Annotated in this window: 54 protein-coding genes and 2 pseudogenes (1 of these 56 cut by a window edge); 22 read left to right on the top strand and 34 right to left on the bottom strand. The window is 71.5% G+C overall.

Features of this window, described 5'->3' with window-relative positions; all coding sequences use genetic code 11:
• The 9 genes from ACFWXC_RS20155 to ACFWXC_RS20115 form a co-directional block, all read right to left on the bottom strand.
• Positions 1 to 1054, bottom strand: partial view of a hypothetical protein gene (locus ACFWXC_RS20155; protein ID WP_384480462.1) — the 5' portion only. Its footprint begins 20 nt before the window's first position; the window shows 1054 of its 1074 coding nt (coding positions 1-1054); its start codon is at positions 1052 to 1054; its stop codon lies beyond the left edge, outside the window.
• Between the two features lie 254 nt (positions 1055 to 1308).
• Positions 1309 to 3090: a DUF3492 domain-containing protein gene (locus tag ACFWXC_RS20150; protein ID WP_384480460.1), complete on the bottom strand. Its 1782-nt coding sequence runs from the start codon at positions 3088 to 3090 to the stop codon at positions 1309 to 1311.
• A 228-nt stretch (positions 3091 to 3318) separates the two neighbouring features.
• Entirely contained in the window at positions 3319 to 4911 is a 1593-nt protein-coding gene (locus ACFWXC_RS20145) for a dipeptide ABC transporter ATP-binding protein (RefSeq protein ID WP_384480458.1), read from the bottom strand.
• Positions 4908 to 5906 (bottom strand): ABC transporter permease, encoded by a 999-nt coding sequence (locus ACFWXC_RS20140; RefSeq protein WP_384480456.1) that lies wholly within the window; start codon positions 5904 to 5906, stop codon positions 4908 to 4910. The genes ACFWXC_RS20145 and ACFWXC_RS20140 overlap by 4 nt, the downstream gene beginning before the upstream one ends.
• Positions 5903 to 7015 (bottom strand): ABC transporter permease, encoded by a 1113-nt coding sequence (locus tag ACFWXC_RS20135; protein ID WP_384480454.1) that lies wholly within the window; start codon positions 7013 to 7015, stop codon positions 5903 to 5905. Before ACFWXC_RS20135 ends, ACFWXC_RS20140 begins: the two co-directional genes overlap by 4 nt.
• Before the next feature lie 4 nt (positions 7016 to 7019).
• The gene (locus ACFWXC_RS20130; RefSeq protein WP_384480452.1) at positions 7020 to 8738 is read right to left on the bottom strand and encodes an ABC transporter substrate-binding protein; all 1719 of its coding nucleotides are present in this window, start codon (positions 8736 to 8738) and stop codon (positions 7020 to 7022) included.
• A 165-nt stretch (positions 8739 to 8903) separates the two neighbouring features.
• Positions 8904 to 8996: an Ms4533A family Cys-rich leader peptide gene (locus ACFWXC_RS20125; protein WP_366901440.1), complete on the bottom strand. Its 93-nt coding sequence runs from the start codon at positions 8994 to 8996 to the stop codon at positions 8904 to 8906.
• Between the two features lie 56 nt (positions 8997 to 9052).
• Positions 9053 to 10570 (bottom strand): DUF3152 domain-containing protein, encoded by a 1518-nt coding sequence (locus tag ACFWXC_RS20120; protein WP_384480450.1) that lies wholly within the window; start codon positions 10568 to 10570, stop codon positions 9053 to 9055.
• A 7-nt stretch (positions 10571 to 10577) separates the two neighbouring features.
• Complete coding sequence (locus tag ACFWXC_RS20115; protein ID WP_384480448.1) at positions 10578 to 11570, bottom strand: alpha/beta fold hydrolase; 993 nt, start codon at positions 11568 to 11570, stop codon at positions 10578 to 10580.
• A 329-nt stretch (positions 11571 to 11899) separates the two neighbouring features.
• Between ACFWXC_RS20115 and ACFWXC_RS20110 the strand changes: the two genes are divergently transcribed.
• From ACFWXC_RS20110 to ACFWXC_RS20095, 4 genes are all read left to right on the top strand, one after another.
• The gene (locus ACFWXC_RS20110; RefSeq protein WP_384480446.1) at positions 11900 to 12130 is read left to right on the top strand and encodes a hypothetical protein; all 231 of its coding nucleotides are present in this window, start codon (positions 11900 to 11902) and stop codon (positions 12128 to 12130) included.
• 166 nt (positions 12131 to 12296) lie between these two features.
• Entirely contained in the window at positions 12297 to 12938 is a 642-nt protein-coding gene (locus ACFWXC_RS20105; protein WP_384480444.1) for a TetR/AcrR family transcriptional regulator, read from the top strand.
• Between the two features lie 150 nt (positions 12939 to 13088).
• On the top strand, positions 13089 to 13316 hold the full coding sequence (locus ACFWXC_RS20100; protein ID WP_046730492.1) for a DUF3107 domain-containing protein: 228 nt from the start codon (positions 13089 to 13091) through the stop codon (positions 13314 to 13316).
• Positions 13317 to 13490: 174 nt separating this feature from the next.
• Complete coding sequence (locus ACFWXC_RS20095) at positions 13491 to 13763, top strand: hypothetical protein (RefSeq protein ID WP_384480663.1); 273 nt, start codon at positions 13491 to 13493, stop codon at positions 13761 to 13763.
• Positions 13764 to 13896: 133 nt separating this feature from the next.
• Here ACFWXC_RS20095 and ACFWXC_RS20090 read toward each other — a convergent pair whose 3' ends face one another.
• Positions 13897 to 14643 (bottom strand): ferritin-like fold-containing protein, encoded by a 747-nt coding sequence (locus ACFWXC_RS20090; RefSeq protein WP_351704751.1) that lies wholly within the window; start codon positions 14641 to 14643, stop codon positions 13897 to 13899.
• A 572-nt stretch (positions 14644 to 15215) separates the two neighbouring features.
• On the opposite strand from ACFWXC_RS20090, the gene ACFWXC_RS20085 reads away from it, so the two are divergent.
• Positions 15216 to 17759, top strand: a complete 2544-nt coding sequence (locus ACFWXC_RS20085) for a DEAD/DEAH box helicase (protein ID WP_384480442.1) — start codon at positions 15216 to 15218, stop codon at positions 17757 to 17759.
• 218 nt (positions 17760 to 17977) lie between these two features.
• A complete protein-coding gene (locus ACFWXC_RS20080) occupies positions 17978 to 18865 on the top strand; it encodes an alpha/beta fold hydrolase (protein ID WP_384480440.1) in 888 nt (295 codons plus the stop codon).
• Positions 18866 to 18875: 10 nt separating this feature from the next.
• Here the strand turns inward: ACFWXC_RS20080 and ACFWXC_RS20075 are convergent, their stop codons facing one another.
• Positions 18876 to 19769 (bottom strand): NYN domain-containing protein, encoded by an 894-nt coding sequence (locus ACFWXC_RS20075; protein WP_362569448.1) that lies wholly within the window; start codon positions 19767 to 19769, stop codon positions 18876 to 18878.
• A 170-nt stretch (positions 19770 to 19939) separates the two neighbouring features.
• Here ACFWXC_RS20075 and ACFWXC_RS20070 point away from each other — a divergent pair, with 170 nt between their 5' ends.
• The gene (locus ACFWXC_RS20070) at positions 19940 to 20092 is read left to right on the top strand and encodes a hypothetical protein (RefSeq protein ID WP_351704745.1); all 153 of its coding nucleotides are present in this window, start codon (positions 19940 to 19942) and stop codon (positions 20090 to 20092) included.
• Positions 20093 to 20241: 149 nt separating this feature from the next.
• Here the strand turns inward: ACFWXC_RS20070 and ACFWXC_RS20065 are convergent, their stop codons facing one another.
• The 3 genes from ACFWXC_RS20065 to ACFWXC_RS20055 all read right to left on the bottom strand — a co-directional run bounded on the left by ACFWXC_RS20065 (position 20242) and on the right by ACFWXC_RS20055 (position 22637).
• On the bottom strand, positions 20242 to 20847 hold the full coding sequence (locus tag ACFWXC_RS20065) for a MarC family protein (protein ID WP_384480437.1): 606 nt from the start codon (positions 20845 to 20847) through the stop codon (positions 20242 to 20244).
• 159 nt (positions 20848 to 21006) lie between these two features.
• On the bottom strand, positions 21007 to 21864 hold the full coding sequence (locus ACFWXC_RS20060; protein ID WP_384480435.1) for a PHP domain-containing protein: 858 nt from the start codon (positions 21862 to 21864) through the stop codon (positions 21007 to 21009).
• 131 nt (positions 21865 to 21995) lie between these two features.
• On the bottom strand, positions 21996 to 22637 hold the full coding sequence (locus tag ACFWXC_RS20055; protein ID WP_384480433.1) for a DUF6758 family protein: 642 nt from the start codon (positions 22635 to 22637) through the stop codon (positions 21996 to 21998).
• A gap of 172 nt (positions 22638 to 22809) precedes the next feature.
• Here ACFWXC_RS20055 and ACFWXC_RS20050 point away from each other — a divergent pair, with 172 nt between their 5' ends.
• Positions 22810 to 24045: an MFS transporter gene (locus ACFWXC_RS20050; protein ID WP_384480431.1), complete on the top strand. Its 1236-nt coding sequence runs from the start codon at positions 22810 to 22812 to the stop codon at positions 24043 to 24045.
• A gap of 43 nt (positions 24046 to 24088) precedes the next feature.
• On the opposite strand, the gene ACFWXC_RS20045 is transcribed toward ACFWXC_RS20050, so the two are convergent.
• Complete coding sequence (locus tag ACFWXC_RS20045) at positions 24089 to 24685, bottom strand: suppressor of fused domain protein (protein WP_384480429.1); 597 nt, start codon at positions 24683 to 24685, stop codon at positions 24089 to 24091.
• A gap of 486 nt (positions 24686 to 25171) precedes the next feature.
• Here ACFWXC_RS20045 and ACFWXC_RS20040 point away from each other — a divergent pair, with 486 nt between their 5' ends.
• Both ACFWXC_RS20040 and ACFWXC_RS20035 read left to right on the top strand, forming a co-directional pair.
• Entirely contained in the window at positions 25172 to 26302 is a 1131-nt protein-coding gene (locus ACFWXC_RS20040) for a magnesium and cobalt transport protein CorA (protein WP_384480427.1), read from the top strand.
• A gap of 10 nt (positions 26303 to 26312) precedes the next feature.
• Positions 26313 to 26825 carry a hypothetical protein gene (locus tag ACFWXC_RS20035; RefSeq protein ID WP_384480425.1) on the top strand — a complete coding sequence of 171 codons (513 nt, stop codon included), beginning with the start codon at positions 26313 to 26315 and terminating at the stop codon, positions 26823 to 26825.
• An 80-nt stretch (positions 26826 to 26905) separates the two neighbouring features.
• Here ACFWXC_RS20035 and ACFWXC_RS20030 read toward each other — a convergent pair whose 3' ends face one another.
• Positions 26906 to 27637, bottom strand: coding sequence for a hypothetical protein (locus tag ACFWXC_RS20030; RefSeq protein WP_384480423.1), 732 nt, complete (start codon positions 27635 to 27637; stop codon positions 26906 to 26908).
• A gap of 199 nt (positions 27638 to 27836) precedes the next feature.
• Between ACFWXC_RS20030 and ACFWXC_RS20025 the strand changes: the two genes are divergently transcribed.
• The 3 genes from ACFWXC_RS20025 to ACFWXC_RS20015 are packed head-to-tail and all read left to right on the top strand — an operon-like array spanning position 27837 to position 30940.
• Complete coding sequence (locus tag ACFWXC_RS20025; protein WP_384480421.1) at positions 27837 to 29186, top strand: magnesium transporter MgtE N-terminal domain-containing protein; 1350 nt, start codon at positions 27837 to 27839, stop codon at positions 29184 to 29186.
• A complete protein-coding gene (locus tag ACFWXC_RS20020) occupies positions 29176 to 29763 on the top strand; it encodes a DUF1003 domain-containing protein (RefSeq protein WP_384480419.1) in 588 nt (195 codons plus the stop codon). Before ACFWXC_RS20025 ends, ACFWXC_RS20020 begins: the two co-directional genes overlap by 11 nt.
• 43 nt (positions 29764 to 29806) lie before the next feature.
• Positions 29807 to 30940 carry an Mrp/NBP35 family ATP-binding protein gene (locus tag ACFWXC_RS20015; protein WP_384480417.1) on the top strand — a complete coding sequence of 378 codons (1134 nt, stop codon included), beginning with the start codon at positions 29807 to 29809 and terminating at the stop codon, positions 30938 to 30940.
• A 61-nt stretch (positions 30941 to 31001) separates the two neighbouring features.
• Here the strand turns inward: ACFWXC_RS20015 and ACFWXC_RS20010 are convergent, their stop codons facing one another.
• Complete coding sequence (locus ACFWXC_RS20010; protein ID WP_384480415.1) at positions 31002 to 31385, bottom strand: hypothetical protein; 384 nt, start codon at positions 31383 to 31385, stop codon at positions 31002 to 31004.
• A 186-nt stretch (positions 31386 to 31571) separates the two neighbouring features.
• Here ACFWXC_RS20010 and ACFWXC_RS20005 point away from each other — a divergent pair, with 186 nt between their 5' ends.
• On the top strand, positions 31572 to 34172 hold the full coding sequence (locus tag ACFWXC_RS20005) for a DUF6185 family protein (RefSeq protein ID WP_384480413.1): 2601 nt from the start codon (positions 31572 to 31574) through the stop codon (positions 34170 to 34172).
• Between the two features lie 83 nt (positions 34173 to 34255).
• Here the strand turns inward: ACFWXC_RS20005 and ACFWXC_RS20000 are convergent, their stop codons facing one another.
• The 5 genes from ACFWXC_RS20000 to sigE all read right to left on the bottom strand — a co-directional run bounded on the left by ACFWXC_RS20000 (position 34256) and on the right by sigE (position 39284).
• The gene (locus ACFWXC_RS20000; protein ID WP_384480411.1) at positions 34256 to 34927 is read right to left on the bottom strand and encodes a hypothetical protein; all 672 of its coding nucleotides are present in this window, start codon (positions 34925 to 34927) and stop codon (positions 34256 to 34258) included.
• Positions 34928 to 35153: 226 nt separating this feature from the next.
• Entirely contained in the window at positions 35154 to 35615 is a 462-nt protein-coding gene (locus ACFWXC_RS19995; protein WP_384480409.1) for a sec-independent translocase, read from the bottom strand.
• A 201-nt stretch (positions 35616 to 35816) separates the two neighbouring features.
• A complete protein-coding gene (locus ACFWXC_RS19990) occupies positions 35817 to 37391 on the bottom strand; it encodes a trypsin-like peptidase domain-containing protein (protein ID WP_384480407.1) in 1575 nt (524 codons plus the stop codon).
• A 148-nt stretch (positions 37392 to 37539) separates the two neighbouring features.
• Positions 37540 to 38499, bottom strand: a complete 960-nt coding sequence (locus tag ACFWXC_RS19985) for an anti-sigma factor family protein (protein WP_384480405.1) — start codon at positions 38497 to 38499, stop codon at positions 37540 to 37542.
• Positions 38496 to 39284 carry an RNA polymerase sigma factor SigE gene (gene sigE / locus ACFWXC_RS19980; RefSeq protein ID WP_351704701.1) on the bottom strand — a complete coding sequence of 263 codons (789 nt, stop codon included), beginning with the start codon at positions 39282 to 39284 and terminating at the stop codon, positions 38496 to 38498. Before sigE ends, ACFWXC_RS19985 begins: the two co-directional genes overlap by 4 nt.
• Positions 39285 to 39447: 163 nt before the next feature.
• Here sigE and ACFWXC_RS19975 point away from each other — a divergent pair, with 163 nt between their 5' ends.
• Entirely contained in the window at positions 39448 to 40146 is a 699-nt protein-coding gene (locus ACFWXC_RS19975; protein WP_351745689.1) for an O-methyltransferase, read from the top strand.
• A 121-nt stretch (positions 40147 to 40267) separates the two neighbouring features.
• On the opposite strand, the gene ACFWXC_RS19970 is transcribed toward ACFWXC_RS19975, so the two are convergent.
• Positions 40268 to 40435, bottom strand: a complete 168-nt coding sequence (locus ACFWXC_RS19970; protein WP_004950282.1) for a DUF3117 domain-containing protein — start codon at positions 40433 to 40435, stop codon at positions 40268 to 40270.
• A 380-nt stretch (positions 40436 to 40815) separates the two neighbouring features.
• Between ACFWXC_RS19970 and ACFWXC_RS19965 the strand changes: the two genes are divergently transcribed.
• The gene (locus tag ACFWXC_RS19965; protein ID WP_384480402.1) at positions 40816 to 41619 is read left to right on the top strand and encodes an enoyl-CoA hydratase/isomerase family protein; all 804 of its coding nucleotides are present in this window, start codon (positions 40816 to 40818) and stop codon (positions 41617 to 41619) included.
• 69 nt (positions 41620 to 41688) lie between these two features.
• Here the strand turns inward: ACFWXC_RS19965 and ACFWXC_RS19960 are convergent, their stop codons facing one another.
• On the bottom strand, positions 41689 to 42276 hold the full coding sequence (locus ACFWXC_RS19960; protein WP_384480400.1) for a DNA-3-methyladenine glycosylase I: 588 nt from the start codon (positions 42274 to 42276) through the stop codon (positions 41689 to 41691).
• A complete protein-coding gene (locus ACFWXC_RS19955) occupies positions 42273 to 42623 on the bottom strand; it encodes a DivIVA domain-containing protein (RefSeq protein ID WP_384480398.1) in 351 nt (116 codons plus the stop codon). The genes ACFWXC_RS19960 and ACFWXC_RS19955 overlap by 4 nt, the downstream gene beginning before the upstream one ends.
• 165 nt (positions 42624 to 42788) lie before the next feature.
• Here ACFWXC_RS19955 and folP point away from each other — a divergent pair, with 165 nt between their 5' ends.
• Positions 42789 to 43649: a dihydropteroate synthase gene (gene folP, locus ACFWXC_RS19950; protein WP_384480396.1), complete on the top strand. Its 861-nt coding sequence runs from the start codon at positions 42789 to 42791 to the stop codon at positions 43647 to 43649.
• A 107-nt stretch (positions 43650 to 43756) separates the two neighbouring features.
• On the opposite strand, the pseudogene ACFWXC_RS19945 reads toward folP, so the two are convergent.
• Positions 43757 to 43906 (bottom strand): annotated as a pseudogene (locus ACFWXC_RS19945) (TIGR00730 family Rossman fold protein); the annotation flags it as partial.
• Position 43907: 1 nt separating this feature from the next.
• On the opposite strand from ACFWXC_RS19945, the pseudogene ACFWXC_RS19940 reads away from it, so the two are divergent.
• Positions 43908 to 44132, top strand: a pseudogene (locus ACFWXC_RS19940) (dihydropteroate synthase); the annotation flags it as partial.
• A 107-nt stretch (positions 44133 to 44239) separates the two neighbouring features.
• Here ACFWXC_RS19940 and ACFWXC_RS19935 read toward each other — a convergent pair.
• Both ACFWXC_RS19935 and dapE read right to left on the bottom strand, forming a co-directional pair.
• The gene (locus ACFWXC_RS19935; protein WP_384480394.1) at positions 44240 to 44998 is read right to left on the bottom strand and encodes a TIGR00730 family Rossman fold protein; all 759 of its coding nucleotides are present in this window, start codon (positions 44996 to 44998) and stop codon (positions 44240 to 44242) included.
• A gap of 112 nt (positions 44999 to 45110) precedes the next feature.
• Complete coding sequence (gene dapE, locus ACFWXC_RS19930; protein ID WP_384480393.1) at positions 45111 to 46190, bottom strand: succinyl-diaminopimelate desuccinylase; 1080 nt, start codon at positions 46188 to 46190, stop codon at positions 45111 to 45113.
• Positions 46191 to 46283: 93 nt separating this feature from the next.
• Between dapE and ACFWXC_RS19925 the strand changes: the two genes are divergently transcribed.
• Positions 46284 to 47285, top strand: a complete 1002-nt coding sequence (locus tag ACFWXC_RS19925) for a heavy metal transporter (protein ID WP_384480391.1) — start codon at positions 46284 to 46286, stop codon at positions 47283 to 47285.
• A gap of 281 nt (positions 47286 to 47566) precedes the next feature.
• Entirely contained in the window at positions 47567 to 48001 is a 435-nt protein-coding gene (locus ACFWXC_RS19920) for an ATP-binding protein (protein WP_384480389.1), read from the top strand.
• Positions 48002 to 48181: 180 nt separating this feature from the next.
• On the opposite strand, the gene ACFWXC_RS19915 is transcribed toward ACFWXC_RS19920, so the two are convergent.
• Positions 48182 to 49276 (bottom strand): bifunctional succinyldiaminopimelate transaminase/glutamate-prephenate aminotransferase, encoded by a 1095-nt coding sequence (locus ACFWXC_RS19915; RefSeq protein ID WP_384480661.1) that lies wholly within the window; start codon positions 49274 to 49276, stop codon positions 48182 to 48184.
• Positions 49277 to 49431: 155 nt separating this feature from the next.
• Positions 49432 to 49752 carry a ferredoxin gene (gene fdxA / locus ACFWXC_RS19910; RefSeq protein WP_007495984.1) on the bottom strand — a complete coding sequence of 107 codons (321 nt, stop codon included), beginning with the start codon at positions 49750 to 49752 and terminating at the stop codon, positions 49432 to 49434.
• A 140-nt stretch (positions 49753 to 49892) separates the two neighbouring features.
• On the opposite strand from fdxA, the gene ACFWXC_RS19905 reads away from it, so the two are divergent.
• Positions 49893 to 50897, top strand: a complete 1005-nt coding sequence (locus tag ACFWXC_RS19905; protein ID WP_384480388.1) for a GNAT family N-acetyltransferase — start codon at positions 49893 to 49895, stop codon at positions 50895 to 50897.
• A gap of 44 nt (positions 50898 to 50941) precedes the next feature.
• Positions 50942 to 51829 (top strand): transglutaminase-like domain-containing protein, encoded by an 888-nt coding sequence (locus ACFWXC_RS19900; protein WP_384480386.1) that lies wholly within the window; start codon positions 50942 to 50944, stop codon positions 51827 to 51829.
• Positions 51830 to 51870: 41 nt separating this feature from the next.
• Here ACFWXC_RS19900 and ACFWXC_RS19895 read toward each other — a convergent pair whose 3' ends face one another.
• From ACFWXC_RS19895 to ACFWXC_RS19880, 4 genes are read right to left on the bottom strand one after another with little or no spacing between them, the layout of a single operon-like run.
• Positions 51871 to 52485, bottom strand: coding sequence for a response regulator transcription factor (locus tag ACFWXC_RS19895; RefSeq protein WP_217553866.1), 615 nt, complete (start codon positions 52483 to 52485; stop codon positions 51871 to 51873).
• On the bottom strand, positions 52482 to 53681 hold the full coding sequence (locus tag ACFWXC_RS19890; RefSeq protein ID WP_384480659.1) for a sensor histidine kinase: 1200 nt from the start codon (positions 53679 to 53681) through the stop codon (positions 52482 to 52484). The genes ACFWXC_RS19895 and ACFWXC_RS19890 overlap by 4 nt, the downstream gene beginning before the upstream one ends.
• A 5-nt stretch (positions 53682 to 53686) precedes the next feature.
• Complete coding sequence (locus tag ACFWXC_RS19885; protein ID WP_384480384.1) at positions 53687 to 54427, bottom strand: ABC transporter permease; 741 nt, start codon at positions 54425 to 54427, stop codon at positions 53687 to 53689.
• Complete coding sequence (locus ACFWXC_RS19880; RefSeq protein ID WP_384480382.1) at positions 54424 to 55401, bottom strand: ABC transporter ATP-binding protein; 978 nt, start codon at positions 55399 to 55401, stop codon at positions 54424 to 54426. Before ACFWXC_RS19880 ends, ACFWXC_RS19885 begins: the two co-directional genes overlap by 4 nt.
• Positions 55402 to 55582 lie beyond the last annotated feature (181 nt).

Genomic DNA, 55582 nt, shown 5'->3' with positions numbered 1-55582 from the left:
GCGCGTGGGCCGAGGCCCGGGTGAGGGTGCGGGTCGCCTGGATCAGCAGTGCCAGGGCCGCGGCGCCGCAGACGAGGGCCGGGACGCTGCCCGCGCCCCACGCGCCGGCCAGGGCGTCGACGGGGGCCGCGAGGAAGGCGCAGCCGGGCAGCCGGCCGGCCAGGACCAGGCCGACGGCGGCCGCCTCGCCGGCGGCGGCCAGGGCGAGAGTGGGGCCCTGCGGCACGTTGTGGACGGTGAGGAGGCGGGCGAGCAGGAGCACGGCGCCGAGGGTGAGGGCCTCCGGGTAGCCGGCGGGTTCGCCCAGGGCGGCGCCGCACAGGGCGAGCAGGGCGGTGAGGACGCCCAGGTAGAGGGCGAACGTGCCGAGCAGCAGCGGCTGTACGGCCCCGGCGAACTCCTCCAGGCCCCGGCTGCCCGTGAGCCTGCGACGGGCGCCCGCCGTGAAGAGATGGGCGCTCCAGCCGGCCGGGGCGCAGGCCAGGGTGAGAGCGAGGACGGGCGCGGTGGTCACCGGCCAGGGGCCGTGTGCGGCGCCGGTCGGGAGGCCGTCGGGGCCGCCGTCCAGGACGGCGCGCAGAAGGCCGTTGCCGAGGAGGGCGTAGGCGAGGAGCCAGCAGGTCCACGCGCGCGTGCCGGTCAGGGTGTGCCGGGCGAGGGTGCGGGCGGGCACGGCCAGGGGGCCGCGACGCAGGGCCAAGCCCGCGGCCAGGGCGAGGGCGAGCAGGCCGGCGGCCGCCGTCAGGAGGCGCGGGCGCCCCTCGGTGAGCCGTACGCCGGTCACGACCGCCACGCCGACCGCGCCCGGCAGAAGCGTGCGCAGCGCCCAGTCGGCGCGCACGCGGGGCGCGGGCGCCGGTTCCGGGCACGGGCGCCGGTCGCCGTCGCGGGGCACGCGCGCGTAGAGCTCCTCGGCGAGTGAGAAGACGTCACGGTGCCGGAAGCGGGCGGCGGTCCGGTCGGTGACGCCGTGCGCTTCGAGGCCGGCCGCGATCTCCAGCGGGTCGACGGCCTGCTCGCAGAGCGCGCGGTGGCGGTGCATCAGCGCTTTCACGGGGTCGGCGACGCCTCGGCGTGGGGCGGATCCGCGGCGGCCCGCGGTGTCCCGGGCAGTCCGCGTGGAGCCCCCGCCGGACACCGCGGCCGACCCTGGCGACCCGCTCCCGGACAGGGCGTCAGCCGAGCCGCCCGCGGCCACGCCCAGGAGCCATTCCTCCGATCGCACGTCCCAGGCGTCGGCCCCGCCGGGGGGCCCGGGCCGGTCGCGCTCCCCCGGACCGCCGTTCACGGCGCCGTCCTCGTCGCCGTTCACAGGGCGCCCTCCGGGGCCGCGAGCGGCGTGGCCCGTACCGGGGTCGGCCCCAGGGGGGCGCCCAGGGCCCAGCCGGGCCCGCCCCGGCTCACGACGCGGGCCGTCGGGCCGGTCCAGCGGCCGGGGACATGCGCCTCGGCCGGAGCTGCGAACGGCAGCGGCTCCCCGGCCTCGTCGAGGACGACCCGGCGTACCGGGCAGTGCGAGACGATCTCCAGGTAAATGCCGTGAAATGCCGCGATGTTCTGCTCGACGGTGAACAGTTCGAGCGCCCGGGCGCGTGCGGCGGCTCCGAGGCGCTCACGGCGCTCGGGGTCGCGCAGCAGCGCCACGCACGCCTCCGCGAGCGCCCGCGGATTGCGCGGGGGTACGACGAGACCGGTGCCGCCGATGACCTCCACCACGGCGCCGACGTCGGTGGAGACGGTCGCGCGGGCGCAGAGCATCGCCTCGACCAGGCCGACCGGGAAGCCCTCGACGACGCTGGAGAGGACGACGACCGATCCGGACGCGTAGGCGTCGGCGAGGGTCGGGGCCTCCGGGCCGCCGATCTCCTCGAAGGCGACCGGGTTGTCGCCGACGGCGTGCACCCCTTCGGCCTCGTCCGGGAAGAGCTGGGCGGCGAGCGCCTTGCAGTGGCCCAGATAGGCCCGGCCCTCCGGTCCCGTCGGGGCGCCCACGACCCGCAGCCGCGCCTTGGGCTCCTCCTTGCGGACCTCCGCGAAGGCGTGCAGCAGCGACACCAGGTCCTTGGACGGCTCTGTCCGGCCGACCCACACCAGCGTGTCCGGGTCGGCCCGGTCCGGTGCCTCGCCGACCTCGGCGAAGCGGGTGGCCTCCATGCCCGGGTGGACGGTGCGGATGCGGGAGCGGTCGGCGCCGCAGCGCTCCTGCCAGCGGCGGGCGTGCGCGTTGCCGGGGGTGATGATCGCGGCGCGGCCGTAGACCTCGGCGGCGAGCCGGCCGTGGAAGGCGGCGAGCAGTGCGCGCACGGCCGGGGTGGCCGCGTCGGGGCCGGAGGCGAGGTAGTGCGAACGCAGGTGCACGCCGTACTCGGTGACCAGCAGCGGCACGTCGGAGAAGTGGCGGGCGAGCAGGCCCGGCAGGGCGGCCGGGCCGCCGCCGGTGGCGTGGCAGAGGTCGGCGGCGCCGAGGCCGTCGTCGCCGTACCAGTCGAGCGAGAGGGGGCGCAGGGCGCGTTCGAGGTGCGCGGCGACGGCGAGCAGATCCGGCACGCGCGCCTCGCGCGCCGTACCGAGTGCGCCGGGTGCGCGGCAGGCACGCTCCAGCGTGCGCACGGCGCTGTCGGAGCGCAGTGCGCCGACCAGTCCGCCCTCGTCACGGGCGAGTTCGGCGAGTCCGTAGAGCGCGCTGCCGAAACGGTCCGCCAGGTGACCGGGTCCTGCGCCGGAGCCGTCCGCACCGTTTGCGCCGTCCCCACCGTTTGCGCCGTCCGGGCCCGGACCGGCCGGGCCACCGATGCCCGGACCGGCGCACAGCACCCCCGCCAGTTCCCCGTAGCTCTCGACGAAGCGCCGGCGGGCGCGCCGGCCGTACCCGACCCCGTCCTCATCGGCGGTCCACAAGGGCGCCGTCCGCACCCGGCTGACGTGCGGCGGCAGCGGCAGCCAGCCCTCGTCCTCCTGGCGCCTGCTGCGGCTGAGCGCGTAGAGGTCGAACTCGTGCTGCCCGAGCCCGCGCACGAGCCGGTCGCACCAGAGTCCGGCGTCACCGCTCACATACGGATAGCCACCCTCCGTAAGCAGTCCGATGCGCACGTGTGCACCCCCGATCGATCTCCCGTATGGGGAGCCACCGTTGCCTCGGTGGCTCGCAGCGGGACGAACGTATGCGGACAAGGCGGTGGCGCGACGGACGGTTGTCCATCACGCCACCAAAAGGGGTGAACGGTCGTAACTTTCCCGTGCGGGTAGCGTTCGGTCTCGCTAAGAGATCGATCGACAGCGAAACGTCACCTCAGGAGGCGCCCAGGAGCTGCTGAAACGTCACGCCGACGCCAGTTCCCGCCGCACCGCCCGTCGCCGGGCCGCGGCCTCGGGGTCGAGGGCGGGTACGGCGGCCAGCAGTTGCCGGGTGTACGGGTCCTGGGGGTTGTCGTAGACCTCGTCGGCGGGTCCGGTCTCGACGATCCGGCCGCGGCGCATCACCGCGACCCGGTCGCTGACCTGGCGGACGACGGCGAGGTCATGGGCGACGAAGACGAGCGCCAGGCCGAGTTCGCGCTGGAGCTCCCCGAGCAGGGCGACGACCTGGGCCTGGGTGGTGACGTCCAGCGCGGAGACCGGCTCGTCGCAGACGATGACGCGCGGGTCGGCCGCGAGCGCCCGCGCGATGCCCACGCGCTGGCGCTGACCACCGCTGAACTCGTGCGGATAGCGCTCGTAGTGCGCCCCTTGGAGCCCCACGCGCTCCAGCAGTTCGATCACACGCCCCCGGATGCGCCCCTCGTCGTGTTCGCCACGCGCGCGGAGCGGATCGGCTATCGACTCACCCACGCTGCGCCGGGGGTTGAGGGACGACACCGGGTCCTGGAACACCATCTGGACGGCCGGCCGCACGCCCACGCGCGCGTGCCCCTCGTAACGGACCTCCCCCGCCGTCGGCTCCAGCAGCCCGACCAGCATCCGGCCGAGCGTCGTCTTGCCGCTGCCGCTCTCACCGACGATGCCGAGGGTCTCGCCCCGGTGGACGGTCAGCGACACATCGTCCACCGCCGCGAACGCCCCCTTGCCGCGCCCGAATTCGCGCCGCAGGCCGGACGCCTCCAGCACGGCCTCCTCGGTCGCCTGTGAGGGCGCGCGCACCGCGTCCACGCGCGGGACGGCGGAGAGCAGTTCGCGCGTGTACGGCTGCGCGGGCGCCCCGAGCACGGCGGCGACCGGGCCCTGCTCGACCACGCGCCCGTGCCGCATGACGAGCACCCGGTCGACGCTCTCCGCGGCCACGCCCACGTCGTGCGTGACGAGCAGCAGGCCCATGCCGGTCTCCTCGCGCAGGGTGTGCAGGAGGTCCAGGATCTGGGCCTGGACGGTCACGTCGAGGGCGGTGGTGGGCTCGTCGGCGATCAGCAGGTCGGGCTCGCAGGCGAGCGCCATGGCGATCAGCGCACGCTGGCGCATGCCGCCGCTGAACTCGTGCGGGCGCGACCGGGACCGGCGGGCCGCGTCCGGGATGCCCACCCGGTCCAGCACCTCCACGGCACGCGCGCGTGCGGCCCGTCGCGACACGCGCGTGTGCACGCGGTACACCTCGGCGATCTGGTCGCCGATCGCGTAGTACGGGTCGAGGGAGGACAGCGGGTCCTGGAAGACCATCGCCGCCTTCGCGCCGCGCAGCCGCCGCAGTTCCTCGTCGGAAGCCGCCTGTACGTCGGTGCCGGCGACCTCGATCGTGCCGCCGACCCGCGCGCCCGTGCCGCGATGCAGCCCGAGCAGGGCCGAGGCGACGGTGGACTTGCCGGAGCCGGACTCGCCGACCAGTGCCAGGGCGGCGCCCGCGTCCAGGCTGAAGGAGAGTCCGTCCACGGCCCGCAGGTCGCCGAACTCGACGGTCAGATCAGTGACTCGGACGAGACTCACGTCAGTACCACCCGTCGGTCGGCCACCGCGTAGAGCACGTCCGCGACGGCGTTGGCGATGACCACGAAGAAGCCGATGACCAGGACCATTCCGACGACGACGGGCAGGTCGACCACGTTGACGGCGTGGACGAGCTCCTGGCCGATGCCGGGCAGTCCGAACAGCGTCTCGGTGAGCACCGCGCCGCCCACGGCCGAGCCGACGTTGTTGGCGTTCAGCGCGATGACCGGCGCGAGCGCCCCGCGCAGGGCGTGCCGTCCGACGATCGCCCGCTCCCCGACGCCGTACGCGCGGAAGGTGCGGATGTGGTCCTCGGCCAGCGTCTCCAGCATCGACGACCGGGTCAGCCGGGCGAATGCGGCGGCCTCGATGAGGGCCAGGGACAGCCACGGCAGCAGCAGGTTCCACGCCCATTGTTCGGGGTCGTCGGTGAAGTTGACGTACTGCGGGAAGGGCAGCAGCTGCAGTTCGCCGCAGACGACGATCATCAGCACGAGGCCGATGACGAAGACCGGGGTGGCCCAGCCCGCCAGCGTGAAGGCGGTCAGAACGCGTTCGGTGAACCTGCCGCGCCGCCAGGCGGAGAGCACGCCGGTGCCGACGCCCAGGACGAGCCAGAGCACCATCGCGCCGAGGACGAGCGAGAGGCTGACCGGGAGCTTGGTGAGGATGATGCTCAGCACCTGCTGGTCGGTCTGGTAGGAGAGCCCGAGGCAGGGCGCCGAGCAGTGCTCCACGGAGGTGCCGGTCGAGTAGTCCTGGCCGACGAGCAGGCCCTCCAGGAAGTGCCAGTAGCGCACGTACAGGGGGTCGTCGAGGCGCAGTTGCTGGGCGACCTGGTGCACCTGCTCCGGGGAGCAGCGCGGGCCGCAGGTGATCTGGGCGACGTTGCCGGGGGTGGCGTAGAAGACGACGTAGACGATCACCGAGATGGCCAGCAGGGTCACGACGATGCCGATGGCGCGGCGGACCAGGAACCCACCGAAGCCGCTCATGCGGACCCCTCCTCGGCGGACGCGGCAGACGCGGTGGACGTGACGGATCCGGCGGACGTGACGGATCCGGTGGACCCGGCGGACGTGTCGGAGCCGGCGGCCCCGCCGGACCTCGTGGACCCGGTGGCCCTGGCCTCCCGCTTGCGCCCCGTGCCGACGCTCAGCCGGGACGCGGCGCGCGGGTCGAGGGCGATGCGGACGCCGTCGCCGAGGACGGTCAGCGCGAGGACGGTCACGAAGAGCGCGCCAGCCGGGAGCAGCAGGTACTGCGGAGCCGCCTGGTACCAGACGTCGGCGGCGGTGAGCATCTGCCCCCAGGACGGCGTCGGCGGCTTCACGCCGACACCGAGGAAGGACAGGGCCGCCTCGGTGCTGATGTTGACCGGGATCAGGATGGACGCGTACGTGATGACCGGCGCGGCCAGCCCGGGCAGCAGCTCGCGGCGGGCGATGCGCCAGGTGCCCCAGCCGCTGAGCCGCGCGGCGGCGACGTAGTCGAGCCCCTTCAGGGTGAGCGTCTGGGCGCGCACGATCTTCGCGATGTTGCCCCAGGCGATGAACCCGATGACAAGGGTGACCAGGACGGGCCGCGGGAAGCTCTGCGGGACGATCGCGAGCAGCGCCAGCGACATGACCATCAAGGGCATCGCGACGAAGATGTCCGTGAACCGGCTCAACAGTTGATCAACCCATCCACTGCCGAGCGCGGCCGCCACCCCGATGACGAGCCCCAGGAGGACCTGGATCACGGTCGCCGCCAGCGCCACCCCCAGGGAGACCCGGGCGCCGTACACCAGGCGGGCGAAGAGGTCCCGCCCGGTCTGCGGCTCCACGCCCAGCCAGTGGTCGGCGCCGATGCCCCCGAAGGAACCGATCGGCACACCGCCGCGCGCGGAGTCGATGAGGGACGGATGGTAGGTCGTCGGGTCCTGGCCCTCGATCGCGGTGAGCAGGGGCGCGGCGAGCGCGACCAGGACGAGCAGCGCGACGACGGCCGCCGCGACGAGGGCGGCACGCCGGGTGCGCAGCCGCCGCCAGAACTGACGGGCCCCCGAGGCCCCCGAGGCGATCGCCTCGGGGGCCTGGGTGGCGACAAGTGCCTCGCTCACGGCGCTACTTCACCGCGACCTGGGAGATGTCCAGGACGCCGGTCCAGTCGCTGATCACGACGTTCTTGATGTCCTTGCCGACCAGTCGCTTGTAGACGGGGTGGAACAGCGGCACGGTCAGCGCCTGCCCGGCGATCTTCTTGTCCAGTGCACCCCACCGCTTGGCGGCCGCGTCGAGGTCGGTCAACTTGTTGATCGCGTCAATCTCGGCATTGACCGAAGCATCGTTGAGCAGACCGGTGTTGAAGTTCGCTCCATCCTTGACGATCTGCCGGCCGTCGAAGATCGGGGCCAGGAAGGGACCGCCGGACGGCCAGTCGGCACCCCAGTGGGCGAGGAAGAAGCCCGGCTCCGTCTTGACGCTGTGGATCTTGTCCTTGTAGTCGTTCTCCTCCAGGCCCTCCAGCTTGACCGTGATGCCGGCCTTCTTGAGCGCGTCCTGGACGGCGGTCGCGATCTCCGGGCTGGTCTCGAAGTCCTTGCTGTTGGAGTGGGTCAGCGTCACGGTGAGCCCGTTCGGGTAACCGGCTGCCTTCAGCAGTTCCTTGGCCTTGGCCGCGTTGCCGGTCTCGCCCGCCGGGAACAGGTCGTACGGCGTGTAGCCGAAGGACTTCTGGTTCGGCAGGAAGGTGGTCGCGGCCTCGGCGAGCGCGCTGCCGCCGGCCGCGTTGATCACGGACGACCGGTCGATGGCGTACGAGATCGCCTGCCGCACCTTGGCGTTGTCGAACGGCTTGACCGTCGGGTTGAACGCGATGTAGTTCGTGTAGCCGAAGTGGCCGGTGCCGACCCGCGCGGCCAGCTCCTTGTCGCCCGTCACCTTGGCGAGCTCGGCCGGGCCGAGGTTGGTGTCCGTGGTCACGGCGGTCGCGTCCGCGCCCTGGGACGACGACAGCCGCTGGTTGATCACGGAGGAGTCGAGCCCGGAGCGCACGTCGACGGTGTCCGGGTAGGCCTTGCGCTGGTCGTCGACGGCCGACGACCAGTACGTGTTGCGCTCCAGCACCACGTGCTCACCGTCGTTCTCGTTCTTCACGACCTTGTAGGGGCCGGACGAGATCGGGTGCTCCTCGTACTTCGTGCCCGTGTCCTTGGCCTTCGGGACGGGCGTGAACTGCGTCTGCGTGGCCAGGTACGGGAACTCGCCCTCGGGCTTGTTCAGGTGGAAGACGATCGTGCGGCTGTCCGGCGTCTCGATCGCCGAGAGCCCCTTCTTGTCCTTGTACGGCCCCTGGTAGTCGGCCGCGCCCACCAGCCAGTCCCGCAGGTAGGGCGCGCCGCCGGAGAGTTCGGGGGCGAAGGAGCGCTCGATGCCGTACTTGATGTCGGCGGACGTGATCGCGGTCCCGTCCTCGTACTTGAGGCCCTTCTTCAGGGTGTACGTCCACACGGTCGCGTTCTCGCTGGGCCGCCCGGTGTCGGTGGCCAGGTCGGGGACGACCTTGGCGCCGGCGGCGCCGTTCGCGCGGTTGCGGGTGGTGAGCGTACGGAAGACCAGGGAGGGCACGTTTCCGCCGCCGGAGGTGTACAGGCGGGCGGGGTCGAAGTCCGACTGGGGGTCGGAGTTCAGGACCGTGAGCGTGCCGCCCTTGTGCGGCGTGGAGTCGCCACTGGAGCCCTTGGCATCGTTGTCCTTCGGCCCGCAGGCGACGGCCCCCGCTGCCACGACCAGGCTGACGGATGCCACGGCCATGCGGCGCGCTATGGCGGACGGTTGACGCATCGGAATGACGACCTCTCGGAAGGCGGGTCTCGATCGGCGAGACAGATTGACGAGGAGTGAGACGGAAGTGAACAGACGTCTGCCCGGGCGTCAGGTCGTCGAAAAGGCCGTGACCGAGTCACGGCGACGGAGAGGGATCGCGACGCGAACGCCCAGGGGCGAGGGTCAGCGACAGTGAATGTCGGCCACGCAGAGCGCGGTCACGCCGATGAGCGCCAGCTCGATGGCAGCGCGCGGGGAGGCGTGGAGGGACGACATGCCCAGAAATATGTATGAACTTTTTGCCCATGTCAATGTGGCCTGTGCGCCACCTGTCAACTCTTCGGGAACGGCCAGGGGTTGGGCAGACAGTGGATGCCGTCGTGGTCGAGGAACTTGGTCTGCTGCTGCATGACCGGCGCCAGCTCGCCGTCCTTGTCGCAGGTCACATGGCCGTAGCCGAGCCGATGGCCGACCTCGTGGTTGATCAGCATCTGCCGGTATGCATGGATCTTGTCGCCGTAGGTCTTGCTGCCCTGCGCCCACCGGTACGCGTTGATCATGACGCGTTCGGTGGCGGCCGAGTCGCACGACACGTTGTCCTCGGTCGTGTCGAGGCCGGACTTGGCGCACCACTCGGCGGTGGTTCCCGGGCTGGCGAGAGTGATCACGAAGTCGGGTTTGCCGGAGTAGATGCGCTCGAAGGTACGGGCGCCGTTGTGGGCCCAGCTGCGGTCGTCGTTGAGCGTCTTCTGCACGGCCGCGGCGAACAGCTCGCCGTCCAGCCCGAGCCCCTGCTCCACGTCGACGCGGTAGGTGTACTTCTGCCCCTTGCCGGGCGCCTTGGCGATCCCGGGCACCGCGTCGAACTTCCCGGACCCGGCCAGCTTGGCGCCGAGCGGGTACTTCTTGCCCATCGCCTGCTCGTACGAGAGCGTCGCCACGCTCGGCGAGGCGGAGACGGAGGCGGACGGGGTCGTACGGCCGTTGCCGCGCGAGGCGGAACCGTCGGTGGCCCGTGCGTCGCCGGCCGCCGACTGGGACCGTACGCCGCTGTCGCCGCCGTCGGTGACCTGCCCGGCGACGATCACCGCGAGCACGGTGGTGACGGCGGCGGCCGCGACACCGGCGAAGGCCCGCCCCTTGCCGCCCTTGGGCTGCGCGGGTTCACCGGTGGGCGGCGCGTCGTCATCGCCGCCACCGTCGCCGCTGTACGCCTCGGAGGCGAGCGGGGAGGTACGCGGGCCGGGGTCGAACAGGGATGCACTCGCACCGGAGGAGGGCGGATACGTTTCCGCACGCTGGGCGCCGATGCCCGGGCGGGGCGTGAAGACGTCGACGTCCTCGCCGAAGGCGTCGACGTAGTCCTGCCGGGGCCCACCGGGCCCGCCGCGCCGCTGCCGGGGTATCGACGGCCCGGCCGCCCCCGAGGCGGCGGCACCGGCCTGGCCGCCCACCTCGCCCCAGCCACCGCCCGCCTCCCGCTGCTGGGGGTGACCGCCACGGGCCCGGGGGACACCGTGGGCGGGCGTCCCGTCCGGGAAGCGGGGAACACCGTGGGCCGGGGTGCCGTCGGGGTACCGGCGCACACCGTGGGCAGGCGTGCCGTCCGGGAACCGAGGCGCCCCCTGCGCGGGCGCACCGCCGGGAAGGCGGGGCATCCCACGCACGGGCGTGCCGTCCTGAAGGCGCGGGGCCCCTTCGGCAGGGGTGCCGCGGGCCGGGCGCGGCACGGCCGGCCCGGTGCCCCCGCGGTCGCCCTCTCCTGAGTCGCCGTTCCGGTTCGGACCTATGCCGGTTATGTCCCCGGCGTCGCCTTTGGGCGCCGGGCCGCGGCGGCTGTGGCGTCCCACCCGCCCCTCAGCTCCCCGCGCCGGGCGCGACCGTACCGGCACTCAACTCGTCGGCGTCCGCGAGGAGTTCACGGAACGCTCCGGCCACCGCCGCCGGGTACTCCATCATCGCCACATGCCCGGCGTCCGGCATGGACAGCAGCCGGGAGTGCCGGAAGGTGCGCGCGGCCCTCTGTGCCATGCGGTAGCCGACGAGCTGGTCGCGGCCGCCGTAGATCAGCAGGGTCGGGGCGAGGACCCGCTCGGCCTGGCGCCAGAGTCCGTGCTGCCCGCCCAGGGTGTACGCGTTGACGATCCCGCGGGCGGAGCGCGCCATCGCGTCCCAGAAGTACGGCAGCCGCAGCCGCCGTTCCAGCTCCTCCACCGCGTACTCGAACGCCTCGGGCGTGACCCGGCCCGGATCGCCGTAGCAGAGGGCCAGCACGCCCCGTACCCGCTGTTCGGCGGTCCACTTGCCGGTCGCGCGGGTGAGCAGTCCGGCGACGCCGGGCAGGCCGAGCAGCACCGTCGGCATGGCCGTGCGCTGCACGCGCAGTTCGGGCAGGGCCGGCGAGATGAGTGTGAGCGTGCGGACGAGGTCGGGGCGGACGGCGGCGACCCGGGTGCTGACCGCACCGCCGAGCGAGTTGCCGAAGAGATGGACCGGACCGCGGCCGACCGCGTCGAGGTAGCGGATGATCGCGCGCGCGTGCCCGGTGACCGAGTAGTCGCCGTCGTCCGGCGGCGGGGAGTCGCCGAAGCCCGGCAGATCGACCGCCTCGCCGTCCACGACGCCTTCGAGCCGCTGCATCAGGTCCGACCAGTTCTGCGAGGAGCCGCCGAGCCCGTGGACGTACAGCGCGGGCGGCAGGCCCGTGCGCGTGGGCGGCCTGGACCGGACCGTGAGGGTGACGCCGGGCAGCCCGACCGACCGCAGCCGCTCGCCCTCCGCGACTCGGACGGCCACCACCTTCGGGAGCACGCTGGTGGGCGGCACTGACGGCAGCTCGGTCGAAGACATGGGCCAATGTTACGAGACGATCACACAGTGATTCGTGTGTTCGCCATCACAGATGGCCACCCGGGCGAGCCGCCGCGCCGCACCACGGAAGACGCGCCGACGGCCCATGGCCGAGCCGACGCCCGACCACCGACGGGCCACCGAACAGCCCGTGCCCGACCGCCGACGAGCCGTCGGCGAGGCCGAGGGGGGCGGCCGTCGGCGACATCCGGGGCGAACGGCCGTCGATGGCATAGCGTCCGCATCCGCTGTCTCCTAGGCTCATAAAGAGGGCACCCGTTTATGGCCCCCTGCTTCTGCCAGGGACATTCGATGGAAGGGAGCCCACCATGGCCTATGACCCCACCGACCCCGACGTGCTCGACGATCTGGAGCCGGAGGCGCAGGACGCCCCGGAGATCGACGTCGAGGCCCCGGAGGGCGACGCAGCCGAGCAGCACACGGACATCGCACCGTCCCATGACGACCCGCTCACCGGCGTGAACCAGGACCGCGCGAACGAGGCCGATCTCATCGAACAGGCACGCGTGGTCTCCCTCGACGAGGACGACTACCGCTGACCGCGCGGGCTCCGACGGGTCCACCTGGCCTGTCCGCATTTCCCGGTGCGGCTTTCGCCGCCGTCCGGTACGTGAAATTCTGCGCTCGCACCACGCACAGCACGGTTACCGAAAAGTACGATGGCCGGGCGGCGTAATCCGCATGTGGACGATTTTGGGAGGCGGCGTGACAGCCATCGAGCAGACAGAGGCGGCGCGCCCGCGGGGCACGCGCCTGCCGCGCCGTGCCCGTCGGAACCAGTTGCTGGGCGCCGCCCAGGAAGTTTTCGTCGCGCAGGGGTATCACGCGGCCGCGATGGACGACATCGCCGAACGCGCCGGCGTCAGCAAGCCGGTGCTCTACCAGCACTTCCCGGGCAAGCTCGACCTCTACCTGGCCCTGCTGGACCAGCACTGCGACGCGCTGATCCAGGCGGTACGCGGGGCGCTCGCCTCGACGACCGACAACAAGCAGCGGGTCCGGGCGACCATGGACGCGTACTTCGCGTACGTCGAGGACGACGGCGGCGCCTTCCGCCTGGTCTTCGAGTCCGACCTGACGAACGAGCCCGCGGTGCGCGAGCGCGTCGACAAGGTCACCAACGAGTGCGCCGAGGCGATCTGTGACGTGATCGCCGAGGACACCGGCCTCTCGCGCGCCGAGTCGACGCTGCTGGCCTCCGGCCTCGGCGGCCTCGCCCAGGTGGTGGCGCGCTCCTGGCTGCACAGCGACCGCAGCGTCCCGCGCGACCAGGCGGTGCAGTTGCTGGCCTCGCTGGCCTGGCGGGGCATCGCCGGCTTCCCGCTGCACGGCACCGACCACCACTGAGGCGTCACGGGCCTGTCGTCCCGGCATTCCCGTTCGCTGTTCGCTCCTGGCGTGCCCGCCCACAGCGTGTACGTCCCCTCACCGGGCTAATGTGTGCTGCGTACGGCGCGGAAGGCCGCGCACTTCACTGACCGTCGGAGGGACATAGCCGTGGAGGTCAAGATCGGCGTGCAGCACGCGCCCCGCGAGATCGTGCTGGAGAGCGGTCTGAACGCCGAGGAGGTCGAGCGCCTCGTCGCCGACGCGCTCGCCGGTAAGTCGCAGGTGCTGTCCCTGGAGGACGAGCGCGGCCGCAAGGTACTGGTCCCGACGGACCGCCTGGCGTACATCGAACTCGGCGAGCCGACGGTGCGCAAGGTGGGCTTCAGCGCGGTCTAGCCACAGCAGCACGGAGGGGCCCGGCGGACGTCTGTCCGCCGGGGGCCACCGTCGTTTGCGCGTTCCAGATACGGTGCACAAGAGACCCACAGAGGTGGATTTACGTAAGCAGGTCACGGGTATGACGGCCTACGACCGTGAAGCACCGGCCGGCCGTGGGAGGGACCCCTCGTGATGCTGCTGGAAGTCATTGGATCCGCACTGCTCGGCCTGGCCCTGTCGTGGGCCGCGGCCAGCCGCCTTTCCCACCGTCTTCCGGCCCGCCCCCTGGTGTTCTCCACAGGTGTCGCAGGAGCCCTCTTCGGCGACTTCGTCACCCACAGCGCGCTCGGCCCCGGCACGGTCCTCGTAAGCCTTCTGGGTGCCGCGATCGTCTCGGCGGCGTCCCTCTCACTGCTGCTCCGCCCGGCGGGCCGCCACGTGCGCCGACGATCAATTCCGGCGTAGCGTCAAACGCCGCAGACCTTCAAACGCCCCGAGCCGAGGCGCCCCCGAAGGGGCGCGGGGAACTGCGCGACCAGCCACCACGCAGCCGCAGCCGCGCAACTCCCCCTGATCCCCCCGCGGAGCGCACTGAGCGCTAGGCGGCCAGGCCCAGCGCAGCCATCCGCTTCGTGTGCGCCTCGGTGATCCGCGAGAACATCCGCCCCACCTCGGCGAGATCGAACCCGTCGGCCACCCCGCCCACCAGCATGGTCGACAGCGCGTCCCGGTCGGCCACGACCCGCTGGGACTGCGACAGCGCCTCTCCCATCAGCCGCCGCGCCCACAGCGCCAGCCGGCCCCCCACGCGCGGGTCGGCGTCGATGGCCGCCCGCACCCGCTCCACGGCGAACCCGGCGTGCCCCGTGTCGTCGAGCACGGCCAGCACCAGCTCACGCGTGTCCGAGTCCAGCCGGGCCGCGACCTCCCGGTAGAAGTCACTGGCGATCGAGTCGCCGACGTACGCCTTGACCAGGCCTTCCAGCCAGTCCGACGGCGCCGTCTGCCGGTGGAAGCCGTCGAGGGCCGCGACGAACGGCTCCATCGCCTGCGTCGCGTCCTCACCGATCTCCGTCAGCCGGTTCCGCAGCCGCTCGAAGTGCTGGAACTCGGCCGACGCCATCTTCGCCAGCTCGGCCTTGTCCACCAGGGAGGGCGCCAGCTTGGCATCCTCCGCGAGGCGCTCGAACGCCGCGAGCTCGCCGTACGCGAGCGCGCCGAGCAGGTCCACGACCGCGGCACGGTACTGCGGGTCGGCGGCCGCCCGCGCCCAGTCCTGGGCGGCGACACCGGTCGGTTCGGCGGAGGCGGTCTCAGGCTTGTCAGAGCTCGTCATGAAGCGCACAATAGCCCGCCCGCCGCCTCCGGGAAGCCCCGGGGAAGACCCTCGGAAGACCCGGGGAACCCTCGGGGAAGACCCGGGAATGCCCGCAGAACTCTCCGGGAAGCCCCAGGTCAGCCACTGTGACTACCACGACGTGACCGAATCGGCCATCGCATGTGCACGATTCCGGGGTATGGTGGTAATGCGCCTGCTGGTACGCCGTCGTATTCGGACGTACCTCGACAGGCCGCACGTATGAGGATGCCCGGTCGGTGGCCCGATCGGCTCCGACCCGACAGCCCTCCCGGCGCGTACGGCACATCGCGTACGACGACCGGAGGGACACCTCAGCGGTACGAGCGCTAGAGCGTTGGTAGAGGTCCCGTGTCATACGGCGTGCCCCACACGGCCCGACCGTAAGGCAGCCGACGTCCCCCGGCACGGTCCGTCAAAGACCCCCGCGCTCGCCTCGGACCGCGACACACAGAAGAGGCAGCACCCTGACTACGACGTTTCGAGAACTCGGAATCCTCCCCGAGACCGCCGAGGCCCTGGAGGCCGTCGGCATCATCTCTCCCTTCCCCATCCAGGAGATGACCCTCCCGGTCGCCCTCTCCGGCACCGATGTCATCGGCCAGGCCAAGACCGGCACCGGCAAGACCCTCGGCTTCGGTCTGCCGCTCCTGGAGCGCGTGACCGTCCCCGCCGACGTGGAGGCCGGCCGCGCCGCCCCCGAGGCCCTCACCGACGCCCCGCAGGCGCTCGTCGTCGTCCCCACGCGCGAGCTCTGCACCCAGGTCACCAACGACCTGCTGACGGCCGGCAAGGTCCGTAACGTGCGCGTGGTGGCCATCTACGGCGGCCGCGCCTACGAGCCGCAGGTCGAGGCCCTGAAGAAGGGCGTCGACGTGGTCGTCGGCACCCCGGGCCGCCTGCTCGACCTCGCGGGCCAGAAGAAGCTCGACCTCAAGCACATCAAGTCGCTCGTCCTCGACGAGGCCGACGAGATGCTCGACCTGGGCTTCCTGCCCGACGTCGAGAAGATCATCAACATGCTTCCGGCCAAGCGCCAGACCATGCTGTTCTCGGCGACCATGCCGGGCGCGGTCATCGGTCTCGCCCGCCGCTACATGTCGCAGCCCACGCACATCCGCGCCACCGCGCCGGACGACACGGGCGCGACCGTCGCGAACACCAAGCAGTTCGTCTACCGCGCGCACTCCATGGACAAGCCGGAGATGATCGCCCGCATACTGCAGGCCGACGGCCGCGGACTGGCGATGATCTTCTGCCGGACCAAGCGCACGGCCGCCGACATCGCCGAGCAGCTCCAGCAGCGCGGGTTCGCCTCCGGCGCGGTCCACGGCGACCTCGGCCAGGGCGCCCGCGAGCAGGCGCTGCGCGCCTTCCGCAACGGCAAGGTGGACGTCCTGGTCTGCACCGACGTGGCCGCGCGCGGCATCGACGTCGAGGGCGTCACCCACGTCATCAACTACCAGTCCCCCGAGGACGAGAAGACGTATCTGCACCGCATCGGCCGCACGGGCCGCGCGGGCGCGAAGGGTACGGCGATCACCTTCGTCGACTGGGACGACATCCCGCGCTGGCAGCTCATCAACAAGGCGCTGGAGCTGGGCTTCCCCGAGCCGGTGGAGACCTACTCGACCTCTCCGCACTTCTTCGAGGAGCTCAAGATCCCGGCCGGCACCAAGGGTGTCCTGCCGCGTTCCGAGCGCACCCGGGCCGGGCTCGAGGCGGAGGAGCTGGAGGACCTGGGCGAGACCGGCGGCCGTGGTGGCCGCGGTCGCGGTGCCCGGGACGACCGTCGCGACCGGGGCGCGGCCCGCTCCGAGGAGCGCGAGCGTTCGCGCACCCCGCGCCGCCGCCGTCGCACCCGCGCCGGTTCGGCGCTGGATCCGGCATCCGGTACGACGTCCTCGGCGCCGGTCGCCGAGTCCGCGTCCCCCGCCGCCGAGTCCGTCACGGCGTCGGAGCCCGCGGGCTCCCGCACCACGCGCCGCCGGCGCCGGACGCGCGGCGGAGCGTCGCCGGAGCCGGTGGCGGCCGCCGTCACGGAGACCGTGACACCGCAGGCCGTGACGCCGGAGGCGGTCGTCGAGACCGTCGAGGCCGTGGCGGAGCCGGTCGCTCCGGAGAAGCCGCGCCGCCGTCGGACCCGCAAGGCCGCGGAGGCCGCGGTGACGCCGGCCGAGGTCACGGAGACTCCGCAGGAGACCGCCGAGACCGTCGAGGTCCCGGTGACGCCGGTCCGCCGTCGGACCCGCAAGGCCGCCGAGCCGGCCGAGGCGGTCGTGACGACGCCGGAGCCCGAGGTCGCCGAGGAGCCCAAGCCGCGTCGCACCCGCAAGACCGCGGCCGCCGCGGAGACTGCCGTGGACACGGCCGAGTCCGTCGAGGCGGAGGCCAAGCCGCGCCGCCGGACCCGCAAGGCCGCCGAGGCCGCCGAATCCGCGGTGGACACGGCCGAGGCCACCGAGGCCAAGCCCCGCCGCACCCGCAAGACCGCGGCCGCCGCTCCGGCGACGGCCGAGGCCGAGGCGGAGACGGAGGCCGCCAAGCCGCGTCGTACCCGCAAGACGGCAGCCGCCGCCGAATCCGCGGTGGACACGGCCGAGGCCACCGAGGCCAAGCCGCGCCGCACCCGGAAGACGGCCGCCGCCACCGAGGTGGCCGCCGCCCCGGAGACCGCCGAGGTCGCGGAGACCAAGCCGCGTCGTACCCGCAAGACCGCGGCCGCCGCCGAAGCAGCGGTGGACACGGCCGAGGCCACCGAGGCCAAGCCGCGCCGCACCCGGAAGACGGCTGCCGCCGCACCGGAGACCGCCGAGGTCGCGGAGGCCAAGCCGCGCCGGACGCGGAAGGCCGCCGAGGCCGCCGTCGACACCGCCGAAGGTGCCGAGGCCAAGCCCCGCCGGACTCGCAAGGCGGCTGCTGTCGCCGGCGCGGAGATTCCGGCGCAGGCCAGCGACGAGCCGGAGGTCAAGCCGAGGCGTGGTACGACCCGGAAGGCGGTCGAGGCCGCCGAGACGGTCGAGACGGTCGACGCCACTGACGCGGAGGCGAAGCCGAAGGTCCGCCGGACCCGGAAGGCCGCTGCCGCGGCTCCCGAGGCCTGAGCGCGTCGCACGTAACCGAACGGCCCGGCCCACCCAGTGTGGGCCGGGCCGTCGGCATTCCCGGCCGCCCCGCCAGCCCGCCAGCCCTCCTGCCCGCCTGCCCGCCTGCCCTCCTGCCCGCCGGCCCGCCGGCCCGCCGGCCCGCCGGCCCGCCGGCCCGCCAGCTGGATTGTCCACCGGCTTACGGCCCGTCGCCGTCCGCCGGATAGCCTCTCCCCATGAGCAGGCCTCGTACCTTTGTCCCGCCCGTCGGTGCCCGCGCGTACGCGCTCGCCACCGCTCGTGGTGAGTTCGCCGTCATCGACGCGCCCGCGGCCACCGGGGTCGAGCCAAAAGGGATCGCGCTGCTGCTGCCCGGGTTCACCGGCAGCAAGGAGGACTTCAACCCGCTGCACGAGGCGCTCGGCGCGCGCGGGTACCGGACCGTCGCCGTGGACGGGCGCGGGCAGTTCGAGTCGGACGGCCCGGAGGACGACGAATCGGCGTATGCCCAGGAGGAGTTGGCGCGGGACGTGCTCGCGCAGGCGGCGGCGGTCGGCGACGGCCGGCCCGTGCATCTGCTGGGGCACTCCCTCGGCGGTCAGATCGCGCGCGCGGCCGTGCTCCTCGACCACACGCCGTTCCGCTCGCTGACGCTGATGTCCTCGGGCCCGGCGCAGATCTCCGTCCCCCAGCAGCAGCGGGTGAAGCTGCTGCGGGACGCCCTCGCGGTGCTGCCGATGGCCGGGGTGTGGGAGGCCATGCAGGCCATGGATGCGCCGGAGGAGCTGGACGAGGGCGGCCCGCAGGGCCAGGCGGACCAGGAGGACCAGGAGGATCTGCGGCGCCGCTGGCTGGGCAACAAGCCGGCCCAACTCCTCGCTGGCGGACGCCAGTTGTGCACCGAACCGGACCGCGTCGACGAACTCGCCGCCGTACCGCTGCCGTTCCACGTGCTGTCGGGTGCGCGGGACGACACCTGGCCGCTGCCGCTGCTGGACGACATGGCGCTCCGGCTGCGGGCCCACCGCACGGTCGTCGAAGGTGCGGAGCACTCCCCCAACACCGACCGACCGGCCCCCACCGCCGAGGCGATCGCCGCCTTCTGGGACAGCGCGAACAGTTAGGCGGGAACGGCTAGTACTGCGTCTGGAGGTGTTCCCAGAAGCCGTCCCGGAGGGCTCGGCGCAGGTCGGCCTGGCCGCGCAGGGAGTACTGGAGCAGGCCCTCGGCCTCGACGAGGAGGTCCTGGTCGACCGGGCCGGGCAGGTAGGGATGGCCGGGCAGCAGCTCGACGAGCGACTCGCTGCCCCGCGAGGACAGCCACTTCGCGGCGATCTGCGCACCGACGAAACGGACGTCCTCGCGGGTGGGTCTGGTGGCGCCGGCCTCGTAGGCGTGGGCGGTGCGCCGGGCGACGTACGGCTTGAAGAACTCGAGGTCGAGGGTGCGCTGGCTGTCGACCTCCCAGAGCAGCGGCTCGGCCTGGTTGCGGCCTTCGGGCGCCTCGATGCCCCAGAGGTGGACCCGGGCGCCGTAGCCCTGGGCGGCCTCGACCGCGGAGACCAGGTCCTCGTCGCCGCCGAGCAGGGCCGCGTCGCTGATGGCGCGGTGCCGGGCGAGTGACTCCAGGTCCGTGCGGATCAGGGAGTCGACGCCCTTCTGCTGGTTGTTGGCGTTGAGGTTGCCGAGCCGGACCTTGACGTCGGGCAGTTCGGCGATGGTCTGCTGCTCGGCGGTGTGGATGCGGCGACGCGCGCCGTCGTACCAGTAGACGCGCAGCAGCCGGCTGTCCGCGAAGATCTGGCGTGCCTTGTCGATGAGCGCCTCGATCAACCCCTCGGCGTCGAGGTCGAAGGCACGGCGGTCCTCCGTCCCGGCGACGAGCCGGCCCGTGGCCGCGTAGAGGTAGCCCGCGTCGACGAAGATCGCATGTGTCGAAGGCGTCTTCGCCACTTCGGCGAGCATGCGGGTGAGCAGCTCGTTCGTACGGTCGATGCGGGCCTGGAGGGCGGCGAGGTCGTCGTTCATCGCCTCCATTGTCCCGGCGGTCACGCTGCGAACACAACCGGTCCCGGTCAGTCTCCCGAACGTCTCTTACCGGTGGGTAATTAGGCGTTCGAAAATTTTCTTTAGCCAAGGGAATGTTTGTAACACGCAAGCCGTTGACTCAGAGGAACACGAGACGAAGGGAGAGGCCGATGCGCTTCGAAATCAGGCGACTGGACGAAGTCGACGGCACCACCGTGGACTGCACTGTCGTGGACGCCGCCTCCGTCAACAGGATCGTCCAGCAGGCCGCCGCCATCGGGCAGCGCCTGTGGATCCGACCGGCCGAGAACCAGGCCTCGTAACGAGATACGAGACCAGAGCCACGACACACGACGAGACAGACTGACGCGACACCACGAGACACACTGACGCGCGGAGCACCGCAGAGTCTTCGGAACCCCCGTACGGCACGACGCCGTGCGGGGGTTCCGCGTCTGTCCGCCCCGCCCGGCTACCCGCCCTTGATCACCTGGGTGACGCCGTTGATGATCTGCTGCACGGCGATCGCGGAGAGCATCATGCCCGCGAGCCGCGTCACCAGGACCACGCCCCCGTCCTTGATGACCCGGATGATCAGCAGCGAGTACCGCATCACCAGCCACAGCACGACATGGATGGCGAGGATCGCGGTCCACACGGACACCTGCGCGGAGACGCTGTCCGCCTTCTGCACGGCGAGGATGACCGACACGATCGCACCGGGGCCCGCGAGCAGCGGCATGCCCAGGGGCACCAGCGCCACGTTGACGTCCTTGGTCTGCTTCGGCTCGTCGTTCTTGCCGGTGAGCAGGTCGAGGGCGATCAGCAGGAGCAGCAGCCCGCCCGCGATCATCAGGGCGGGCACGGAGACGTGCAGGTAGTCGAGGATCTGGTGTCCCAGGAGCCCGAAGACGGTGATCACCCCGCCCGCCACGCACACGGCCTGGAAGGCCATCCGCTTCTGCACCTTGCCGGGCCGGCCGGAGGTGAGGGCGAGGAAGATCGGGGTGATCCCCGGGGGATCCATGATGACGAACAGGGTCAGGAAGAGAGAGCCGAAGACTGCGAAGTCGAACATGCGTGAGCCTTGCGCGTTGGTCTGCGCTGCGGGCGATGGTGCCGCAGGGCGATGGGGGTCACCGCGCGCGGGCCGGGACCGGCCCGGGAGGGGGTGGGCACGGCCTGCCGCGCGGGGAAACTCGGGAACGGGGGCGGGAAGGGAGGCTGGGGGCGGGTCTCAGCGTCCGCCGGTCCCCGGGACGGGGAACGCGCCGGTCGCACGGCGCGTGATCTCCCCGTACACCTCGGGGTCGGTCGTGTACTCGCCCAGCGCCACCGTCTTGCGGCTGCCGTGGTAGTCCGAGGACCCGGTGACCAGCAGCCCCAGCTCCGCGGCCAGTCCGCGCAGCCGGGCCCGGGTGTCGGCGTCGTGGTCCATGTGGTCGACCTCGATGCCGTCGAGGCCGGCCGCGGCCATCTCGGCGATCGCCGACTCGGGCACCGTACGCCCGCGCTTGGCGGCCGCCGGATGCGCGAACACGCACACCCCGCCGGCCTGCTTGACCAGCCGGATCGCCGCGAAGGGGTCGGTCTCGTGCTTCTCCACGAAGGCCCGGCCGCCGTCGGCCAGCCACTCCTGCGTGAAGGCGTCGCTCACGGTCGGTACGACACCGAGCTCGACGAGCGCGGAGGCGACGTGCGGCCGCCCCACGGAACCGTCCCCGGCGATCCGCCCGACCTGCTCCCAGGTGACCGGCACACCCAGCGCGTTCAGCTTGGCGACCATGCCCTGGGCCCGCGGCACCCGGTCGTCCCGGACCAACTCACGCTCGGCGAGCAGATCGGGCTCCTCGGGGTCGAAAAGGTAGGCCAGCATGTGCATGGAGACGCCGTCGATACGACAGGACAGCTCGGCCCCGGTGACCAGGGTGAGCCCCTCGGGCAGCGCGGCGACGGCCTCGGCGTGGCCCCGGGTGGTGTCGTGGTCGGTCAGCGCGACGACGTCCAGCCCGGCAGCGGCGGCGTTCCGTACCAGCTCGGCCGGGCTGTCCGTACCGTCGGAGGCGGTGGAGTGGCAGTGCAGATCGATGCGCACGACGCGGACTCCAGGCGGGACGGGACGGAAGGGACGCGTCAAGGATAGCGGCCGGAAGCGGATGCCCTGTCACAGCCGAAGGCCGGGGGCGCCCCGTACAGGCAGGTCACAGGCAACCCCTGCTCCGCGTCCTAGGGCTCCAGCAGGCGGGGCGACAGCGCCCCGCAGGGCACCAGGTCCACCTCCGCGCCCGCGTCCCGCAGATCCGTGAGCACCAGCTCGTCGTACATCAGCAACCCGGTCTGCTCGGGCCACACCACCGCCCAGAGCCACATCCCCCGGGCCTCGCCCGCGAAGACGGCCCGGTCGTCCGGCGCTCCCGGCACATGCCACAGCGGTGCCGGCCGGCCGGCGGCGAGCACCTTCGCCTGCGGCGGCTTCTCCACGTCCATCGAGGGCCCGGGATCCGGTCCGTCGATGCCCGCGTACCGCGCCCCGAGACCGACCCCCAGCTCCTCGGCGACCAGGATCATCTCCCCTATGCCGCCGAGCGGCGCGGGTCCGGAGCAGGCGACGGCGGTCGCGCGCCCCCCGCTGCGGTCGTCACCCGCGCAGGCCACACCCGTGAACAGCCAGCCGACCGGCAGCGGCCAGGGCATCCACACCGGCACCTGGGTGCGGTGCACCACGACATCGAGGGCCTCGACGCTGGGCGGGATCACGGGCTGTACCGGATGCACGGTCCCGTGCACCTCGCACTGCCAGGTGTCGGCGAAGAGGCCGGGAGCCCGGACCCGGCCACCGCACTTCGGGCAACTGGGTTCGCCCCTCATAGGGCCCCACGGTCCTACCCGGAATCCCCCACGTCAAGGACGATCACCCGTCCGGACGGAAGCGGTCACCGGGCGGAGTTAGATGTATGTTGCATTAATTAGCCACCCTAACTTACTATGTGTATACGCCAACCAAATCGGCGCGAGCAGACAAGAACAGCGGAGGAAGCGCATGGCACACGCAGCGGACCCGTTCGACGCGGGAGCGGGCAGCATCCTGCGGCAGCCGAAGGCCGTGTGGGCGACGGCGGGCGCGTCCGTCGTCGCCTTCATGGGCATCGGACTCGTCGACCCGATCCTGCCCTCCATAGCCAAGGGCCTGGACGCCACGACCAGCCAGGTCTCCCTGCTCTTCACCTCGTACTTCCTGATCACCGCCGTGGCGATGCTGCTCACCGGTTTCGTCTCCAGCCGGATCGGCGGGCGCGGGACCCTGCTGCTCGGCCTCGCGTTCGTGGTCGTCTTCGCGGGCCTGGCCGGCACCTCCGGCACGGTCGGCCAGCTCGTCGGCTTCCGGGCCGGCTGGGGTCTCGGCAACGCCCTGTTCGTCTCGACCGCCCTCGCGGTCATCGTGGGCGCGGCGGCCGGCGGCAGCGCCGCCGCGATCCTGCTCTACGAGTCCGCGCTCGGCCTCGGCATGGCATGCGGCCCGCTGCTGGGCGCGGTGCTCGGCAACATCAGCTGGCGCTACCCCTTCTTCGGCACCGCCACCCTGATGGCGGTCGGATTCCTGTGCATCACCGCGTTCCTGAAGGAGCAGCCGAAGCCCGCCCGCAAGACCTCGATCCTCGACCCGATCAGGGCGCTCGGCCACGGCGGCCTGGCCTCCGCCGCCGCCTCCGCGTTCTTCTACAACTACACGTTCTTCACCGTGCTGGCCTTCACCCCCTTCGTGCTGGACATGACCCCGTACCGCTCGGGTGCCGTGTTCTTCGCCTGGGGTCTGCTGCTCGCGCTCTTCTCGGTGGTGGTGGCCCCGCGCATGCAGCGGCGCTTCGGCTCGCTGAAGGTGCTGGGCGGTTCCCTGGTCCTGCTCGCCGTCGACGTCGCCGTCCTCGGCTACGGCAGCCACACCGCCGCGATCGTCTGCACGATCCTGTCCGGCGCGTTCATCGGCGTGAACAACACCGTCTACACCGAACTGGCCCTCGGCGTGTCCGACGCACCACGCCCGGTGGCGAGCGCGGGCTACAACTTCGTCCGCTGGTTCGCCGCCGCGGCCGCCCCCTACTTCGCGCCGAAGATCGAGGAGTGGACCGACATCCACATCCCGTTCGTGGTGGCGGCGGTCACCGCCGTGCTGGGCGCGGTCGTGGTGCTCGTACGGCGGAACGCGCTCACGCACGAGGCGGCGGAGCTGGAGCCGGGGCACGCCACCGAGGACAGCGTCACCGTCTTTGCCAACTGACGATTTCCACGGGGCGCTTGGTGAGCTTGCTCACCCTCGTACATCAGTCCAGCGGGACGGACCTGCGGTGCGGATCCCGGAGGTCCGTCCCGCCCGCGAGCCAGCGCTCCTGGAGGGCCTGGGCGCCGTGCACGCGTTTCCAGGCGGCCTCGTTCGGGGTCATCGGCAGCAGCGGCAGGAACCGTACGGGGTCGAGGGGCTCGTCCAGCGCCAGATCCTCGACGAGACCGCCCGGTTCGCCGACCAGGACCGAGGTGAAGGGGGCGCCCGGCCACAGCGGCTCGCCGACGTCCAGCGATGCGCCCGGCGTCACGATCAGGCCCTCCACCTGCGGAGACGCGGCGAGGACGGCGAGCGCGCGGAGCACCTTGTCGGTCTCCGCGAGCCCGGCGCGGACCGACAGGACCAGTTCGGCGCGGGGCCCCTTGACGGGGTCCGCGAGCATCGCGGCGGGGTCGGTCATGGGCTGCGCGGACATGCCGAGCGTGGCGTAGCGCAGGACGTTCTCGCCCTGGAGATCCTCGTGGAAACGGAGCACCTCGATGCGGTCCGTACCGAGGAAGGTGACCGCCGCGCGTGCGTCCGGTTCGCCCAGTGCGGTGGTCAACCGGGCCTCGACCAGAGGAAGAACATCAGCCATGTCGAGAGCATAGAACTCGTCAGTACCGGGCAAAGCAGCACCTTGACACTGAGGGCTGCTGCTAGTCTGACCGCGGTGGTTCGGGGCAGCACGCAGAGCGTCGCGGTCAGACCCCGACACCAGGAGCACTCCCTTACGAGGGACCGGCTGGAGGAGGTGGGGCTGTCATGGATCGAAGTCACCCGTGCAGTACCACTCGCTCTTCCGCCTGCTGATTTCGTCTACTGGCCGGCTGCCGCCTTCACGTTCGCGTTGTCGTTCGGAAGAGCACTTCGTTTTCGCTTGCCTGGTCCCTCTGGCCGATCCGTTCCGGATCTGTCTGGATCTCTTCGTCTGATCCGAATCAGTAGCGAAGTCGCCACCGCAACGGTGCGGTGCTCCCCGCTTTGTGGACGTGCCAAACATCCGCAGTCAGGACGTCCCCATTCCGGGTAGTTCCACCCGTTCGCCGCGGTCACCCGCTGCTTGTCGCGAAGGAGCCTGCCCATGTCGATGATCCGCGACCTCCGTGCCGTGGTCCGCCCGACCCGTCCCTCCCAGCGCAAGAGCCTGCGCGTGGAGACCGGCGCGTACGACACCACCCGCGACCCCGGTACGCCGTCGGCCGTCGTCGACTGCGCCGTCTACCGGGGCGGCGCGCGGGTGCAGACGCCGAAGCCGCTGACCCCGCAGGAGGCGATGCGCCAGGTGCGCCGGGACGGCGGGTTCGTGTGGATCGGCCTGCACGAGCCGACCGAGGCCGAATTCGCGGGTATCGCAGGCGAGTTCGGGCTGCACCCGCTGGCGGTGGAGGACGCCGTCCAGGCCCACCAGCGCCCCAAGCTCGAACGCTACGACGACTCCCTCTTCACCGTCTTCAAGACCATCCACTACGTCGAGCACGACCGGCTCACCGCCAACAGCGAGGTCGTGGAGACCGGCGAGGTGATGTGCTTCACCGGCCGGGACTTCTTCATCACCGTCCGGCACGGCGGGCAGGGCTCGCTGCGGGCGCTGCGGCACCGGCTCCAGGACGACCCCGAACTGCTCGCCAAGGGCCCCTCGGCCGTACTGCACGCCATCGCCGACCATGTCGTCGACGGTTATGTGGCGGTCGCCGACGCCGTGCAGGACGACATCGACGAGGTGGAGACCGAGGTCTTCTCGCCCGGCCGCAAGGGCGGGGTCTCGCGTGGTGTGGACTCGGCGCGCATCTACCAACTCAAGCGCGAGGTGCTGGAGTTCAAGCGCGCGGTGTCGCCACTGCTGCGTCCGATGCAGCTGCTCAGCGAGCGCCCGATGCGGCTGGTCGACCCCGACATCCAGAAGTACTTCCGGGACGTCGCCGACCACCTCGCCCGCGTCCAGGAGCAGGTCGTCGGCTTCGACGAACTCCTCAACTCCATCCTCCAGGCCAACCTCGCGCAGGCGTCCGTCGCGCAGAACGAGGACATGCGCAAGATCACGGCATGGGCCGCGATCATCGCCGTACCGACGATGGTGTGCGGGGTGTACGGCATGAACTTCAAGTACATGCCGGAGCTGCACTGGAAGTACGGCTACCCGGCGATCATGGGCGTCACGGTCTGCATCTGCCTCGGCATCCACCGCACCCTGAAGCGCAACGGCTGGCTCTAGGCTGGGCGTCATGACACGTCAGCTGCTCGACCAGGCCCTCGTCGAGGAGGCCACGAAGAAGTCCGGCCTCATCTGGGTCCGGGGCGCCGGGGCGCCGGCCGCGCGTGCGGTGTGGCACGCCTGGGCCGACGGGGGCGTGTGCCTGGTCGGTGACGGAAGCGAGCAGCCGCTGACCGGGCTGGCCGACGGCGGGTCGGCCGAGGTGACCGTCCGCAGCAAGGACAAGGGCGGCCGGCTGGTCACCTGGACGGCGACGGTGACGGAACTGTCCGCCGGCTCCCCCGAGTGGGACGCGGCGGTGGCGGAGCTGAAGGGCAAGCGCCTCAACGCACCCGACGGCGAGGCCATGACGGACCGCTGGGCGAGGGAGTGCAGGGTGCTGCGCCTGCGCCCGACCGGAGCGACGGCACCGCTGCCGACGGGCAGCCTGGCGGAGCCGCCCGTACCGTCCCCGGCCACGACCCGCCATCCGGTCCCGGCGGCCCTGCCGAAGCTCCTCGCGAGGCGCAGAAAGCCCAAGTAGCCGAGGACCGAGCCGGGTTCGGCACCTTCCGGTTCACTTCCCGACAGCTCGCCGGCCCCTGGTACCCGCCGCAACGGCGCCTACGACGTGGGCAGTTGCCTGCCGTAGTCCACTGTCTCGGTCTTCTCCGGCTCGGTGACGCTGAAGGACTTGCCCCAGTCCGTGAAGGTGAGGGTGCCGGCGCCGCCCGCGCGCTCCAGGCGGAGCGGATACGGCTTGCCCTTCAGCGAGACGTCCAGCGTGCCGCCGGAGCCGCCGTCGCCGGCGATACGGATGGTGGGGGTGCCCGACTGTTCGTGGTGGCCGTCGGCCGAGAGGGCGCCGTGCAGGGTCAGCAGGCCCGAGAGAAGGAGGTCCTTGTCCGTGAAGCCGCTGAACTTCTTGTACGAAGGGTCGCCCTGCGGAACCTTCACGTACTTGCCGTCGAGCTTGCCGGCCGCACTGGTGTCGCTCCCGTCGGCATGGTTCCAGAAGTCCGCGTCGGCCTGCAGATACAACGTGTCGCCCACCCGGAGCAGGTGGAAGGTCGAGCCCTTCGACGTGACCGACCCGGTCCCGCCGTCCGCGTTCAGGCGCATGTCCAGCTGGTACGTACGCCCGCTCGTCACCACCGTCCCCGCCATCCGGACCGTCGCCACCGACGTCGCCGCCGCCCGGGTCTTCGACTGGATGACGTCCGGGGCCAGCTTTCCCACCCCGTTGGTGCCCGCGTCCGGATCCTCACTGCACGCCGTGAGGAGGACCAGCGCGCACGTCGCGGTCACCACGGCGGCGCGGCGAGTACGGGTACGGCCCGGAGCAATCGCGGTCACGGACAGGGCCACCTTTCTGACGGGTCCGGCACGGCGTACCGCAGCGTACCGGTGCCTCGCCCGTCCGGCGGAGCCAGTCCGTCCGGACCGCCCACCAGGGCGTATCCGATCGGGACGGGCTAGCCTGAAGCCCACCGAGCAGGCGAACAGGACAGGAAAGTCACCAAGCGGCATTCCGGTAGAAAAAGGAAGCGGACCCATGGCAGCCGGCGCTCCCCGGATCTTCATCTCGCACCTCGCCGGTATCGCCGTCTTCGATCCCAACGGCGACCAGGTGGGACGCGTCAGGGACCTCGTCGTCATGCTGCGCGTCGGCCGCAAGCCCCCGCGGCTGCTCGGCCTGGTCGTCGAACTGTCCACCCGGCGCCGCATCTTCCTGCCCATGACCCGGGTGACGAGCATCGAGTCCGGCCAGGTCATCAGCACCGGCGTGCTCAACGTCCGCCGCTTCGAGCAGCGGCCCACCGAGCGCCTGGTCTTCGGCGAACTCCTCGACCGCCGCGTCCAGCTGGTCGAGACCGGCGAGGAGGTCACCGTCCTGGACCTGGGCGCGCAGCAGCGCCAGGCCCGCCGGGAGTGGGAGGTCGACCGCGTCTTCGTCCGCAAGGGCCGCACGGGCACCTTCCGGCGGACCAGAGGCGAGTCGCTCACCGTCGAGTGGTCGCAGGTCACCGGCTTCTCCCTGGAGGAGCACGGCCAGGGCGCCGAGAGCCTGCTCGCCACCTTCGAGCAGCTGCACCCCGCCGACCTCGCCAACGTGCTGCACCACCTCTCCGCCAAGCGCCGCGCCGAGGTGGCCGCCGCACTGGACGACGACCGTCTGGCCGACGTGCTCGAAGAGCTTCCCGAGGACGACCAGATCGAGATCCTCGGCAAGCTGAAGGAGGAACGGGCGGCGGACGTCCTGGAGGCCATGGACCCGGACGACGCGGCCGACCTGCTCGCCGAACTCCCCGAGGGGGACAAGGAACGGCTGCTGAGCCTGATGCAGCCGGCCGACGCGGCCGAGATGCGGCGGCTGATGTCGTACGAGGAGCACACGGCCGGCGGTCTGATGACGACCGAGCCGATCGTGGTGCGGCCGGACTCCACCGTCGCCGACGCCCTCGCCCGGGTCCGCAACCCCGACCTCTCCCCGGCCCTCGCCGCCCAGGTCTACGTCTGCCGCCCGCCCGACGAGACCCCGACCGGCAAGTACCTGGGCACCGTCCACTTCCAGCGCCTGCTGCGCGACCCCCCGTACACCCTGGTCAGCTCGCTCCTCGACGACGACCTGCAACCGCTCGACCCCGAGGCCACGCTGCCGATCATCGCCGGGTTCTTCGCCACGTACGACATGGTCGCGGCGCCCGTGGTGGACGAGACCGGGTCGCTGCTGGGCGCGGTCACCGTGGACGACGTCCTGGACCACATGCTGCCGGAGGACTGGCGGGAGACCGAGTTCCACCTGGACGAGGAGGAGCAGGAAAAGGAGCAGGAAAGGAAGAAGGAGCAGGAGAAGGGGCAGGAGAAGGGGCGCCAGAAGGGGTTGGGGAATCGTGGCGCCTGAGCGGGAGAGCACCCGGGAGCGCACGCCGTCCGGCGCCACCGCCGCGACCCGGCCCCGCGGACCCCGTCTGGACCAGCCGCGCCCGCCGCGGCGCAGGCTCCTGCCCGAGTGGGACCCGGAGGCCTTCGGCCGGCTGTCCGAGCGCATCGCCCGCTTCCTGGGCACCGGGCGGTTCATCGTCTGGATGACGTTCGTGATCATCCTCTGGGTGATCTGGAACATCTCGGCACCCGGCGGGCTGCGCTTCGACGAGTACCCGTTCATCTTCCTGACCCTGGCCCTGTCCCTCCAGGCCTCCTACGCGGCCCCGCTGATCCTGCTCGCGCAGAACAGGCAGGACGACCGCGACCGGGTCAACCTCGAACAGGACCGCAAGCAGAACGAGCGGTCCATCGCCGACACCGAGTACCTGACCCGGGAGATCGCCGCGCTGCGCATGGGCCTGGGCGAGGTGGCGACCCGGGACTGGATCCGTTCCGAGCTGCAGGACCTGCTCAAGGACTTGGACGAGCGACCGGACGGGCATGGCGTATTCCCGGCAGAACGGTCGGCACGGCGTGACGTAGACGACCGGTGAGGGGCGTTATAGCCGCCGGGCGCATCGCCGTACCATCGTCTGTATGGCTAGCGAAGACTCGGTGCGCGAGGCACTGGCGACGGTGAACGACCCCGAGATCAACCGACCCATCACCGAACTGGGGATGGTCAAATCGGTGGAGATCGGCGAGGACGGGGTGGTCGCGGTCACCGTGTACCTGACGGTCTCGGGCTGCCCCATGCGCGACACGATCACCCAGCGTGTCACCGAGGCGGTCTCCCGGGTCGACGGGGTCACCCGCGTCGACGTCACCCTGGACGTGATGAGCGACGAGCAGCGCAAGGAGCTGGCGACCGCCCTGCGCGGCGGCCAGACCGAGCGCGAGGTGCCCTTCGCCAAACCGGGCAACCTCACCCGGGTCTACGCGGTCGCCTCCGGCAAGGGCGGTGTCGGCAAGTCCTCTGTGACGGTCAACCTCGCCGCCGCGATGGCCGCCGACGGCCTCAAGGTCGGTGTCGTCGACGCCGACATCTACGGCCACTCGGTCCCGCGCATGCTCGGCGCGGACGGCCGTCCCACCCAGGTCGAGAACATGATCATGCCGCCGTCGGCGCACGGCGTGAAGGTCATCTCGATCGGCATGTTCACCCCGGGCAACGCCCCGGTGGTCTGGCGTGGCCCGATGCTGCACCGCGCCCTCCAGCAGTTCCTCGCGGACGTCTACTGGGGTGACCTCGACGTCCTCCTCCTCGACCTCCCGCCCGGCACCGGCGACATCGCCATCTCGGTCGCCCAGCTGGTCCCGAACGCCGAGATCCTGGTCGTGACGACGCCTCAGCAGGCGGCGGCGGAGGTCGCCGAGCGGGCCGGCTCCATCGCGGTCCAGACCCACCAGAAGATCGTCGGCGTGGTCGAGAACATGTCCGGCCTGCCCTGCCCGCACTGCGGCGAGATGGTGGACGTCTTCGGGTCGGGCGGCGGCCAGGCGGTCGCCGACGGCCTCACCCGCACGACGGGGGCGAACGTCCCGGTCCTCGGCAACATCCCCATCGACGTCCGCCTCCGCGAGGGCGGCGACGAGGGCAAGCCGGTCGTCCTGACAGACCCCGACAGCCCGGCGGGCGCGGCCCTGAGGGGCATCGCGGGGAAGCTGGGCGGACGCCAGCGGGGCCTTTCGGGACTGTCCTTGGGGATCACCCCGAGGAACAAGTTCTGAGCCTCAAGTTCTCAGCCTCTACGACTGATGGGGGCGCCGTCTCTCGCTGACGGTGCCCCCATCAGTCGTTCCCTGGGCACAGGTCTTGCGTGAGGCACAGCATGAGCACCTGAAAGACAGCTCCTTCGGGCTCCCCGCCCTGCGCACCCTCGGCGTGCGGGAGGAACCGCCACTGCGAGGCCTTGATGTGCTGCGTGCCGTCCGCCTTCTCCACGTGCGTGTGCAGCGTGCGGGCCGTGGAGTCGTTCGTCTCCACCAGCACCTCGTCCGCGGCGATCGGGAAGTGGTCGTGCAGAAGGCAGAGACCGAACCGGTTCAGGTTGCCGTGTTTGGCCAGCACCGCCGCCAGATCCCGGACGAACTCCGCGTCCTGGGGACCCAGTGGCTCGGCTTCTTGGAAGCGGGGAAGTGACGCCCGCGGAGCGGAAACGTTTATGTCCGTCATAATTCCTCCGTCAACCACTTGACGGTCATCGGATTCCATTATCAGCCACCGACTGCTTTCCTTCAATTCCGCAGACTGCGGCGAAGGAGTTGGGGCGAAGGAGTGGACAAAAATTCTACTCCGTGTGTCTGCGCATGTCACTTCGGGCACCTTCACTAAATTCTTCGGTGAGGAGGTGTCGGCACAATGACCGGTGTCCGGTGGTGGCGACTTCTGTCGCTGGCGGTTCTGGCTGTGATGTGGTGGGGGTGCGGCACTGCGGAGGCGCTGCAGATCCATCACGTCGACTGCCAGGAGGATCGACTCAAGGCCAGCACGGTGGACGCTGCGATCCGCTTCCACCAGCACGGCAAAGCTTTCGTAGAGGCCTCTTCGGACATGACGGTCGAGGTGCCTGTGCGGTGGAGCATGGCGAACCATCTGACGTTCAGTGAGGAATCCCCCGAGTACCAGAAGGCGATACGCTGCCTGCTGCGCGGACCAAATAATTCTCGCCCCGCCAATGAATGGCGAGACGGCAATCCCGTTGTCACCGCCATCGGGGACATGGTCCGCGTCAAGTACGATTCGGTCACCTGGATCAGGGACTACGCGGATTATCGGCTCGGCCCCTGGGATATCAAAAAGCCTAGCAAAAAGGGCGAGAAATGGAAGGTCGACCTCCACCCGTCGTCGCTGCAGGCAGCCCACTGGAGCGTCGAGGCCGAGTTGGGCGGACTCCAATTCAAACACTATGGCCGAACCTCACTTGCCAGCAAGGCCAAGGTGGTGTGGCCGAGTCAACCGCCCAAGGGCTGCCCCGAGAATGTCTGCATCGAACTGGATCTGCCGTGGCCACGGCACCTCGCACTGAGCTGGGATCACTCGATCTTGGAACCAGCAGGTATTGCCATCTGGTGGGTTCTCGCCTCCGGCGTGCTCGCACTGGCCGCGCACCGTGCCCGACGTCCATATGCGTCTCGCGCGCCCGGGACGCCGGGATCGAGCCGACGAGGCCGCGACTTCGGAGGAGGGCAGGGCCTCGTACAACCGGTTCTGTGGTGGGCCCTGCTCAGCGGGGCCGTGGCCCTGACACTGCTGCTGTTCATCCGTGAGCGTGAGCAGGCACCCGGCCACCTGCTGCAACACCACATGCTCGTCTGCATCGCCGCCGGTCTGACCCTGACCCTTGTCGCCCGCCCTTGGCACGGCGGTGCATCATCCAGGGTCCAGAGGTCCGGCGGCTCCAGAAGCAACCGGCGCCGCCAGGCATGGGCGGTCATGGGGTTCGCTTCGGTCGCGGCGGCGACGGGCACGCTGGTGATTCTCGGCCACGGGCTCTTCAACCTGCCGGAGGGCCTGGTCATCGAAGCGCCGAAAGCGCCGGACCTTCCCGGCAAGGTCGGCTACATCCTCATGGGCCTGACGACGGTGTGGCTGTGGCTGGCCGCCATGGTCGCCTGGGCCTGGCGCTTCGCATGCGAAGGTGGACTGGTCCCCGCCGTCTGGACCCGCAAGTGGGACAGAGACCCGGTTCTCTGCGTCGCGGTCGTCTCAGTCCTGCTGGCGCTGGTCGCCGGCGGCCTGCTCTGGAGTCTCCTGTGGGCGGCCGGAAACCAATGGAAACGGTACGCCTGGCTGATAGATCAGCAAGGCTCCTCAGGGCGCGGAAATTACCTCGGCCGCACTCTGGCGAATTTCGCCTTCACCGAACTCACCTGGATCTTCGCCTACAGCTGGTTCCTGGCGGGTATTGCACTCCTCGCCCTGCTGAAACTTCACTTCACCGCACAACGGGCTCAGGTCAGCCACACAATGGACTACATCCCCTTGGGGCCGGACAAACCCGATCTCCTGCTGGTCGCCACACTGTTTTCCCTGACCGCCGGGATGAGGGGTGCCAGATTCGCCAGTAACAACGCACAGTACGGCATCTGGTTCGCACTGAACATCCTCTGCCTCTTCGCCGTCCTTGCCGCTGGGCGACATTGGTCGGTGCTGAGCAGGACGGGATATCTCTTCCGCATGCACAGACCGGGAGCCAATAGGCGGAACGAATTGATGGAAAAAGCCCATGAGTATCGCAACCTCAACCATCAGCTGAAACTTGCGGACCAGGGGCGCGCCAGTGGCGTTACCTGCGAGGAATTGGAGGAGCAGCTTCGCGGGCTGCGCCGCTGGCTGGTTGGGCGATGCTTCAAGAAGAGTCCACCGAGCCAGATTTCCATTCTCGACGTCGCTCTGGCCTGGGGGCCGGAAACCCACTGGTGGCCCAATGCACTACGGGCCGCACGCCTGGCGTTCTGCTTCGGGGTTCCGGCCAGTATCACCCTGGTCTATCTCGAGTCGAACGATCTGTACAACGGACAGCAACTCAAGTTTGAGCCCACCGCGGTTCCGAACCTCTTCGCGGGATTCATCACCTTTCAGGCGGCCTGGGTCGGCGCCGGCTTCGTCCTCGGTGCGCTCTGGCGTCTGCTACCCGGCCGCCAGAGCGCCCTGCGGGCGTGGGGCCTTACTTTCGCCTACGCGACACCGGCCGCACTGGCCGGTCTGTTCACCAAGTTCAACGACTCGAACCCCACGATGCTGCTCTTGTATTCCATTGTCATGCTCTCCATCCTTACGCTCACCGGCCTCTGGATGGACACATCGACATTGAGGGACGAACGGCAGTACTGGCCCAGTCGTTTCGCCTTGCTGGTGTCGATCCACCGGCTACGCGGCCTCTCCGGACAGTTCGCCTACCTCCTCGCCCAGCTCGTGGCGATCGTAGGAATCGTGGGGGGAGTCATCAAGCTCCCCTGAAGGGCTTCACCGAGCTCTGCGGCACCGCCCCGCCACTCCGCTCCCGCCCCACGTCATCGGCGCGCAGGGCGGGCCGACCACCGTCAGGCGTACGTCGAGATGTCCTTGATCACCGCGAACCCCAGCCCATACGCGCTCATCCCCCGCCCGTACGCCCCCACATGCACGCCCTCCCCCGTGGACCCGGCGAGCACCCACCCGAACTCCGACTCCCGGTAGTGGAACGGCGTGGCCACCCCGTCCACCGGCAGCGACAGCGTGGACCACTCCGGCCCGCTCAGCTCGTCGGCCAGCTCCCACGCCGTCTCGGTCTGCTGGTCCAGCCAGTCGTCCCGCAGGCTGTGGTCCATCTGCCCCGGCCAGGTGAAGGACAGCAGCCCGACCCCGGCCAGCCACGCGGCCGACGACACCGACGTGGCCTCCAGCAGCCCCGTCCCGTCGGCGCTCCTGCGGGACGGGTTCGCCGCGACGGTCACGACCACCGCGAACTTCTCTCTCGGCTCACCGACGGACGCGGCCAGATGCTCGTTGCGCACCGACGGCTCGTCCCCGTGCCCGATCGACCCGTGCTCCACCGCACCGTCGGCCGCCGTACCCACCTGCATCAGCCAGCGCGGCCCTGTGAACGCCTCGTCGAGGCCGTACCAGGGGAAGGGCGCCTCAAGGTAGCCGTCGATCGTGCGACGGGCGGAGGGGACCTGCTGTCCGTTCTCCGCGACCGGCGTATGTTCGCCCACCCGACTTGTCGTCTCCATCTGCCCGGACGCCTCCTAGCTCCAGTCGGTCCGGGGCGGCCCGCCCCCCTTCGGGCGCACTCGTCCGGTCCGCACAACAACTCGGCAGCATATCCACACCGCTGGGACCAGCAGCGAAACCGCCCGGCGCGTGGGTCGCGCGGGCGGCTGGATCAAGCCGTGAGCGGCACACACGCGGTATGAAACGCGTCACGTGCGCCGCTCACGCAAGGGTGTCCGGTACTGCTCAGGTGGCGTCCGCGTCGAACGGCGGACGGTCGTCCTTGCCGGGGTCCTCCGGCTTCTTGGTCATGTCGATCCGGCTACCCGTTGAACCTGCAGCACCCGCGGCACCCGTGGAACCCGCGGAAGGGGAGGAGTCGGTCTCGCGGCTGTGCACCGCGTCGGTGACCTCGGCCATCTCCTTCTTCAGGTCGAAGCCGTTGCGGATCTCCTTCAGCCCCAGCTCGTCGCTGTCCAGGTGCTTGCGGACGAAGTTCTTGGGGTTGAGGTCCTCGAACTCGAAGTCCTTGAACTCCGGGCCGAGTTCCTCGCGGATGTCCGCCTTGGCGCTCTCCGAGAACTCCCGGATCTTGCGGATGGTCCGCATCACGTCCTGAATGACCTTCGGGAGCTTGTCCGGACCGAACACGAGCACGGCGAGCACAATGATCGTCACCAGCTCGAGTGGTCCTATGTCATTGAACACCTGAAGCTCCTTGCGATGTCCGCGGTCCTCGGCCCTCCGGTCGCTGTTGCGGGTGTTCCGTGGTCCGGGCCGGGTCCACGGTACCCGGCGGACCTGTCCGACCGGTACCGTCCCGAGGTGTCCGGCTCCGTGTGTACGACCGGTTTTCCGGGTTGTTTGCCTAGTCGGGGCACAAGTGAAGTCCCGCCTGTGACGTTTCTGTCAGTTCCTGTCCGAGGAACCAAGGACCAGCGCGAGGCGTTTCTCGGCGCCGGCGCGCTCCACGGTGAGGCTCAACCGGTCGCCGGGGCGGTGCGCACGGGTGCGCACGATCAACTCCTCACCGGAGTGGACGGACTGCCCGTCGACCCCGGTGACGATGTCGCCCGCGCGTAGTCCGGCCCGGGCGCCGGGGCCGCCCGCGGTGACCGCGGGTCCGCCGTCGGCGGCCTGGTCGTCGATGCGGGCGCCGTCGCCCGTGTAGTGCATGTCGAGGGTGATCCCGATGACCGGGTGGGTCGCCCGGCCGGTGTCGATCAGTTCCTCGGCGACCCGTCTGGCCTGGTTGATGGGGATGGCGAAGCCGAGCCCGACCGAGCCCGCCGGCCTGCCGTCGAGGCCGCCCGTGCTGTCGGCGGCGCGGATCGCGGAGTTGACCCCGACGGCCCGGGCGTGGAAGTCGAGGAGGGGGCCACCGGAGTTCCCGGGGTTGATCGGGGCGTCGGTCTGCAGGGCGTCGACGTACGACACGTCGCTGCCGTCGCCGCCCGAGGTGACGGGCCGTTCCTTGGCGCTGATGATCCCGGCGGTGACGGTGCCCGGCAGGTCGAACGGGGCGCCGATGGCGACGACCGGGTCGCCCACGCGGACGTCGTCGGAGTCACCGAGCGGCAGGGGCGTGAGGCCACGGACCCCGCGCACCTGGACGACGGCGAGGTCGTAACCGCTGTCCCGGCCCACCACGGTCGCGTCGGCGGTCGCTCCGCTGCTGAACGTCACGGATATCCGGCCGCCCGAGACCGCGGGCGCGACGACGTGGTTGTTGGTGAGGATGTGCCCGCGGGTGTCGAGCACGAAGCCGGTGCCGGTGGCCTGTTCGCCGGCGCCGGTGACATGCAGGGTGACGACGCTGGGCAGCGCCCGCGCGGCGATGGCGGCGGCACTGCCCGGCGGGCGGCCGGGTGGCGGTGGGCCGGGCTGGGGCAGTTGTACGGCCTCCAGGCCGCCGGTGCGCTCCAGATAGGCCCCGACCAGTCCGCCGGCCGCACCGGACACCACCGCGAGCAGCAGCGCGCCCACGACGACCGTCCGCCGGGTCCGCGTCCGCCGCCGTGGCGTCACCTCCGTCACGTCCGTCGCCGACACGGCCGCACCGGCCTGCTGGAGGGGCGCGCGGGCGGCCCACGGGTCCTGGCCCGACAGGTCCTGCGGGGCGGTCCACGGGGCGCCGCCCGGCGGGTCCTGCCGGGCGGCGCCCGACGCCGGGTGCTGGACGGGCGGTGCGGGGGCCCACGGGCCCGGGCGGCCGTAGGGCGGGGTGCTGTAGGGGTCGGGGGCGTGCCGGGGCTGCTGGGGCTCTTGGGGGCGGGCGGCGGCCGGGGCGGGCGGCTCCAGCGCGAAGTCACCCCCGGCATCGGCCGCGGAGGCCTCCCGAGTGCTCTGGGCCTTCTCAGGCTCCTCACCGGGCGCCCCGCTAGCCCCGCTCGGCGCGGCCGGAGTCACCTCCTCGGCCCGCTTCCCCGCAGCGGGCACCGCATCGCCGGGTGTCTCCGGTGACGTCGGTATCCCCTCGTCCATGGTCTCCTCGCGGGCGAACCGCGGCCCTCGCCCGGCGGCGGTCCGCGGAAGGTCGAATCCGTGCCCGGGGCAGCCGCCGCGGGCATAGTCTGCTCACAGGATTCAACCAGGTTCGCGGGTCACCGCGCAGGGGTCGTTCAGCAGGTGGTCAGCGGGGAGCGCGCGAGGAGGAGGGGGAGGGAGCGGAGGTCGTGTCGGGGACGGGTGCGGCGAGCAGTGCGGCGCCGGTCGCCTCGGGCGTATTGGTCCACGAGGTGAGGGCGAACGGCGGGTTGGCGGTCAGCGGTCGTATCAGCGGGGAGACGGCGGCCGCGCCGGCCAGTACGGGTGCGGTCAGTTCCCGCAGCGCCTGCTCTCCGGGGGCCGGGGAGGGGACCCCGGGCAGCAGCGGCGCGGAGACCGAGGTGGGAGCCGCGGTCGTGGCGCTGCCGAGCAGGGTGCCGGAGGACAGCAGCGGAGAGAGCGAGCGGCGGCGCTGCGCGTCGGCGGCGTTCGCGGTGCCCGTGCCCGTCGTACCTGCGGGGGCGACGCTGCCGCCGCCGGTGCCGCTGCGGGCGTCGGCGGCCGGGGAGCCGGGCAGTCCCGCGGTGACCCCGCCGAGGGCGACGGCGGCCAGCGACACCGCGCCGGCGGCGACGAACGCGAACCGCATGCCGCGCGAGGCGGAGCGGTCGGCGTCCGGACGGCCGACGGGGTGGATCCGGAAACCGCGGCCGGCGGCCACGGCCGAGTCGTGCGGGTGGGCCGGGACATAGCCGAACTCGAAGCGGTCCTCCTGGCTCACGCCGAATACCCCGCTGTCGGACCGGCGTCCCGAGGGGCCTCCGCCGCCGAACGGCGAACCGTCCGTGTCGCCGCCCCCGGGCAGCCCCTGGAGACGGGCCAGGAAACTCTCGGAGGGCGGGGGCGGGGCGGCCTCCGCGAAGACGTTCTTCAGCGCGCGCTGGGCGTCGGCCTCCGCCTTGCACCTGGCGCAGGTCGCCAGGTGGGCCAGGACGCGCTCACGCGACTCATGACCGAGCTCTCCGTCCACCAGGGCGGAGAGTCGGTCTCCCAGGTGCTGCTCGGCGAGCTGTCGCTCGGCCGGTTTCGGTCGGGAACCACTCACGCGGACGCGCCCCCTCCTCCCAGTGCGGGAACACGGGGCACAAAGGAGCGGCGCTCCGACTTGCGGGCTTCCGGGGAGCGGTGCGCGAGGGCCTTGCGCAGCTGGGAGCGGCCGCGGTGGATACGGGAGCGGACCGTGCCGAGCTTGACGCCGAGGGTCGCGGCGATCTCCTCGTACGACAGCCCCTCGATGTCGCACAGGACGACGGCGGCGCGGAACTCGGGCGCCAGGGTGTCCAGGGCCTGCTGGACGTCGGCGTCGAAGTGCGCGTCGTTGAAGGCCTGGGACGGGGTGGGCTCGCGGCTGGGCAGGCGCTCGGCCGCGTCGTCGCCGAGGGCGTCGAAGCGGATGCGCTGCTTGCGGCGGACCATGTCGAGGAACAGGTTGGTCGTGATGCGGTGCAGCCAGCCCTCGAAGGTGCCCGGCGAGTAGGTCGACAGAGAGCGGAAGACGCGGACGAAGACCTCCTGGGTGAGGTCCTCGGCGTCGTGCTGGTTGCCGGTGAGGCGGTAGGCCAGGCGGTAGACGCGGCCGCTGTGCGTACTGACGATCTCCTCCCACGTGGGCGGAGTCCATGCCTGCCCGTCCGCGTCGGTGGAGAAGGTCGCGGTCCGGTCCTCGCCCATGGCGAGCGCGTCGGCGTGGCTGGGGTCAGCAGCGGTGTCGTTCACGGATTTCGGCCTGCCCGCCGATCCGAGGAAGCGCCGTAGCGCTCCTCCCCGATCCCCAGGCGCGGCCGCACCTCCCCTGTCGGCTCTGGTGGTGTCCAGTGGAGCCCCTACCATAGCCACCTCGCCCGTTAGCACCGGATAAGCGGTTTTACAAGAATTTGATCTCTGCTGATACGGCTCGTCCAGCCGCATCAGCGGCTGCTGGACCGCCGTCCCGTCATCGTGATCCATTCGTGTCCCCCCGCCTCGTCTTCCACCCCTCTAAACGCCTGGTCCCATCTGCGGGTTCCCGGCACCAACGGATACAGTCACGCCCAGGCAACCACGGGGACAGGAGAGGGTCATTACCGGCAACCGGCAGACGAGCTGGGCGTTCGCCGACGCCTTTGTCGCCGAGGACGAAGCGCTGCGGTGGGCCCGTGACCGGGCCCGCGACGCAGGCCTGCGCTCGGTGTCGCCCGGCACGGGTGCCGCGCTGCGTCTGCTCGCCGCCTCCGTGGACGCCAAGGCGGTCGCCGAGATCGGTACCGGGTGCGGGGTCTCCGGGATGCATCTGCTGCACGGCATGCGCGCGGACGGAGTCCTGACGACCGTCGACCCCGAGCCGGAGCACCAGCAGTTCGCCCGGCAGGCCTTCCGCGCCTGCGGCTTCGCCAGCAACCGGGCCCGCTTCATCCCCGGCCGCGCCCTCGACGTCCTCCCCCGTCTCGCGGACGCCGGCTACGACCTGGTCTTCTGCGACGGTGACCGGCAGGAGTACTCCGACTATCTCGCTGAATCGTTGCGCCTGCTGCGCCCGGGCGGCCTGGTGGTCTTCGAGGGCGTCTTCGCCAACGGCCGTACGGTCGACTCCGGGCCGCAGCCGACCGAGGTGCTGCGGCTGCGCGAGCTGCTGCGCACGGTCCGGGAGAGCCCGGAGCTGGTGCCGTCCCTGCTGCCGGTGGGCGACGGACTGCTCTGCGCCGTCAAGCGCTGACTTCGCCGGGATCCCGGTGGAGCCCCGGCGGGAGCGCGGCGGCGAAGGAGCCGGAGGTACGGCAGCGCCCCGGCACCGCTTACGATGCCGGGGCGGCCGAAAGGGTGTGGTCGCTGACGCCTCAGACGACGACGTTCTTGAGGGCGTCGGCGAGCGCCGCGGCCTCGTCAGGGGTCAGCTCGACGACGAGCCGACCGCCGCCTTCGAGCGGAACGCGCATGACGATGCCCCGCCCCTCCTTGGTCACCTCGAGCGGGCCATCACCCGTCCGCGGCTTCATGGCCGCCATGCTGGTTCCCCTTCCTGAAAACAGCTCATCGTCTGCCGACGGCCCACGAGGGCACGCGCGATCCTGGCGGGACACGCGGCACCGGCATCGAACACATTGCTTCCAGGCCATTATCCCGCATCTCAGGACCCGATGACCAACATCAGTCGGCATCGCTTGGGCAACGCGCGCGAGCAAAACCACTCAATTCGGCGATGTGACTGCGATACTGCGCCGCCCCGCGTCCTTACGCCGGCCGAGTCGGCTTCGGATTTCTTTGACGCAGGTCACACGACGGGTCCGGTCCCCGGACGGCGATCTCCGCCATGCTGTCCTTCGGACATCGACGTACTGAGCGGTACGTCGGCCGCGACGACGGAGATCGACGGAGGGGACGCACCATGACCGACACCGTGCTCTACGAGGTGAACGACGGACTCGCGACGATCACGCTGAACCGCCCCGAGGCGATGAACGCGCTGAACATCGCGACGAAGGTCGCGCTTCGGGAGGTCGCGCAGGAAGCGGCGGCCGACACGGCCGTCCGGGCGATCCTGCTGACCGCCGCCGGAGACCGGGCGTTCTGCGTGGGCCAGGACCTCAAGGAACACATCACGCTGCTCGCGTCCGACCGGGAGACGGGCGCGGGGCACACGATGACGACGGTCCGGGAGCACTACAACCCGATCGTGCGGGCGCTGGCCGGGGCGCCGAAGCCGGTGGTGGCCGCGGTGAACGGCGTCGCCGCCGGTGCCGGCTTCGGCTTCGCGCTGGCCGCGGACTACCGCGTGGCCGCCGACACGGCCGCCTTCAACACGTCGTTCGCGGGGGTCGCGCTGACCGCGGATTCCGGGGTGTCGTGGACGCTGCCGCGGGTCGTGGGGCCGGGCAGGGCGGCCGACCTGCTGCTCTTTCCCCGGAGCATCAGCGCGCAGGACGCGTATGAGCTGGGCATCGTGAACAAGGTGGTTGCCTCGGCCGAGCTGCGCGCCGAGGGCGAGAAGATCGCGCGGAAGCTGGCCGAGGGCCCGACCGTGGCGTACGCGGCGCTGAAGGAGGCCGTCGCCTACGGGCTCACGCACTCCCTCGACGAGACGCTGGACAAGGAGGACGAGCTGCAGGCCCGGGCCGGGGCCTCCGAGGACCACGGGATCGCCGTGCAGGCGTTCGTGAACAAGGAGAAGCCGAAGTACTTGGGGCGGTAAGAGAGGGGGCGGAGAGCACCGTCGCGGACTGCGGGTGTGTGGGGGCTGGTCGCGCAGTTCCCCGCGCCCCTAACCGGCGTTTCGGGCTGCGCAGGTTTCCAAGTGGTCGTTCACCAGACCGCACGCCTGCATGAGGGCGTACGCCGTCGTCGGACCGATGAAGCGCAGGCCCCGCTTCTTCAGGGCCTTGGACAGGGCCGTCGACTCCGGGGTGACCGCCGCGACGTCGGCGACGGTCTTCGGTGCGGGCCAGGCATCCGGCTCCGGGGCGAACGACCAGATCAGCTCGTCCAGCTCGCCCGGTGCCCACTGAGCCAGGACCTTCGCGTTGGCCATCGTCGCGTCGACCTTCAACCGGTTGCGGATGATGCCCGGATCCGCCAGCAGCCGCTCCCGGTCCTCGTCCGTGAAGGTGGCGACCTTCTCGATACGGAAGCCGGCGAAGGCGGCCCGGAAGCCGGGGCGGCGGCGGAGGATCGTGATCCAGGAGAGGCCCGACTGGAAGGCCTCCAGGCTGAGGCGTTCGTAGAGGGCGTCGTCGCCGTGGACCGGGCGGCCCCACTCCTCGTCGTGGTACGCCACGTAGTCCTCGGTGGACAGGGCCCAGGGGCAGCGCAGTCCCCCGTCCGGCCCGGCCACGGCCGCACCCTCGGTCACGGCCGGTCCTCCGGCTCGGGCTTGGCCAGCGAGGTGTGCGGGGCGGCCTGGGCGCCGGCCAGCGTGGACTCCAGGTCGGAGATCCGGGCGTCACGCTCCGCGAGCTCGGCGCCGAGGCGGCTGAGCGCGTCGTCCACGTCCGCCATGCGGTAGCCACGCGGGGCGAGCGGGAAACGGAGGCTCTCCACGTCCGCGCGGTTCACCGGGCGGTCCGGGGGCAGCGGGTCCTGGAAGCGCTCGGGCGCCACCTCGGGCAGCGGGCCGCTCTCGCCGCCGCTCACCACGGAGAGCGTGACCGCGGCGACCACGACCGCGAGCGCGACGACCAGGAACAGGAACATAACCATCGCGGTGGCCCCCAGGCTCGATGAAGCTCGGTGCGTACTCGTGGTGCCGAGTGCGCTTAGTGTGCTCGGTGTCGAATGTGTCTGTGTCCGATCGTGCCATGCGAGTCTGACAGTCCGGGGCGCAGGCGGTCGTCCCGAGGGACTTACTACGAGAGGTCACAGGCGATGCTCAGGCTGGGCAAGCGGGAATTCGCACCGCACGAACCGGTGATCATGGCCATCGTGAACCGGACACCGGACTCCTTCTACGACCAGGGGGCGACCTTCCACGACGAACCCGCCCTCGCGCGCGTGGAGCAGGCGATCGCCGAGGGGGCCGCGATCGTCGACATCGGCGGGGTGAAGGCCGGGCCGGGCGAGGAGGTCACGGCCGAGGAGGAGGCGCGGCGGATCGTCGGGTTCGTCGCGGACGTGCGCCGGCGGTTCCCGGAGGTCGTGATCAGCGTGGACACCTGGCGGGCCTCGGTCGCGGAGGCCGTCTGCGAGGCCGGCGCGGATCTGCTGAACGACGCGTGGGGCGGGGTCGATCCGGGGCTGGCGGAGGTCGCGGCGCGGTACCGGGTGGGGCTGGTGTGCACGCACGCGGGTGAGGCGGAGCCGCGGACACGGCCGCACCGGGTGACGTACGACGACGTGGTGGCCGACATTCTGCGGGTGACCCTGGGGCTGGCCGAGCGGGCCGTGGCGCTGGGGGTGCCCCGGGAGTCGGTGATGATCGATCCCGGGCACGACTTCGGGAAGAACACCCGGCACAGCCTGGAGGCGACCCGGCGGCTGGGCGAGATGGTCGAGACGGGATGGCCGGTGCTGGTCTCGCTGTCCAACAAGGACTTCGTGGGCGAGACGCTGGACCGGCCGCTGAAGGAACGGTTGATCGGCACGTTGGCGACCACGGCGGTGTCGGCGTGGCTGGGGGCGCAGGTGTACCGGGTGCACGAAGTCGCCGAGACGCGGCAGGTCCTGGACATGGTGGCGTCGATCGCCGGCCACCGGCCCCCGGCGGTCGCCCGGCGCGGGCTGGCGTAGCTTCCCGGGTGCTCCGTCCCCGGACCCCCGAAAGCCCCGCCCGCCCACCACCCGACTCGGTGAGTCGAGAGGTGGGACGAACCGGGGCAGGCGGGAAACGACCGGTCCTAGCGGCCCGCTTCCTTCGACACCAGAGCCACCGCCTCCCCCACGTCGTCCGTGACGTGGAACAGGAGCAGGTCCTTCGCACTCGCCTTGCCCTGGGCGATCAGGGTGTTCTTGAGCCAGTCGACCAGGCCGCCCCAGTACGCGCTGCCTCCGGTGCTGGTCTCGCTGTCCAACAAGGACTTCGTGGGCGAGACGCTGGACCGGCCGCTGAAGGAACGGTTGATCGGCACGTTGGCGACCACGGCGGTGTCGGCGTGGCTGGGGGCGCAGGTGTACCGGGTGCACGAAGTCGCCGAGACGCGGCAGGTCCTCGACATGGTGGCGTCGATCGCCGGCCACCGGCCCCCGGCGGTCGCCCGGCGCGGGCTGGCGTAGCTTCCCGGGTGCTCCGCCCCCGGACCCCCGAAAGCCCCGCCCGCCCACCACCCGACTCGGTGAGTCGAGAGGTGGGACGAACCGGGGCAGGCGGGAAACGACCGGTCCTAGCGGCCCGCTTCCTTCGACACCAGAGCCACCGCCTCCCCCACGTCGTCCGTGACGTGGAACAGGAGCAGGTCCTTCGCACTCGCCTTGCCCTGGGCGATCAGGGTGTTCTTGAGCCAGTCGACCAGGCCGCCCCAGTACGCGCTGCCGAACAGCACGATCGGGAAGCGGGTGACCTTCTGCGTCTGGACGAGGGTGAGCGCCTCGAAGAGTTCGTCGAGGGTGCCGAGCCCGCCGGGCAGCACCACGAAGCCCTGCGCGTACTTGACGAACATCATCTTCCGCACGAAGAAGTAGCGGAAGTTCAGGCCGATGTCGACGTACGGGTTGAGGCCCTGCTCGAAGGGCAGCTCGATGCCGAGGCCGACCGAGACACCGCCGGCCTCCAGGGCGCCCTTGTTGGCCGCCTCCATCGCACCCGGGCCGCCGCCCGTGATGACCGCCCAGCCGGCCTCGACCAGGCCCCGGCCCAGCTGCACTCCCGCGTCGTACTCCGGCGAGTCCACCGGTGTCCGCGCCGAGCCGAACACGCTGATCGCGGCCGGGAGTTCGGCGAGCGTGCCGAAGCCCTCGATGAACTCCGACTGGATGCGCAGCACCCGCCAGGGGTCCGTGTGGACCCAGTCGGAGGGGCCGCCCGCGTCCAGCAGACGCTGGTCCGTCGTGCTCGCGGTCACCTGACCGCGCCGTCGGAGGACCGGTCCCAGGCGCTGCTCGTCCGGCGGCACCTTCTTCCCCTCGGGGTTCCCGGTAGGCATATGTGCGCTCCCTCCGCTTGCAGGTGTATCCGCCCCAGCGTAGATCCACCCGGGTTACGGGCGCGGGACGTCGGCATGTCCGGTGCGAAGCGGCGCCGGGCGGCTCAGCGGGTCAGCGGGTCAGCCAGGCGCGCAGCCGCTCCTCGCCCGCCAGGATCTTCCCGGTTTCGACCCGTTCGTCCCGCTTGTGCGCCAAGTGCGGGTTGCCGGGGCCGTAGTTGACCGCCGGGACGCCGAGCGCCGAGAAACGGGAGACGTCGGTCCAGCCGTACTTGGGCATCGGGGTACCGCCGACCGCCTCGATGAAGGCGGCCGCGGCCGGGTGGGAGAGGCCCGGCAGCGCACCGGGGCTGTGGTCGTCGACCACGAACTCCTCGACCCCGCAGTCGGCGAAGACCTCGCGGACGTGCGCGATCGCCTCCTCCTCGGAACGGTCCGGGGCGTACCGGAAGTTGACGGAGACCACGCACTCGTCGGGGATGACATTGCCCGCCACCCCGCCCGAGACGCCGACCGCGTTGAGGCCCTCGCGGTACTCCAGGCCGTCGATGACCGGGTAGCGCGGTTCGTAGGCGGCGAGCCGGGCGAGGATCGGGGCGGCCGCGTGGATCGCGTTGGAGCCCATCCAGGAGCGCGCGGAGTGGGCCCGCTCGCCCGTGGTCCTCAGGAGGACGCGCAGGGTGCCCTGGCAGCCGCCCTCGACCTCGCCGTCGGACGGTTCGAGGAGGACCGCGAAGTCGCCCGCCAGCCACTCCGGGTGCGCCTCGGCGACGTGCCGGAGGCCGTTGAGATGGGCGGCGACCTCCTCGTTGTCGTAGAAGACGAAGGTCAGGTCGCGGTTCGGGGCGGGGACGGTGGCCGCGATGCGCAGCTGGACCGCCACGCCGGACTTCATGTCACAGGTGCCGCAGCCCCACAGCACGCCGTCCTCGTCCAGCCGGGACGGCACGTTGTCCGCGATCGGGACGGTGTCGATGTGGCCGGCCAGGATCACGCGCTCGGGGCGGCCGAGGTTCGTGCGGGCGATCACGTTGTTGCCGTGGCGGTCGACCGTCAGGTGCGGCAGGGCGCGCAGCGCGGCCTCGATCGCGTCCGCGAGCGGCTTCTCGGTGCCGCTCTCCGAGGGGAAGTCGACGAGTCGCGCGGTCAGCGCGGCCGCGTCCAGCGTGAGGTCAAGCGAGGTGTCGGCCATGGCTCCGACCCTAACGCGCGCCACCGGACGGGCGGGTTCACAGGCTTCCGGACCCGACGGTGCGCGCCTCGTACTCTCCAGTATGTTGTACGCGTGCCAGAGCCGTCCCCCACCCGCCCCAAGCGCCGCCGCCGCGTCCTGCGTTTCGTGTCGGGTTTGTTCATTCTGTGCGCCGTCGCGGCCTATCTGGTCGTCCAGTACGTCACCGGCGGCGGTGGCGCCGAGGGCTGCAAGGTCGTCTCGGGCCGCAGTGACAGCGAGTCGTACGATTTCACGCCCGAGCAGGCGGTGAACGCGGCGACGATCGCCGCCGTCGGCACCGGGCGCGGAATGCCCGAGCGGGCGGTGGCCATCGCCCTGGCGACCTCGCTCCAGGAGTCGGGGCTGCTCAACATCGAGCACGGCGACCGGGATTCGCTCGGCCTGTTCCAGCAGCGGCCCTCGCAGGGCTGGGGCACCGAGAAGCAGATCCTGGACCCGGCCTACGCGGCGGGCATGTTCTACGCCCACCTGGCCAAGGTGCGCGACTACGAGACCCTGCCGCTGACGGTGGCCGCGCAGCGCGTGCAGCGCAGCGGCTACCCGGAGGCGTACGCCAAGCACGAGACGGACGCCTCGCTGCTCGCGGCGGCCCTGACCGGGCAGGCGGCGGCCACGCTGACCTGCGACGGGCGCCCGGCGGTCACCACCGAGGCGGCGGCGACGGGCCCGGACGCGGTACGGACCGCGCTGGTACGGGACTTCGGGCGGGACGCGGTCGAGGAGGCCGGCGCGGAGGTGAACGGCTCGTCCGCGAGTTCGCCGACACCGACGCCGAGCGTGACCGCCACGGCACACGGGCGGACCGTGACGGTGCCGGTGCCGGAGGGCGGGAAGACCGACAAGTCCGGACGCACCGAGCGCGAGCGCGGCTGGCAGCTGGCGCACTGGGCGGTCGCCAACTCCTCGGCGCTGCACATCCAGCGGGTGTCGTACGCCGGCCGGGAGTGGTCCGCCGGGAGCACGGACAGCCAGTGGCAGGCGGCGGCCGGTTCGCAGAGCACGGGCGGGGCGGAGAAGTCCGCGGGGTCGGTGCGGATCGTGACCGGGCAGTAGTTCGGTCTTTCACTCCTGCGGGTCGGCCCGGGCGGATCGGGCGCAGGGTGTGCGCAGGTTTTCGCACGGTCACTCGCGCATGCGTGAAATCCCTTGGGAACACGAGGCCGTAAGGATTCTGCAGGTCTCGGTGAGGTCTCGACGCAGGCACTCTTTGCCCATTTTTATCCACACCCGATAATGCGATGCGTTATCAACTCTTTACCTTTGCCCTCCGCAACCTTCGCGGGCTTCGAGCGGTAGTCACGGCGATCACGTTCCCTCCCGTCGAATGGAGCATCATGTCCCTCCCTCTGACCCGCCGGATCGCCCGTGCCGCGCTGCTCGTCGCAGCGGGAGCGGCTGCCGGGGTCGGTGCGGCCGGCTCCGCCAGCGCGGCCCCGAGTCTGCCGGCCACCCCGAACCTGGGTGGTATGACCGCCCTGGACGGAGCGAGCGTCGGCAACACCGCCGACGCCGCGGCGCAGAACGTCACCGGGGCCGTCGGCCGCACCGGTGGCAAGGCGGTCGAGTCGGCGCTGCCGGCCGCGGGCAAGACCGGCGGCAAGGCCGTCAAGGTGGCGGCGCCGGTGGTGCAGCACGCCGCGGGTGACGCGGCCGGCTCCGCCGGTGGGCTGCTGGGTGAGACGGCGGCCACGGCGACAAAGGGCGGGCTGCCGACGGACGGGCTCGCCAAGGGTGGGCTGCCGGTCAAGGGCCTCCCCATCGGGGGCTGACGCCGTTACGCCGGTGATCGCAGGCCGGTGATTTCAGAAGGGACCCGGGGTTTGCCGCCCTGGGTCCCTTTTCGTTGTGTGTCGTGTGCGGGCCGGTGGGGGTTGTTCGCGCCCGCGCGGCGGAGCCGCACGTGGGCACAGCCCCGCGCCCCTGACGGGGCGCTCCGACACAGGCTTGTTCTAGGCGAGCCGCTCCACGGCCGCCCGTACGCGTTCGTCCGTCGCCGTCAGGGCCACGCGGACGAAGTTCTCGCCCGCCTCGCCGTAGAAGTCGCCCGGTGCCACCAGGATGCCGCGGTCGGCCAGGTGGGACACCGTCTGCCAGCAGGACTCGTCCCGCGTCGCCCACAGGTAGAGGCTCGCCTCGCTGTGCTCGATGCGGAAGCCGTGGGCCACCAGCGCTTCGCGGAGGAGGCCACGGCGGGACGCGTAGCGCTCGCGCTGTTCCTGGACGTGGGTGTCGTCGGAGAGGGCCGCCACGACCGCCGCCTGCGTCGGTGCCGACGTCATCATGCCGCCGTGCTTGCGGATCTCCAGGAGGGGGCCGAGCACCGCCGGGTCGCCGGCCAGGAAGGCCGCGCGGTAGCCCGCCAGGTTGGACCGCTTGGAGAGGGAGTGCACGGCCACGATGCCGTCGTACGAGCCGCCGTTCACGTCCGGGTGCAGGACCGAGACCGGGTCGGCCTCCCAGCCCAGTTCGAGGTAGCACTCGTCGGAGAAGACCAGGACGCCGTGGGCGCGGGCCCAGGCGAGGATCTCCGTCAGCTCCTGCTTCGGGAGGACCCTGCCCGTGGGGTTGGACGGGGAGTTCAGCCAGAGGAGCTTCAGGTTCGCCGGGTCCAGGTCGCGCGGGTCGTCGTAGACCTCGTACGCCGCGCGGGCCAGCCGGGCGCCGACCTCGTAGGTGGGGTACGCGAGGCGCGGGTAGGCGACCTTGTCGCCGGGGCCGAGGCCCAGCTGGGTGGGGAGCCAGGCGACGAGTTCCTTGGAGCCGACGATCGGCAGGACGTGGCGGTGGGTGACGTCGCGGGCGCCCAGGCGGCGCTCGACCCAGCCGGTGATCGCGTCGCGCAGCGCCGGGGTGCCCCAGACCGTGGGGTAGCCGGGCGAGTCGGCCGCGTCGATCAGGGCCTTCTGGATCAGGTCGGGGACCGGGTCCACCGGGGTGCCGACCGAGAGGTCGACGATGCCGTCCGGGTGCGCCGCTGCCGTCTTTTTGTACGGCTCCAGCTTGTCCCAGGGGAAGGTGGGCAGACGGTCGGAGACTGCGGACACGGTCACTGGCTCACTTTCTTCGGTACGACCGGTGCTGCCGGTACGACCGGCGCGTCCGGCACGGCAAACGCCTCGGTCCCGCAGGCGCCGATCGGGTGCGATCAGGCCGTACGGGACCGAGGCGGCACGGTGGTGCGGCGGGCCGCCGGTACGGGTTACTCGGCCTGCGGGGGCAGCGCGGCGACGAAGGGGTGGTCGCGCTCGATCAGGCCCAGCTTGCTGGCGCCACCGGGAGAGCCGAGCTCGTCGAAGAACTCGACATTGGCCTTGTAGTAGTCCTTCCACTCCTCCGGAGTGTCGTCCTCGTAGAAGATCGCCTCGACCGGGCAGACCGGCTCACAGGCGCCACAGTCAACGCATTCGTCCGGGTGGATGTACAAGGACCGCTGGCCCTCGTAGATGCAGTCGACCGGGCACTCCTCGATGCACGCCTTGTCCTTCACGTCGACACAAGGCTGCGCGATGACGTAGGTCACGCTGTCGTTCCTCCTCGATTGGGCGCTGGCGGGCCTCCGTAGGCTCCGCCGCCTGGCGCGCGGGAGCGCGGCGTCGTCGATGCCCGCCTCTAGTATCTCCGTTCTTGGGCATGATCCGAACAGGAGGGGTGAACTGACCAGTGGAAATCTCGGCCGCAGGACGCTTCGAGGTCCGTATCACCGCTGCTGACGTGGGTAAACGGGTCTCTGTGCGCCGTTTGACCGGAAATGACGTCACCGAGGCGAAGTTCACCGACACGGTGGGTGTTCTCACATCATGGAACGACGACGGCATGCTGACGATCACACGGCGGGACGGGGAGATCGTCCGGATACCGGAGTCCACGCTGGCGGCGGCCAAGATCGTGCCGGCCGCTCCGGCGCGTCGCCGGGGACCGGCGGCGACATATCGGGAACTCGCGCGTGTCGCCTCGCGCGGCTGGCAGCCGGTGGAGAGCGAGCGGCTGGGCGAGTGGGAGCTGCGGGCCGCCGGAGCGTTCACCCGGCGGGCCAACAGCGTCCTGCCGCTCGGCGACCCGGGGCTGCCGCTCGACGCGGCCCTGGATGCCGTACGGCGGTGGTACGGCGACCGCGGGCTGCCCGCGTACGTGCAGACCGCGACCGGCGCCGAGGGCACGCAGGAGCTGCTCTGCGCGGAGCTGGAGCGGCGGGGCTGGGTGCGTGAGGTGAGCGCCGAGCTGTGGATCGGGGCACTGGCGCCGGTGGCGGACCGGGCGGAGGGCGCCGGTGTGGTGCTCTCCCGGTCGGCCGACGAGGCCTGGCTGGCGCGCTACCAGCGCAAGGGGGTCAGCGAGGTCGCCTTGCGGGTGCTGGGCGCAGGGCCGTCCGTGTGGTTCGCGACCGTTCCCGGCGAGGGTGCCCCGGCGGCCATCGGGCGGTTGGTGGTGGACGGCCGGTGGGCCGGGTTCGCCGCCGTCGAGGTGGATCCGGCGTTCCGGCGCCGGGGGCTGGCCACCGAGGTCATGGCCGCGCTCGCCCGGCGGGCGCTGGAGGAGGGCGCGTCGGCGGCCTGGCTCCAGGTGGAGGCGGAGAACACCGGGGCGCGGGCGATGTACACCGGGCTGGGGTTCGAGGCGCACCACGCGTACCACCACTACAGGGCGCCGGGGGCGGACGGCCGCTGAGGCCCGCCGCGGTACGGATCGTTCCGGAAGGGCACCAAACAGCTATGCATCCCCCGTATCCAGATCCCGATCCCGGTCCACGTCCGCAGCTGCGTCCGCCGTCGCCGGAGCGGGCCGCCGAGGTGCGGGAGCGGTTCGCCGCGGAAGCGCGGTCCGAGCGGCCCGATCTGACGACGCTGTGTCTGCTGCTGGGCGCGGCGGCCGACGGCTCGCTGGACGAGGCCGGGATCGACGCGGCGCAGATGGAGCTGGACCGGCTGGCCGGGCAGCTGCCGTACCGTCCGGGCGGGCCGCTCGCCTGGGCCACGGCGGCGCACCGGGTGCTGGGCGAACGGTTCGGCTTCCACGGCGTCGCCGCGGACTACCGCCGGCTGGGGTCCTCCCTGCTGCACGAGGTGCTGCGCCGGCGGCGCGGGCTGCCGATCCTGCTGTCCGTGGTGTGGCTGGAGGTGACGCGGCGGGCGGGGGCGCCGGTGTACGGGGTCGCGCTGCCGGGGCACTTCGTGGTGGGGTTCGGGCCGGCGGAGGAGCAGGTGCTGGCCGATCCGTTCGACGGGGGGCGGGTGCTGAGCGGGGCGGACGCGCAGACGCTGGTGGTGGGGGCGGCGGGGGTGCCGCTGGAGCCGGCGATGCTGGAGCCGGCGGATCCGCTGGACGTCGTACGGCGGATCCTCAACAACGTTCGGGCGTGGGCGGCGGCCCGGCCGGAGCGGTCGGAGGTGGGCCTGTGGGCCGTGGACCTGTCGCTGCAGATGCCCGCGCACCCGGCCCGCCTGCGGTACGACCGGGCACGGCTGCTGGTGGAGCGGGGCGACTTCGTCGACGGCGCGGAGGAGTTGGAGGAGTACGCCGAGTTGATCGACGTGGTGGACGAGGGAGCGGCGGAGAAGGTCCGGGGCGAGGCACGGGCGGCGCGGGCCCGGCTGAACTGAGCGGCGCCGGAGGTCTCTCCGTCGCGAGCGCCCCCGGTCCGCTACAGCCAGCCCTTCTCCCTCGCGATGCGGACCGCTTCCGCCCGGTTGCGTACCGCCAGCTTCTGGATGGCCGTGGAGAGGTAGTTCCGTACCGTCCCCTGCGAAAGGTGCAGGGCCGCCGCCAGTTCCGCGTTCGTGGAGCCGTCGGCCGCCGCGCGCAGGACCTCCCGTTCGCGGTCGGTCAGGGGGTTGGCGCCCTCCGCCAGGGCCGCCGCGGCCAGGGTGGGGTCGATGACGCGCTCGCCGGCCAGGACCTTGCGGACGGCCTCGGCGAGTTGGGCGGCGGGGGCGTCCTTGACCAGGAACGCGTCGGCGCCCGCCTCCATCGCGCTGCGCAGATAGCCGGGCCGTCCGAAGGTGGTGAGGACGACCAGCTTCACGGCGGGCAGCGCCTTGTGCAGCTGGGCCGCCGCCTCGATGCCCGTGCAGCCCGGCATCTCGATGTCGAGCAGGGCGACGTCGATGTCGTGCTGCCGGGCCGTCGGCAACACCTCGTCGCCGCGGGCGACCTGGGCCACGACCTCGATGTCGTCCTCCAGGCCCAGCAGGGCGGCCAGCGCCTCGCGGACCATCGACTGGTCCTCGGCGAGGAGGACCTTGATCGTGCTGCTCATGCCCGGGATCCTACGGCCCCGCCGGCGCCGAGCGGGACCCGGGCGACCAGCCGGAATCCGTGCTTCAGGCGCCCCGCCTCCAGCGTGCCGCCGGCCTTCTCCAGCCGCTCGGTAAGACCGGTGAGGCCGTTGCCGGGGCCCTTGCCGGAGCCGCCCGAGCCGTTGTCCTCGACGGCGAGTTCGAGGACCGGGCCGTCCAAGGTCTGGCGGCGCAGCAGCTCCACCGTGCAGGCCCTCGCGCCGCTGTGCCGGACGACGTTGGTGATCGCCTCGCGCAGCGCCCACGCGAGCGCCGCCTCGCCGTCCTCGGGCACTCCGGCGAGGTCGGGGTCGGCCGGGACCTCGGCGGTGACCGCGGCGGCGGTCAGGGCGACCTGGGCGCCGGCCAGTTCGTCGGCGAGCCGGGGCCGCCGGTAGCCGGTGACCGCCTCGCGGACGTCCACCAGGGCCTGCCGGCTGACCTGTTCGATGTCGGAGACCTGCTGGGCCGCCTTGTCGGGGTGGTCGGGGAGCATCCGGCCGGCCAGCTCGCTCTTCAGCGTGATGAGGGAGAGCGAGTGGCCGAGCAGGTCGTGCAGGTCGCGGGCGAGGCGCAACCGCTCCTCGTTGGCGGCCAGTTGGGCGACGGTGGCGCGGGCCCTGCGCAACTCGATGGTGGTGGCGACGAGTTGCCGTACACCTGTCATGGAGAAGCCGACCAGCGACACCACCAGGAACAGGCCCCAGGCCTCGTCCATGTCGTGGACGTACCAGCCCGCCAGCATCATGGCGGCGGTGGTCAGCGGGATCGTCCAGTAGGCGACCCGCAGCGGGAAGGTCACTCCGCACATCACGGAGACGTACACGAACAGACCGAACCAGGAGCCACCGAGGGTGAAGGCCAGGGTGACCGCGAGCGTCCCCTCCACGACGATCGCGGCGGTGACGATCCAGCCGCGAAAGGGCCGGCCCATGGAGCGGAAGACGATGGACAGGTAGATCCCGACGAAGGCCGTCAGGCCCACCCAGCCGGCCACCGTGACCCCGGTGGTGTGGTGGCCGGAGGCCAGGTCGTCCGCCGGGGAGGCGAGGAAGACCAGCCACGGCAGGACCCACACCATCTTGCGCATCGCCTCGCGCCGGCTGCGGGGCGGCTGGCCGATGCGCACCAGCCGGTCCGCCCGGGCTTCGTCCTCGGACCGCAGGTCTTCCGTCATCGTGCTCACGCCTTCAGCGTGTCCTTCCGGTACAGCCAGGCCGCGCCGCCGGCGAAGAGGGCGAAGAAGACGACGAGGATGGCGATGTCCTGGGCCTTCGGGGCCTGGCTCTGCTCGATGGCCCGCCCCAGTGCAGCGTACGCGTGCGTGGGCAGCCACTTCGCGATGTCCTGGAGCCAGGTCGGGAAGGAGGAGGACGGCCACCACAGTCCGCCGAGGATCGACAGACCGAAGTAGGTGATCATCGTGATCGGGCGGACCGCGTCCCCGGAGGCGAGGTAGCCGATGGCGACGCCGAGCGCGGCGAAGACCAGGCTGCCGGCCCAGATGGCGCCGGTGAGGGCGAGCCACTTCCAGGCGTCGAGGCGTACGTCCTTCACCGTGGCGGCGATCACGAAGACGACCACGATGGAGGGCAGGCTCACCACGGCGGCGCTGGCGGTCTTGGCGAGGACGTAGCCGCGCCCGGGCAGGGTGGTCAGCCGCAGCTGCCGTACCCAGCCGCTCTCGCGCTCCCGGGCGATGCGCTCGCTGTTGCCCATCAGAACGGCGGTGAGGGCGCCGAAGGAGGCCATGGAGACCATCACGTAGGCCGCCAGGGAGAGCCCCGAGCCGTCGACGGTCTGGCTGGTGTCGCCCTGACTGGCGACCAGCAGGAAGATGATCGACGGGTAGATCACCGAGAAGAACAGGAACTTGCGGTTGCGCAGGGCCCGGGCGAGCTCCAGCTTGATCAGGGCGTTCATGACTGCGTGACCTCCTGGGCCTCCTGGGCCTCCTGGGCCTCCGTGATGGCGACGAACGCCTGCTCCAGGCCGAGCCCGGCGACTTCGAGGTTGCGAGGGTAGACACCCAGGCCGTAGAGGGCGTGGACGGTGGCGTCGGCGTCGGACGACTGCATGCGGACGGTCTGGCCGCTCCCCGCGGAGGAGCCGCTTTTTGACACAGTGACGGCGGTGAGGAAGGGCAGCGCCCGCAGCGGCTCCTCGTCGATCTCGCCCTCCAGGTCGAAGGAGATCCGGCGCGCTCCCGCCTTCGCCTTGATCTCGGCTGCCGTTCCGTCGGCGAGCAGCCGCCCGCGGTGCAGCACCAGCACCCGGTCGGCGATGGCGTCGGCCTCTTCGAGGTAGTGCGTGGCGAACAGGACCGTCCGCCCCTGGTCGGCCTGTTCCCGCATGGTGGCCCAGAAGGCCTGGCGGGCGGAGACGTCCATGCCGGTGGTCGGCTCGTCCAGGACGACCAGGTCGCTGTCGCCGGCGGTCGCGAGCGCGAAGCGGACGCGCTGGGACTGGCCGCCGGAGAGCTTGTTGACCTTGCGGTCGGCGATCCCCGAGATGCCCGCGCGGGCGAGGACGTCGCTGACCTTGTAGGGCTTCGGGTGCAGATCGCAGGCGAGCTTGACCAGCTCGCGCACGGTGACCTCGTCCATCAGACCGCCGCTCTGCAGCATCGCGCCCACCCGGCCGGCGACGATGGCCTCGCGCGGGGTCATGCCGAAGACGCTCACCGAGCCGGTGTCGGCCTGCTTGAGGCCGAGCAGCAGATCGAGCGTGGTCGACTTGCCCGCGCCGTTGGGCCCGAGCAGGGCCACGGTCTCCCCCGGGTGCAGCCGCAGCGAGAGCCCGTCGACGGCCCGCGCCTTCCCGTAGGTCTTGCTCACCTGGTCGAACCCGACCACCACCGGGGCACCGGTGGTCGTCGTCGCCGCTGTCGTTGTCATGCCGTCCATGCTGACGGCGAGGGCATGGCCGGGGTCAGTGCCGACCGTCCGGAGTGCCGTATGACAGATGTCATCCGCACGGCGTGACACGCGAGAGGGGGGGGGCCCGGACGCACCGGGCGGCCCCCCCACCAACAGGGGGGCAGCACGGGGTGGTGTGGATTAGCCCCCGCCCCGCCCC

The sequence above is a fragment of the Streptomyces sp. NPDC058683 genome (genome assembly GCF_042716195.1).
GTDB lineage: Bacteria > Actinomycetota > Actinomycetes > Streptomycetales > Streptomycetaceae > Streptomyces.
Note: the sequence above shows the minus strand (reverse complement) of the source record. Positions and strands in the feature narration are given on the sequence as shown.

Excerpts from the sequence above, each read along its gene's own strand:
- ACFWXC_RS20140 (WP_384480456.1), bottom strand. The coding sequence starts at position 5,906 with ATGAGCGGCTTCGGTGGGTTCCTGGTCCGCCGCGCCATCGGCATCGTC.
- ACFWXC_RS20130 (WP_384480452.1), bottom strand. The coding sequence starts at position 8,738 with ATGCGTCAACCGTCCGCCATAGCGCGCCGCATGGCCGTGGCATCCGTC.
- ACFWXC_RS20125 (WP_366901440.1), bottom strand. The coding sequence starts at position 8,996 with ATGTCGTCCCTCCACGCCTCCCCGCGCGCTGCCATCGAGCTGGCGCTC.
- ACFWXC_RS20115 (WP_384480448.1), bottom strand. The coding sequence starts at position 11,570 with ATGTCTTCGACCGAGCTGCCGTCAGTGCCGCCCACCAGCGTGCTCCCG.
- ACFWXC_RS20110 (WP_384480446.1), top strand. The coding sequence starts at position 11,900 with ATGGCCTATGACCCCACCGACCCCGACGTGCTCGACGATCTGGAGCCG.
- ACFWXC_RS20095 (WP_384480663.1), top strand. The coding sequence starts at position 13,491 with ATGCTGCTGGAAGTCATTGGATCCGCACTGCTCGGCCTGGCCCTGTCG.
- ACFWXC_RS20085 (WP_384480442.1), top strand. The coding sequence starts at position 15,216 with ATGACCCTCCCGGTCGCCCTCTCCGGCACCGATGTCATCGGCCAGGCC.
- ACFWXC_RS20080 (WP_384480440.1), top strand. The coding sequence starts at position 17,978 with ATGAGCAGGCCTCGTACCTTTGTCCCGCCCGTCGGTGCCCGCGCGTAC.
- ACFWXC_RS20075 (WP_362569448.1), bottom strand. The coding sequence starts at position 19,769 with ATGAACGACGACCTCGCCGCCCTCCAGGCCCGCATCGACCGTACGAAC.
- ACFWXC_RS20070 (WP_351704745.1), top strand. The coding sequence starts at position 19,940 with ATGCGCTTCGAAATCAGGCGACTGGACGAAGTCGACGGCACCACCGTG.
- ACFWXC_RS20065 (WP_384480437.1), bottom strand. The coding sequence starts at position 20,847 with ATGTTCGACTTCGCAGTCTTCGGCTCTCTCTTCCTGACCCTGTTCGTC.
- ACFWXC_RS20055 (WP_384480433.1), bottom strand. The coding sequence starts at position 22,637 with ATGAGGGGCGAACCCAGTTGCCCGAAGTGCGGTGGCCGGGTCCGGGCT.
- ACFWXC_RS20050 (WP_384480431.1), top strand. The coding sequence starts at position 22,810 with ATGGCACACGCAGCGGACCCGTTCGACGCGGGAGCGGGCAGCATCCTG.
- ACFWXC_RS20045 (WP_384480429.1), bottom strand. The coding sequence starts at position 24,685 with ATGGCTGATGTTCTTCCTCTGGTCGAGGCCCGGTTGACCACCGCACTG.
- ACFWXC_RS20040 (WP_384480427.1), top strand. The coding sequence starts at position 25,172 with ATGTCGATGATCCGCGACCTCCGTGCCGTGGTCCGCCCGACCCGTCCC.
- ACFWXC_RS20035 (WP_384480425.1), top strand. The coding sequence starts at position 26,313 with ATGACACGTCAGCTGCTCGACCAGGCCCTCGTCGAGGAGGCCACGAAG.
- ACFWXC_RS20025 (WP_384480421.1), top strand. The coding sequence starts at position 27,837 with ATGGCAGCCGGCGCTCCCCGGATCTTCATCTCGCACCTCGCCGGTATC.
- ACFWXC_RS20015 (WP_384480417.1), top strand. The coding sequence starts at position 29,807 with ATGGCTAGCGAAGACTCGGTGCGCGAGGCACTGGCGACGGTGAACGAC.
- ACFWXC_RS20010 (WP_384480415.1), bottom strand. The coding sequence starts at position 31,385 with ATGACGGACATAAACGTTTCCGCTCCGCGGGCGTCACTTCCCCGCTTC.
- ACFWXC_RS20005 (WP_384480413.1), top strand. The coding sequence starts at position 31,572 with ATGACCGGTGTCCGGTGGTGGCGACTTCTGTCGCTGGCGGTTCTGGCT.
- ACFWXC_RS20000 (WP_384480411.1), bottom strand. The coding sequence starts at position 34,927 with ATGGAGACGACAAGTCGGGTGGGCGAACATACGCCGGTCGCGGAGAAC.
- ACFWXC_RS19990 (WP_384480407.1), bottom strand. The coding sequence starts at position 37,391 with ATGGACGAGGGGATACCGACGTCACCGGAGACACCCGGCGATGCGGTG.
- sigE (WP_351704701.1), bottom strand. The coding sequence starts at position 39,284 with ATGGTAGGGGCTCCACTGGACACCACCAGAGCCGACAGGGGAGGTGCG.
- ACFWXC_RS19970 (WP_004950282.1), bottom strand. The coding sequence starts at position 40,435 with ATGGCGGCCATGAAGCCGCGGACGGGTGATGGCCCGCTCGAGGTGACC.
- ACFWXC_RS19965 (WP_384480402.1), top strand. The coding sequence starts at position 40,816 with ATGACCGACACCGTGCTCTACGAGGTGAACGACGGACTCGCGACGATC.
- ACFWXC_RS19955 (WP_384480398.1), bottom strand. The coding sequence starts at position 42,623 with ATGGTTATGTTCCTGTTCCTGGTCGTCGCGCTCGCGGTCGTGGTCGCC.
- folP (WP_384480396.1), top strand. The coding sequence starts at position 42,789 with ATGCTCAGGCTGGGCAAGCGGGAATTCGCACCGCACGAACCGGTGATC.
- ACFWXC_RS19935 (WP_384480394.1), bottom strand. The coding sequence starts at position 44,998 with ATGCCTACCGGGAACCCCGAGGGGAAGAAGGTGCCGCCGGACGAGCAG.
- dapE (WP_384480393.1), bottom strand. The coding sequence starts at position 46,190 with ATGGCCGACACCTCGCTTGACCTCACGCTGGACGCGGCCGCGCTGACC.
- ACFWXC_RS19920 (WP_384480389.1), top strand. The coding sequence starts at position 47,567 with ATGTCCCTCCCTCTGACCCGCCGGATCGCCCGTGCCGCGCTGCTCGTC.
- ACFWXC_RS19900 (WP_384480386.1), top strand. The coding sequence starts at position 50,942 with ATGCATCCCCCGTATCCAGATCCCGATCCCGGTCCACGTCCGCAGCTG.
- ACFWXC_RS19895 (WP_217553866.1), bottom strand. The coding sequence starts at position 52,485 with ATGAGCAGCACGATCAAGGTCCTCCTCGCCGAGGACCAGTCGATGGTC.
- ACFWXC_RS19890 (WP_384480659.1), bottom strand. The coding sequence starts at position 53,681 with ATGACGGAAGACCTGCGGTCCGAGGACGAAGCCCGGGCGGACCGGCTG.
- ACFWXC_RS19885 (WP_384480384.1), bottom strand. The coding sequence starts at position 54,427 with ATGAACGCCCTGATCAAGCTGGAGCTCGCCCGGGCCCTGCGCAACCGC.
- ACFWXC_RS19880 (WP_384480382.1), bottom strand. The coding sequence starts at position 55,401 with ATGACAACGACAGCGGCGACGACGACCACCGGTGCCCCGGTGGTGGTC.